The organism is Flavobacterium pokkalii, assembly GCF_014596575.1.
GTDB lineage: Bacteria > Bacteroidota > Bacteroidia > Flavobacteriales > Flavobacteriaceae > Flavobacterium > Flavobacterium pokkalii.
Genome location: NZ_NASZ01000015.1, coordinates 57,672 through 100,205, shown reverse-complemented (window position 1 = coordinate 100,205; position 42,534 = coordinate 57,672). Strand labels below are relative to the sequence as shown.

At 35.6% G+C, this 42,534-nt stretch carries 53 protein-coding genes (1 of these 53 cut by a window edge); 7 read left to right on the top strand and 46 right to left on the bottom strand.

All coding sequences use genetic code 11. The features are described from left to right. Positions 1 to 649: 649 nt before the first annotated feature. From B6A10_RS10615 to recR, 8 genes are all read right to left on the bottom strand, one after another. Positions 650 to 946 (bottom strand): GIY-YIG nuclease family protein, encoded by a 297-nt coding sequence (locus B6A10_RS10615; RefSeq protein ID WP_188220858.1) that lies wholly within the window; start codon positions 944 to 946, stop codon positions 650 to 652. Positions 947 to 1,467: 521 nt separating this feature from the next. Beyond that, the gene (locus B6A10_RS10610; protein WP_188220860.1) at positions 1,468 to 1,932 is read right to left on the bottom strand and encodes a UpxY family transcription antiterminator; all 465 of its coding nucleotides are present in this window, start codon (positions 1,930 to 1,932) and stop codon (positions 1,468 to 1,470) included. Positions 1,933 to 2,266: 334 nt separating this feature from the next. Next, positions 2,267 to 3,658, bottom strand: coding sequence for a UDP-glucose 6-dehydrogenase (locus B6A10_RS10605; protein WP_188220857.1), 1,392 nt, complete (start codon positions 3,656 to 3,658; stop codon positions 2,267 to 2,269). Between the two features lie 73 nt (positions 3,659 to 3,731). Next, the gene (locus tag B6A10_RS10600) at positions 3,732 to 4,100 is read right to left on the bottom strand and encodes a four helix bundle protein (protein ID WP_188220856.1); all 369 of its coding nucleotides are present in this window, start codon (positions 4,098 to 4,100) and stop codon (positions 3,732 to 3,734) included. Between the two features lie 70 nt (positions 4,101 to 4,170). Further along, positions 4,171 to 5,154 (bottom strand): SDR family oxidoreductase, encoded by a 984-nt coding sequence (locus B6A10_RS10595; RefSeq protein WP_188220855.1) that lies wholly within the window; start codon positions 5,152 to 5,154, stop codon positions 4,171 to 4,173. Between the two features lie 583 nt (positions 5,155 to 5,737). Then, entirely contained in the window at positions 5,738 to 8,185 is a 2,448-nt protein-coding gene (locus B6A10_RS10590) for a polysaccharide biosynthesis tyrosine autokinase (RefSeq protein ID WP_188220854.1), read from the bottom strand. 16 nt (positions 8,186 to 8,201) lie between these two features. Continuing rightward, the gene (locus B6A10_RS10585) at positions 8,202 to 8,990 is read right to left on the bottom strand and encodes a polysaccharide biosynthesis/export family protein (RefSeq protein ID WP_188220853.1); all 789 of its coding nucleotides are present in this window, start codon (positions 8,988 to 8,990) and stop codon (positions 8,202 to 8,204) included. A gap of 65 nt (positions 8,991 to 9,055) precedes the next feature. Beyond that, a complete protein-coding gene (gene recR, locus B6A10_RS10580) occupies positions 9,056 to 9,676 on the bottom strand; it encodes a recombination mediator RecR (protein ID WP_188220852.1) in 621 nt (206 codons plus the stop codon). Positions 9,677 to 9,807: 131 nt separating this feature from the next. On the opposite strand from recR, the gene B6A10_RS10575 reads away from it, so the two are divergent. Beyond that, on the top strand, positions 9,808 to 11,328 hold the full coding sequence (locus B6A10_RS10575) for a sodium:solute symporter (protein ID WP_188220851.1): 1,521 nt from the start codon (positions 9,808 to 9,810) through the stop codon (positions 11,326 to 11,328). Between the two features lie 15 nt (positions 11,329 to 11,343). On the opposite strand, the gene B6A10_RS10570 is transcribed toward B6A10_RS10575, so the two are convergent. From B6A10_RS10570 to rpsL, 37 genes are all read right to left on the bottom strand, one after another. Continuing rightward, on the bottom strand, positions 11,344 to 11,709 hold the full coding sequence (locus B6A10_RS10570) for a CoA-binding protein (RefSeq protein WP_188220850.1): 366 nt from the start codon (positions 11,707 to 11,709) through the stop codon (positions 11,344 to 11,346). A 29-nt stretch (positions 11,710 to 11,738) separates the two neighbouring features. Next, on the bottom strand, positions 11,739 to 12,671 hold the full coding sequence (gene ctlX, locus B6A10_RS10565; protein WP_188220849.1) for a citrulline utilization hydrolase CtlX: 933 nt from the start codon (positions 12,669 to 12,671) through the stop codon (positions 11,739 to 11,741). Between the two features lie 72 nt (positions 12,672 to 12,743). Beyond that, the gene (locus B6A10_RS10560) at positions 12,744 to 14,018 is read right to left on the bottom strand and encodes a citrate synthase (RefSeq protein ID WP_026714623.1); all 1,275 of its coding nucleotides are present in this window, start codon (positions 14,016 to 14,018) and stop codon (positions 12,744 to 12,746) included. Between the two features lie 157 nt (positions 14,019 to 14,175). Then, the gene (eno, locus tag B6A10_RS10555) at positions 14,176 to 15,468 is read right to left on the bottom strand and encodes a phosphopyruvate hydratase (protein WP_026714624.1); all 1,293 of its coding nucleotides are present in this window, start codon (positions 15,466 to 15,468) and stop codon (positions 14,176 to 14,178) included. 216 nt (positions 15,469 to 15,684) lie between these two features. Next, positions 15,685 to 16,785 (bottom strand): glutamine-hydrolyzing carbamoyl-phosphate synthase small subunit, encoded by a 1,101-nt coding sequence (gene carA, locus B6A10_RS10550; protein WP_055090692.1) that lies wholly within the window; start codon positions 16,783 to 16,785, stop codon positions 15,685 to 15,687. A gap of 194 nt (positions 16,786 to 16,979) precedes the next feature. After that, positions 16,980 to 17,474, bottom strand: coding sequence for a 50S ribosomal protein L17 (rplQ, locus tag B6A10_RS10545; protein ID WP_188220848.1), 495 nt, complete (start codon positions 17,472 to 17,474; stop codon positions 16,980 to 16,982). 62 nt (positions 17,475 to 17,536) lie between these two features. After that, positions 17,537 to 18,529 (bottom strand): DNA-directed RNA polymerase subunit alpha, encoded by a 993-nt coding sequence (locus tag B6A10_RS10540; protein ID WP_055090690.1) that lies wholly within the window; start codon positions 18,527 to 18,529, stop codon positions 17,537 to 17,539. 21 nt (positions 18,530 to 18,550) lie between these two features. Continuing rightward, a complete protein-coding gene (gene rpsD, locus B6A10_RS10535) occupies positions 18,551 to 19,156 on the bottom strand; it encodes a 30S ribosomal protein S4 (protein WP_055090688.1) in 606 nt (201 codons plus the stop codon). 89 nt (positions 19,157 to 19,245) lie between these two features. After that, positions 19,246 to 19,629: a 30S ribosomal protein S11 gene (rpsK, locus tag B6A10_RS10530; protein WP_026714629.1), complete on the bottom strand. Its 384-nt coding sequence runs from the start codon at positions 19,627 to 19,629 to the stop codon at positions 19,246 to 19,248. Positions 19,630 to 19,637: 8 nt separating this feature from the next. After that, positions 19,638 to 20,012: a 30S ribosomal protein S13 gene (rpsM, locus tag B6A10_RS10525; protein WP_188220847.1), complete on the bottom strand. Its 375-nt coding sequence runs from the start codon at positions 20,010 to 20,012 to the stop codon at positions 19,638 to 19,640. A 2-nt stretch (positions 20,013 to 20,014) separates the two neighbouring features. Further along, positions 20,015 to 20,131 (bottom strand): type B 50S ribosomal protein L36, encoded by a 117-nt coding sequence (gene ykgO / locus B6A10_RS10520; protein WP_002987490.1) that lies wholly within the window; start codon positions 20,129 to 20,131, stop codon positions 20,015 to 20,017. 11 nt (positions 20,132 to 20,142) lie between these two features. Further along, the gene (gene infA / locus B6A10_RS10515; protein WP_026714631.1) at positions 20,143 to 20,358 is read right to left on the bottom strand and encodes a translation initiation factor IF-1; all 216 of its coding nucleotides are present in this window, start codon (positions 20,356 to 20,358) and stop codon (positions 20,143 to 20,145) included. 4 nt (positions 20,359 to 20,362) lie between these two features. Next, positions 20,363 to 21,709 carry a preprotein translocase subunit SecY gene (gene secY, locus B6A10_RS10510; RefSeq protein WP_026714632.1) on the bottom strand — a complete coding sequence of 449 codons (1,347 nt, stop codon included), beginning with the start codon at positions 21,707 to 21,709 and terminating at the stop codon, positions 20,363 to 20,365. 13 nt (positions 21,710 to 21,722) lie between these two features. Beyond that, entirely contained in the window at positions 21,723 to 22,175 is a 453-nt protein-coding gene (gene rplO / locus B6A10_RS10505; RefSeq protein ID WP_026714633.1) for a 50S ribosomal protein L15, read from the bottom strand. 11 nt (positions 22,176 to 22,186) lie between these two features. After that, complete coding sequence (gene rpmD / locus B6A10_RS10500) at positions 22,187 to 22,369, bottom strand: 50S ribosomal protein L30 (RefSeq protein ID WP_026707002.1); 183 nt, start codon at positions 22,367 to 22,369, stop codon at positions 22,187 to 22,189. Between the two features lie 12 nt (positions 22,370 to 22,381). Beyond that, positions 22,382 to 22,906 (bottom strand): 30S ribosomal protein S5, encoded by a 525-nt coding sequence (gene rpsE, locus B6A10_RS10495; protein ID WP_085949269.1) that lies wholly within the window; start codon positions 22,904 to 22,906, stop codon positions 22,382 to 22,384. Between the two features lie 3 nt (positions 22,907 to 22,909). Next, the gene (gene rplR, locus B6A10_RS10490; protein WP_055090687.1) at positions 22,910 to 23,260 is read right to left on the bottom strand and encodes a 50S ribosomal protein L18; all 351 of its coding nucleotides are present in this window, start codon (positions 23,258 to 23,260) and stop codon (positions 22,910 to 22,912) included. An 11-nt stretch (positions 23,261 to 23,271) separates the two neighbouring features. Next, entirely contained in the window at positions 23,272 to 23,814 is a 543-nt protein-coding gene (rplF, locus tag B6A10_RS10485; RefSeq protein WP_026714635.1) for a 50S ribosomal protein L6, read from the bottom strand. Between the two features lie 19 nt (positions 23,815 to 23,833). Then, the gene (rpsH, locus tag B6A10_RS10480; RefSeq protein ID WP_026714636.1) at positions 23,834 to 24,232 is read right to left on the bottom strand and encodes a 30S ribosomal protein S8; all 399 of its coding nucleotides are present in this window, start codon (positions 24,230 to 24,232) and stop codon (positions 23,834 to 23,836) included. 73 nt (positions 24,233 to 24,305) lie between these two features. Continuing rightward, positions 24,306 to 24,575, bottom strand: coding sequence for a 30S ribosomal protein S14 (rpsN, locus tag B6A10_RS10475; protein WP_026714637.1), 270 nt, complete (start codon positions 24,573 to 24,575; stop codon positions 24,306 to 24,308). 3 nt (positions 24,576 to 24,578) lie between these two features. Beyond that, positions 24,579 to 25,130, bottom strand: a complete 552-nt coding sequence (gene rplE / locus B6A10_RS10470; protein WP_026714638.1) for a 50S ribosomal protein L5 — start codon at positions 25,128 to 25,130, stop codon at positions 24,579 to 24,581. Positions 25,131 to 25,132: 2 nt separating this feature from the next. Beyond that, positions 25,133 to 25,447 carry a 50S ribosomal protein L24 gene (gene rplX / locus B6A10_RS10465; protein WP_026714639.1) on the bottom strand — a complete coding sequence of 105 codons (315 nt, stop codon included), beginning with the start codon at positions 25,445 to 25,447 and terminating at the stop codon, positions 25,133 to 25,135. An 11-nt stretch (positions 25,448 to 25,458) separates the two neighbouring features. Beyond that, on the bottom strand, positions 25,459 to 25,827 hold the full coding sequence (gene rplN, locus B6A10_RS10460; RefSeq protein WP_026714640.1) for a 50S ribosomal protein L14: 369 nt from the start codon (positions 25,825 to 25,827) through the stop codon (positions 25,459 to 25,461). Between the two features lie 2 nt (positions 25,828 to 25,829). Further along, complete coding sequence (gene rpsQ / locus B6A10_RS10455; protein ID WP_026714641.1) at positions 25,830 to 26,087, bottom strand: 30S ribosomal protein S17; 258 nt, start codon at positions 26,085 to 26,087, stop codon at positions 25,830 to 25,832. A gap of 17 nt (positions 26,088 to 26,104) precedes the next feature. Next, positions 26,105 to 26,296: a 50S ribosomal protein L29 gene (gene rpmC / locus B6A10_RS10450; RefSeq protein ID WP_026714642.1), complete on the bottom strand. Its 192-nt coding sequence runs from the start codon at positions 26,294 to 26,296 to the stop codon at positions 26,105 to 26,107. 12 nt (positions 26,297 to 26,308) lie between these two features. Beyond that, entirely contained in the window at positions 26,309 to 26,734 is a 426-nt protein-coding gene (gene rplP, locus B6A10_RS10445; protein WP_026714643.1) for a 50S ribosomal protein L16, read from the bottom strand. Positions 26,735 to 26,752: 18 nt separating this feature from the next. Then, positions 26,753 to 27,502, bottom strand: coding sequence for a 30S ribosomal protein S3 (rpsC, locus tag B6A10_RS10440; RefSeq protein ID WP_026714644.1), 750 nt, complete (start codon positions 27,500 to 27,502; stop codon positions 26,753 to 26,755). A 7-nt stretch (positions 27,503 to 27,509) separates the two neighbouring features. Beyond that, the gene (gene rplV / locus B6A10_RS10435; protein ID WP_026714645.1) at positions 27,510 to 27,920 is read right to left on the bottom strand and encodes a 50S ribosomal protein L22; all 411 of its coding nucleotides are present in this window, start codon (positions 27,918 to 27,920) and stop codon (positions 27,510 to 27,512) included. Between the two features lie 8 nt (positions 27,921 to 27,928). Next, complete coding sequence (rpsS, locus tag B6A10_RS10430) at positions 27,929 to 28,207, bottom strand: 30S ribosomal protein S19 (protein ID WP_024981511.1); 279 nt, start codon at positions 28,205 to 28,207, stop codon at positions 27,929 to 27,931. Positions 28,208 to 28,214: 7 nt separating this feature from the next. Beyond that, positions 28,215 to 29,039, bottom strand: coding sequence for a 50S ribosomal protein L2 (gene rplB, locus B6A10_RS10425; RefSeq protein ID WP_026714646.1), 825 nt, complete (start codon positions 29,037 to 29,039; stop codon positions 28,215 to 28,217). A 9-nt stretch (positions 29,040 to 29,048) separates the two neighbouring features. Continuing rightward, positions 29,049 to 29,339 carry a 50S ribosomal protein L23 gene (gene rplW, locus B6A10_RS10420; RefSeq protein WP_026714647.1) on the bottom strand — a complete coding sequence of 97 codons (291 nt, stop codon included), beginning with the start codon at positions 29,337 to 29,339 and terminating at the stop codon, positions 29,049 to 29,051. Between the two features lie 6 nt (positions 29,340 to 29,345). Further along, on the bottom strand, positions 29,346 to 29,975 hold the full coding sequence (rplD, locus tag B6A10_RS10415) for a 50S ribosomal protein L4 (RefSeq protein ID WP_026714648.1): 630 nt from the start codon (positions 29,973 to 29,975) through the stop codon (positions 29,346 to 29,348). Then, a complete protein-coding gene (gene rplC, locus B6A10_RS10410) occupies positions 29,975 to 30,592 on the bottom strand; it encodes a 50S ribosomal protein L3 (RefSeq protein WP_026714649.1) in 618 nt (205 codons plus the stop codon). Before rplC ends, rplD begins: the two co-directional genes overlap by 1 nt. 154 nt (positions 30,593 to 30,746) lie before the next feature. Continuing rightward, positions 30,747 to 31,052 carry a 30S ribosomal protein S10 gene (gene rpsJ / locus B6A10_RS10405; RefSeq protein ID WP_007803605.1) on the bottom strand — a complete coding sequence of 102 codons (306 nt, stop codon included), beginning with the start codon at positions 31,050 to 31,052 and terminating at the stop codon, positions 30,747 to 30,749. 11 nt (positions 31,053 to 31,063) lie between these two features. Continuing rightward, on the bottom strand, positions 31,064 to 33,220 hold the full coding sequence (gene fusA / locus B6A10_RS10400; protein ID WP_026714650.1) for an elongation factor G: 2,157 nt from the start codon (positions 33,218 to 33,220) through the stop codon (positions 31,064 to 31,066). 10 nt (positions 33,221 to 33,230) lie between these two features. Next, positions 33,231 to 33,707: a 30S ribosomal protein S7 gene (gene rpsG, locus B6A10_RS10395; RefSeq protein ID WP_026714651.1), complete on the bottom strand. Its 477-nt coding sequence runs from the start codon at positions 33,705 to 33,707 to the stop codon at positions 33,231 to 33,233. Positions 33,708 to 33,822: 115 nt separating this feature from the next. Then, the gene (gene rpsL / locus B6A10_RS10390) at positions 33,823 to 34,206 is read right to left on the bottom strand and encodes a 30S ribosomal protein S12 (RefSeq protein WP_007136570.1); all 384 of its coding nucleotides are present in this window, start codon (positions 34,204 to 34,206) and stop codon (positions 33,823 to 33,825) included. Between the two features lie 257 nt (positions 34,207 to 34,463). On the opposite strand from rpsL, the gene B6A10_RS10385 reads away from it, so the two are divergent. From B6A10_RS10385 to rlmB, 5 genes are all read left to right on the top strand, one after another. Further along, positions 34,464 to 37,643, top strand: a complete 3,180-nt coding sequence (locus B6A10_RS10385) for a SusC/RagA family TonB-linked outer membrane protein (protein ID WP_188220846.1) — start codon at positions 34,464 to 34,466, stop codon at positions 37,641 to 37,643. Positions 37,644 to 37,654: 11 nt separating this feature from the next. Further along, positions 37,655 to 39,094 (top strand): SusD/RagB family nutrient-binding outer membrane lipoprotein, encoded by a 1,440-nt coding sequence (locus tag B6A10_RS10380; RefSeq protein WP_188220845.1) that lies wholly within the window; start codon positions 37,655 to 37,657, stop codon positions 39,092 to 39,094. An 8-nt stretch (positions 39,095 to 39,102) separates the two neighbouring features. Next, entirely contained in the window at positions 39,103 to 39,738 is a 636-nt protein-coding gene (locus tag B6A10_RS10375) for an immunoglobulin-like domain-containing protein (RefSeq protein ID WP_188220844.1), read from the top strand. 14 nt (positions 39,739 to 39,752) lie between these two features. Continuing rightward, positions 39,753 to 40,259 carry a lipid-binding protein gene (locus tag B6A10_RS10370; RefSeq protein ID WP_188220843.1) on the top strand — a complete coding sequence of 169 codons (507 nt, stop codon included), beginning with the start codon at positions 39,753 to 39,755 and terminating at the stop codon, positions 40,257 to 40,259. 63 nt (positions 40,260 to 40,322) lie between these two features. Continuing rightward, positions 40,323 to 41,057, top strand: a complete 735-nt coding sequence (gene rlmB / locus B6A10_RS10365) for a 23S rRNA (guanosine(2251)-2'-O)-methyltransferase RlmB (protein ID WP_188220842.1) — start codon at positions 40,323 to 40,325, stop codon at positions 41,055 to 41,057. 34 nt (positions 41,058 to 41,091) lie between these two features. Here rlmB and B6A10_RS10360 read toward each other — a convergent pair whose 3' ends face one another. Next, positions 41,092 to 41,868, bottom strand: coding sequence for a rhomboid family intramembrane serine protease (locus B6A10_RS10360; RefSeq protein WP_188220841.1), 777 nt, complete (start codon positions 41,866 to 41,868; stop codon positions 41,092 to 41,094). Between the two features lie 142 nt (positions 41,869 to 42,010). Between B6A10_RS10360 and B6A10_RS10355 the strand changes: the two genes are divergently transcribed. Then, a protein-coding gene (locus tag B6A10_RS10355; RefSeq protein ID WP_188220840.1) for a replication-associated recombination protein A crosses the window boundary here: on the top strand, positions 42,011 to 42,534 show its start. 754 nt of this gene lie beyond the right edge of the window; the window shows 524 of its 1,278 coding nt (coding positions 1-524); the start codon lies at positions 42,011 to 42,013; the stop codon falls past the right edge of the window.

Sequence of the window (42,534 nt, the reverse complement as noted above, 5' to 3'; positions counted from 1 at the left end):
TTCGAATTGAGAAACAATTTACATCAGAAAATCGCTTCGAAGTATCGAGAACTATTCTAGCACAAAAAAACTTCTCGATACGTTTTATTCCGTTTCACTCCATAAAACACTCGAAGTGACAACAAAAGAATAACACGAACACCCCATACGTCAGTTCAAGTTGAGAAACAATTTGCATCAGAAAATTGTTTCGAAGTATCGAGAACCCTTATGAGATAAAACCTTCTCGATACGCTTCGCTACTCGAAGTAACGAAGCAGACACCAGACCACAAACCGTCAGTTCGAGTTGAGAAACAATTTACATCAGAAAATTGTTTCGAAGTATCGGGAACCATTCTGGAAACAAAGCTTCTCGATACGCTTCGCTACTCGAAGTGACGAAGCAGACACCAGACTACAAACCGTCAGTTCGAGTGGATTTTCAGAAAATGCGAACAGCTTTTTCTGAAAATTTGTATCGAGAACTATTCTAAGAACAAAGCTTCTCGATATGCTTCGCTACTCGAAGTGACGAAAAAGTCAATATCAATTTATCTCCTCGTCAGTTCGAGTAAATTTTCGAAAAAGTCAAACAACTTTTTCTGAATCCCGAAATTTCGGGAGTATCGAGAACTACTTCCTAGCAAAAATGACCTACGATACAGCACTCAATATCTATCAAACTTTTTTTTAGCCAAATTTATTAAAGAATCAAAATCCCCATTAATTAACGCTTCTTTCTTGACTCTCGACCATTTTTTTATTTGTTTCTCTTTAACTATGGCTAAATTAACATCTGTAAATTCACAATAAAAAACTAATTCTAAAGGTCTTCTTTTAAAAGTGTAACATTCCGGATAAAATCCTGTATTATGCTTAAATATCCTATTCTCTAAATTAGTTGTTACTCCGGTATAATAAGTACCATCTGAACACCTTAAAATATAAACATACGAAAGCTTCATATTATCCCCTTTAAAATTCTGTTCTTCCCGTCAGTTCGGGTTGAGAAATAATTTGCATCAGAAAATTGTTCTTGAAGTATCGAGAACCATTCTGGAAACAAAACTTCTCGATACGTTTTATTCCGTTTCACTACATAAAACACTCGAAGTGACAACAAAAGAATTACACGAACACCCCATACGTCAGTTCGAGTGGATTTTCAGAAAATGCGAACAGCTTTTTCTGAAAATTTGTATCGAGAACCATTCTGAAACAAAACTTCTCGATACGCTTCGCTACTCGAAGTGACGAAGCAGACACCAGACCACAAACCGTCAGTTCGAGTGAATTTTCAGAAAATGCGAACAGCTTTTTCTGAAAATTTGTATCGAGAACTATTCTGAGAACAAAGCTTCTCGATACGCTTCGCTACTCGAAGTAACGAAACAGACACCAGACCACAAACCGTCAGTTCGGGTTGAGATACAATTTACGACAGAAAATTGTTTCGAAGAATCGAGAACCATTCTGAAAACAAAACTTACTTAAGCTTCATTTTCAACACACAGCCTAAAGACTCTAAAAAAAGAACATAACTATTTTTATTCACCTCCTTAACAACCGCTTCCTGAGATTGAAAAGGGCCGGAATCCAATACAATCTTATCGCCTACCTGAAAAGCAGCCACCGAAACTTCATAAGCATCCGGCATGGATAGCCAATTTTTAATGGTTGCAATCTCTTCCTCCCTAACTATTGCTGGTTTTCCTAACCAAAAAAGATAACGTACCACTCCCGAAGATTGAAAAACTAAATTTCTGTCCTTCTCCTCCAGTCGAACAAAAACATAGGAATTAAAAAGCGGAACTTCCACCTTTTTCTTTCGGTCTGACCATTGCCTTATTTGGGTAACCAAAGGACAATAGCATTCAATTCCTCTTTGAACAAGTTGCTCAGCTACTTTTTTCTCCCATTTAGGCTTTGTGTAAACCACATACCAATTCATTTTTTCTTTCTGCATTAAAATAGAATTATAAAAGTCCTAAATTACCTCTTGGATCTAATTGTTTTTTTTAAATAAATTTTCATTACTTCACTATACGTCAGTTCGAGTGATTTTTAAAGCCAACTAATTTTATTCCATTTTTAAGAATCACTCCGCTTTAAAAATTGTATCGAGAACCTTTGTAACTCAAAAAACTCCTCGATACATTTTATTCCGTTTCACTACATAAAACACTCGAAGTGACGAAACAACAACATCAAATCTTAATAAATACAAAAGAGCTTCGACAAACTCAGCCTGACAACTCACAACTCATAACTCATAACCAAAAACTCTAAGAACCAATCGCCTGATAAACAAATCCTATTTTCTCTAAAGCTGTTTTATCTAAAATATTTCTTCCATCAAAAACGAAGGCTGGTTTTTGCATCGCCTCATATATTTTTTGCCAGTCGTACGTCACAAATTCATCCCATTCGGTAAGCACCGCAACAGCATGAGCTCCTTCGCAGGCCTGATACGGATTCTGAAACGATTGTACCCGCTCCGCATTAACCGATGTCGCTCTTGTTTCCAAATAATCCAAATCGGCCAACACTTTTTTAGGAGACACCTTCGGATCATAAATTGCTAAGCTTGCATTTTCATTAATCAAATCATCCGCCACATAAATCGCTGCCGATTCCCGGGTATCATTAGTATCTTTTTTAAATGCCCAACCCAAAAAGGCGATTTTTTTATCAGAAACGGTATTGTAAAGCGTTTTCACAATATTCCCTGAAAAACGTCTCTTTTGGTGGTCATTCATAATAATTACCTGCTCCCAATAATCCGCTACTTCCTGCAAACCATAGGATTTAGCGATATAAACCAAATTCAAAATGTCTTTTTGGAAACAGGAACCTCCAAATCCCACCGAAGCTTTCAGGAATTTAGGCCCAATTCGGCTGTCCATACCAATGGCTCTGGCCACCTCATTAACATCGGCACCCGTTTTTTCACAAAGCTCTGACATGGCGTTTATAGAAGAAATTCTCTGGGCTAAAAAAGCGTTAGCCGTCAATTTTGACAATTCAGAAGACCAGACATTTGTCGTTAAAATTTTATCTTCAGGAACCCAATTGGCATACACTTCCACCAAAGCCTGAATGGCTTTTTGTCCTTCTTCAGTAGTATCCCCTCCAATCAAAATTCGATCCGGCTGCAACAAATCCTGAACGGCTGTTCCTTCAGCCAAAAACTCCGGATTCGAAAGAATTTGGAATTTCACTCCGTTTCCGGTATTATCCAAAATACTTTTGATAGCCTCAGCAGTTCGCACCGGCAAAGTTGATTTCTCCACTACAATTTTATTGCTCTTAGAAACCCGTGCAATTTGTCTGGCACATAATTCAATATATTTTAAATCGGCCGCCATTCCTTTTCCTTTTCCGTAGGTTTTCGTTGGCGTATTCACCGAGATAAAAATCATATCGGCTTCGTCAATAGCAGCATCTACCTCAGTTGAAAAAAACAAATTGCGCCCTCTGGCTTCTTTCACTATTTCCGAAAGTCCCGGTTCGTAAATCGGAATATTATTCACATCCACATCATTCCAGGCTGCTATTCTTTCTGCATTCAAATCCACTACCGTAACCTGTATCTGTGGACATTTTTGTGCTATAATTGCCATTGTAGGACCTCCCACATAGCCCGCTCCAATGCAACAAATTTTTGTAACTTTCATTTACTTTGTTTTCTGTTATAAGTTGTCAGTTATCGGTTGTCGGTTATCTACTAACTGACAACAGACAACATATTTATATTTTCCAATGTTCTTCTATGTACTTCAAAAAAGAAAAAATTTTCGCACCCACTAAATCATACTTTTCATAAAGTAATTTCATTTCTTCAGACAAATTTGGATACAAATTGATTATTTTTTTAATATGATTTAGTGTTTCCAGATTACTCGCATGTGAATAAACTAAAAACTTTATAAAATCATTTTTATACCTTCTACTCCCATATCCTTCTACTATATTTATCACAACAGAATCGGAAGACCTTCTAATTTGGCTTCCCAACTCATACAATTCATATTTTGGCAATTGCAGTGACAAAGTATGAGTTTTATAAAACAATTCCATTCCGATGGTATAAATATCTAAATCTTTATAACTTTTCACCTGCTTCTAAGTTTAATAATATTGCTTTTCAAACTGTCAACTCACAACTGAGAACCGACAACCCACAACACTATCTCAAATTCTCCCAATACCAATCCACCGCTATCTTCAACCCTTCCTGCAAAGAGTATTTTGGATTATAGCCTAACAATTCTTTTGCCTTATCAATACTCGCTAAAGAATGCGGAATATCTCCGGCTCGATTAGGCCCGTGAATCACTTCCACAGCAGCAATTTTTGAATCATATTTACTTAAATATTCTTTTAAATAGCCCACCAAATCATTCAGCGTATTGCGATCGCCATAAGCCGTATTGTAAACCGTATTAACCGCTTTTGGATTATCCGTGGCTATCGCCAATTCGTTCATCTGAATCACATTATCGATATAGGTAAAATCACGGGAATGATTACCGTCTCCGTTTATCGTGATCCTTTCATGCTGCATTAATTGCATGACAAATTTAGGAATTACCGCCGCATAAGCTCCTTTTGGATCCTGTTTTCTGCCAAAAACATTAAAATAACGCAACCCAATCGTTTCTATTCCGTAAGTTTTACTGAAAATCTCGGCATACAATTCGTTAACGTATTTGGTAATCGCATAAGGCGAAAGCGGTTTTCCGATAACCTCTTCCACTTTTGGCAAACCAACGGAATCCCCGTAAGTAGAAGAACTGGCTGCATACACAAAACGTTTTACCTTAACTTCGGTAGCCGCCTGAAGCATATTCAAAAAACCAGAAACATTGACATCATTCGTCGTAACAGGATCCTTAATAGAGCGCGGCACCGAACCCAAAGCCGCCTGATGCAATACAAAATCTACTCCTGCTACCGCTTTTTTACAATCCTCCAAATTTCGAATATCTCCTTCAATTAATGTAAAATCAGGATTATCTATAAAATTTTTCAAATTGTGACGGTGTCCTGTCGCAAAATTATCCAGACAAATCACTTTGTTTCCTTTGTCTAAAAAATACGCACACAAATTAGAACCGATAAAACCGGCTCCTCCTGTTATTAAAATCGTATAATTGGTTATTTCTCTCATTTTTTATTTAAAATACAACTAAAACCTTATTTAAAAGATTGTAAAACCATCCGTTCAAATCAAAAACCATCAGAACTACAAAAACTTATCCTTATTCAAAAGCCTTTTAAAATTCAACTTTTTCAAACCAAAATACTCGAAATGACGCAGCAGACACAAAACTACAAACCGTCAGTTCGAGTTGAGAAACAATTTGCAACCAAAAATTGTTTCGAAGTATCGAGAACCCTTATGCGACAAAGCCTTCTCGATACGTTTTATTCCGTTTCACTCCATAAAACACTCGAAGTGACGAAACAGACACCAGACCACAAACCGTCAGTTCGAGTAAATTTTTAGAAAATGCAAACAGCTTTTTCTGAAAATTGGGATCGAGAACTATTCTGGAAACAAAACTTCTCGATACGCTTCGCTACTCGAAGTGACGATAAAAGTCAACATCGGCTTATCTCCTCGTCAGTTCGAGTGATTTTTAAAGCCAACTAATTTCATCCCATTTTTAAGAATCACTCCGCTTTAAAAATTGTATCGAGAACCATCCGAACAACAAAAATTCCTTATCCGATTGAGATGAATAAAAAAACTATACTTTTTTAATCTTTCTAATTAGTTTTTGAATAAACCCTTTTGGTTTTTCCTCTTCATGATAACCATTAGAATAATCTCCGTAACCGTAGCCATAGCCGTAAGCCGAACCATATTTAGCTTTGTTTTCAAAACCGTTCAGAATAATACTCACATTTTTCATTTCTCCGCGTTTTACCCTGTTATTCAATAACGGAATCATGCCTTTCTTAGTGATATTTTGTCTAACAATATACAAACTAACATCAGCATATTGCCCTAATTCCAAGGAATCAGAAACCAAACCAACCGGCGGCGTATCCAAAATAATATAATCGTATTCTTTTTTCAATTCACTTATTAAATCCGCCATAACTTCCCCGATAATCAACTCCGAAGGATTTGGCGGTACAGGCCCCGAAAGAATCACATCCAAATAAGGAATCGGAGTGGAATTGGTAATTTCTTTTAGATTTTTTTGCTTTATCAAATAATTCACCACCCCAACATCATTGGACAAATTGAATTCTTCAGCCAATTTAGGTTTTCGCAAATCCAAACCGACAATTACCGTTTTCTTTTCGCTCAAGGCAAAAACAGTAGCGATATTAATCGAACAAAAGGTTTTTCCTTCCCCACTAATGGAAGAGGTAATCATCAGGGTTTTTCCGCCTTCTACATGTTGCTTTTTATACAAAAACTGTAAAGAAGAACGAATAGCCCGAAACGATTCAGACAAAGCTGATTTAGGCTTTTCAAAAACGGCCAATTCGCCTTTATCCTTATACACACCCACTACTCCAATCACAGGAATCTGCGTTTGCTTGCTCACATCTTCGGCATTCTGGATCGAATTATTGATAAAAAAGAGCATAAAAACAAACACCAAAGGAAGTGTTAACCCCAGAAAAATAGCCAACACATAATTAACCGAAGTTTTAGGCCCAATCAAGCCCCCACCCACATCTTTAGCCGGATCAATAAAATGAATATCCGACAAATTAGCCGCTTTTACAATATCGGCTTCACTCCTTTTTTGAAGAAATGTACTGTAAATATTATCGCTTAAATCGTATTTCCGCTTAATTTTAATCAACTCCTGCTGGTCATCCGGCAAGCGTTTGATATTTCCCTCAGCCTGATTGATTTTGCTGTTTACCAAATTCAAATCAAACTGTAGTGCCGCTTTGGCAGTAAAAATATTTTCCAGCAAAACACTTTTAACCGCTTCCATCTGACTGTCAAATTCCCTGAAAATCTTATCACTCTTTACCGCATAAGCCATTTCTGAACGCTGGGTTGAAAGTGCAATCAATTTAGAAATATTAGCTACAATATTCGGATCGTCAATTCCGGCTACAGATGGCGCCGGAAGTTTCGAATAATCAACACTGTTTTTTAAATATGCCTTAAGCGAATTGTAATAAGACAATTTTCTGGCAATAGCATCTTTTTCAACATCATACTGCAAAATTTTATCCGAAAATTTAGCACCGCCGTCTTCCAGATTGTAAACATCATTCGTCTTTTTAAATGATTTTAATTCATCTCCGGTCGTTTTCAATTGGGCTTCCATCGCGACCAAAGTGCTGTCAATAAAAGCAATCGTATTGGTAGCAAACTTATTCTTGTTATCCAATTGTCTTTTGATTAACATATTCACCGTCGCATTGAGGTATTCCACCATTCGGGCTTTGTTGGCGCCCTGTAATCGTAAAGTAAGAATCGAAGCGCCTTTTTCGTCCGGATTCACATCAATTCCACGATAGCGTCCCACAACACCGTCAAAATTATTAAAGCGTACAAAATATTCTTTGTCCTTATAAAAACCCGGATTCTCTTTTATAAACAATCGCCAATGCAAAAAAGGTAAATTCACAGCTTCACCTACAGTATATGTTTTTACAAAATCCCCGGCTTCTACAGCTGTATTACTATAAGAATTGTCCGCGTAACGAACCAAAGAAGCCGAATTTCCCTGAAAAGGAATTTTAATCTGATATTTAGATTCGCTTACAAAAGTAATCCCAATCAGGTTTCCGGACAGTTGCCCTTTGTTTTTATCAATTTCAACATAAAACGGAACAGCTCCGTAAGCATCGACCATATTGTATTTTTGCTGCTCCAGATAGTCAATGTAAAATTGTAATTTATCAACAACCAATTCGTTATGGGAGCGGGATCGCAAAGTCGTAGAAATTGTCTGCATCTGGTCGGAAACACCACCCCAGTTAAAAGTCAGACTGGTATTAGACGTAAACAACGGATTACTTTCTTCCTTAACAGAAATCAAAGTTTCCATTTGGTAAATTTTCTCTTTTCGAATATTTACCTGATACGCAATGATTAAAGCGATAATTAAACTCAGTAAAAACCATTTCCAATAGCTCAATATCTTTAGCAATAAGCCTTTGAAATCAAAACTAAGCTGGTTATCAAAAATGGAAAAGTCTTTTATATCTAACATTTTTTAGAAATGTATTTTATCTTTTTAACAATAACAAAACTGTTGTTCCTAAGGATATCAAAGTCAATATCGTACCCAAAGATTCTATTCCTGTTTTTCCGGTTCCCCAGGTTTTTTGTCTGAGGGGTTTTACATAAATATAATCATTAGGCTGCAGGTAAAAATAAGGCGAATTTATCACGTTGCTATCCGTCAAATCAATATCGTGTATTTCACTTCCTGTTGGTGTTTTTCTGATGATACTTACCGCCTTTCGATTCCCCAAAAGAGTGATGTCTCCCGCATTAGCAACCGCTTCCAGAATAGTTACATGTTCCTGAAACAGGGTTTTAGTACCTGTACTTCCTACTTCTCCATTAATTGTGTAACGAAAACCGGCCAGTTTTACGATGACAAAAATATTAGCTTCCTTTCTAAAATATTCCTCCAGCAATTGTTTCTCAATTCGCTGTCTCACTTCATCCAGCGTATAACCGATAACGTTTAATTCTCCCAAAATAGGCATCCGGATATTCCCGTGATCATCTACGGTAAAACCGTTAAAATACAAAGCAGCTTCCGATTTTGCAGCTTCTCCCTGATTGGTAGTATTGAAAATCTCAACCAATTTTGGGTCATTGGCTTTGATACTAATACTCAGCACATCATTCGTTTGCAAGCGATACGGTTTAGACACCACTTCCGAAATAGTTGTTTCAGCAGTAGTTTCATTTTTATTTTGCAAATACACCAAATCCCTTCTTGAAATACAGGAAGACAACAATAGACTCACAGTTAGCCAGAAACCCAACAGATATTTACCCATTTTATTCTTTTAAATAACAAATATAGCTTTTCGTTTACGATATTAAAAGCCTTGTTGAACCCAAATTAATTATTTTTAATAGCCTTTTCAAAAGGCAAACGCTGCAAAATACTTCTTCCTAAAGTTACCTCGTCAGCATATTCCAGTTCGTCACCTACCGCAATTCCTCGGGCAATGGTAGAAATCACAATGCCTGAATCGGCAATTTGTTTATAAATATAAAAATTCGTGGTATCGCCTTCCATCGTGGAACTCAAAGCAAAAATAACCTCAGAAAGTTTTCCAGACTTTACTTTGTCAACTAAAGTTGCAATCTTCAACTGACTTGGCCCCACACCATCAATCGGTGAAATTTTCCCTCCCAAAACATGATAAATACCTTTAAACTGCCCCGTGTTTTCGATAGCCATTACGTCACGAATATCTTCAACCACACAAACTATCTGATGGTTCCTATTGGTATTACTACAAATTTCACAAACAGCCGTATCCGAAATATTATGACAGCTTTCGCAAAATTTAATCTCCTCGCGCATCGCTGTCAATGCCTGCGTTAAAAAACCGGTTTGTTCTTTTGGCTGCTTAAGTAAATGCAACACTAATCGCAAAGCGGTGCGCTTACCTATTCCGGGCAATTGCGAAATTTCATTAACTGCTTTTTCTAATAATTTTGAAGAAAATTCCATAGTTGCAAATGTAATGATTTGTTAGTTGAAACAATGGATTATTCAAAAATCCGCCACTTTTTTAAATCATAAATGAAGCCCGTCCGTCCTTGTGTAAAAAACCGTATTTTAGTCAGAACAAATTCAGCCCAATGACACCAGCCAACATTCTTTTACTCATTATCATTTACTTCGGAATATTATTTGCCATCGCCCATTTCAGTAGTAAAAACAATAATAGTAATGATGCTTTTTTTAAAGCAAACAAAAATGCCAAATGGTATTTGGTGGCTTTTGGAATGATTGGCACCGCCTTATCCGGAGTGACTTTTATTTCCGTTCCTGGAGAAGTAGGCTCCCCCAACGGCGAACAGTTTAAATATTTTCAGTTTGTTTTGGGTAATGCCATCGGTTTTATTATCGTAGCCAAAGTACTTTTGCCTTTATATTACCGAATGAATCTTACTTCAATTTACGGATTCATCGAACATCGCTTAGGATCTTATTCCTACAAAACTGCCGCTTCTATTTTTCTGATTAGCCGAACCATTGGCTCCGCCTTCCGATTATATCTGGTCGTAATTGTGCTGCAACGCTTTGTGTTTGACTATTATCAAATCCCTTTTGCCGTTACCGTACTTATTGCATTGGCTTTAATTTTTACCTACACCTATCGGGGCGGCTTAAAAACCATTATCATTACCGATACTTTACAAACTTTTTTCCTAGTCAGCGCAGTTGTACTAACAATCTATTTCATTTGCCAAAAACTCAACCTGAGCATTTTTCAGGCTTTTAACGAAGTAAAAAACAGCAATTATTCTCAAATTTTCTTTCTGGATCACTTTGTTACTTCAAAATTTCATTTTGTCAAGCAAATTCTGGGCGGCATTTTTGCAACAATCGCAATGGTGGGACTCGACCAGGATTTGATGCAAAAAAACCTGAGCTGTATTAACATTCGCGAAGCACAAAAAAACATGTTTACTTTTACCGGAATCTTTGTCATCATCAACCTTTTTTTCTTGAGTGTTGGTGCGTTGCTCTATATTTTTGCTGCCAAAAACGGCATCGAAATCCCAAAAGATTTCATCACAGGAAAACCCAGAACCGATTTGCTTTTTCCCGAAATCGCCTTTCACCATTTAGATTTAATTCCTTCCATTGTTTTCTTACTGGGACTCACTGCCGCCACTTTTGCCACAACCGATTCGGCTTTAACCGCCTTAACGACTTCTTTTTGCGTAGATTTTTTAGGCATGGACAAAACCGAAAAGGCTAACAAACCCAACATCATCCGAACCAGACACCGCATCCATCTTGGTTTTTCATTCCTGATGTTTCTCGTTATTATCATTTTTAACGCGATTAACGACAGCTCTGTAGTAGGAATGATTTTCAAAGTCGCTTCTTATACTTACGGACCGCTCTTAGGTTTATATGGTTTTGGTCTTTTGTACAAATCAAAAACGATAATAGACAAATACGTTCCGATAATTTGCCTTGCCGCTCCTGCAATAACTTATTTCATTAGTGAGAATTCCGAAAAACTTTTGTTCGACTATACTTTTGACAACGAACTCATCCTTATCAACGGACTAATCACATTGATCGGTTTATTATTAATTTCCAAAAAACAAAAAAGTCATTTTCTAAACAAAAATGACTTTTAATACTTTCTTTAAAAACTAATATTGATTCGTTGCCAATAAAACCAAAGTACAGGCTTCTTCTACTTTAATTTGATGCGATTCCAAAAGTGGGTAAAACTCCGGATTTTCGCTTCCCGGATTAAAAATAACACGCTTGGGTTTTGTCTCAAGAATATAATTGTAATAATCCCGTTGATTCCTCGGATTCAAATACATCGTAACGGTATCAATTTCTTCCAAAGGATTTTTTTTATTTTGAATCTTAACGCCGGCTACATCTCCCTGATCTCTGCCAATAGCAATTACAGTATGTCCTTTTTCAACAAGCGAATGAATCGCCATAAAAGAATACCTAAAAGAGTGGATTGAAGCACCTAATACTAAAGTTTTTTTATTTCCCATTGAATTTATTTTTATTCAATAAATGACATTTAAGCTCTTGGTAAAAAAATCTCCGCCAACATACAGCGGGCACTTCCACCTCCACAGGCTTCAATCGTATCTAAATCTGAACTCAATATTTCCCCATATTGCTCCAACTGCGTTATTTGTTTCACGGTTAATACTTTGCGCGCAGCTTCACTCATTACAATATATTTTTTATCAGCCCCTAAAAGCTGCAAAACATTACCAGCGAAATTATTCACCTGAGTTTCTGTAATCAAAATAATATCTTTATTATCGGCTCTCAAACTATCCAAAACCATTTTGCGTTCTTTTTTATCGGCAATCATATCTGCACAAATTACCACAAAATCCTCTCCCACACTCATCATCACATTGGTATGATAAACCAGTTCCTTTTTTCCGTTAACCGTATGAAAGGCTTCAAAAATAACAGGCGCACAATCAAAATCTTCACAAAATTCGATAAACAATTCCTCGTCAGCTCTTGGCGACAAAGCACAATACGCTTTCGAATTAGCTCTGTCCAAAACCAAACTACCGGTTCCTTCAAGAAACATACCTTCTTCTTCTGCCGAGGAAAAATCGACTACATTTTCAATCACAAAACCTTTTTCCTCTAAAAAGTCTAAAACATCTTCTCTTCGTTCATTTCTGCGATTTTCAGCAAACATAGGATACAAAACCACATCTCCGTTTTCATGAAAAGAAATCCAATTGTTTGGAAAAATACTATCCGGCGTATCGGTATCCAAAGTATCCTCAACCACAAAAACCTGCACTCCCACTGCACGAAGTTTGGCAACAAAACCGTCAAATTCCTGCTGCGCTTTAGCATTTATCGCCGAAGGTAACATTCCCTTTAATTCTTTCTGAAAATGATTATTTTCCGTTGTTTGCTCATTCATCCGAAAAGCCACCGGACGCACCATTAAAACTGAATTACTTAGTTGTTTCATATTACTGCTTTTTCCAAAGATAAAAAAAGCTCCACTTTTCAGTGAAGCTTCTTCGATTTATTATTTTTATTATTAAGGTCTTTTAAATTCTCTTAAAGGAGCACCTGTATAAACCTGTCTTGGTCTTCCGATAGGTTCTTTATTTTCGCGCATCTCTTTCCATTGAGCAATCCATCCCGGTAATCTACCGATAGCAAACATTACAGTAAACATATCAGTAGGAATTCCTAAAGCTCTGTAAATAATTCCGGAATAGAAATCTACGTTTGGATATAAGTTTCTTGCCTTGAAGTACTCGTCTTCTAAAGCTGCTGCTTCTAATTTTTTAGCAATGTCCAAAATTGGATCATCAACACCTAAAGTTCCTAACACTTCATTAGCCGCTTTTTTGATAATTTTTGCACGAGGATCGAAATTCTTATAAACACGGTGTCCGAATCCCATTAAACGGAACGGATCGTTTTTATCTTTTGCTTTCGCCAAATATTTATCTGTATCACCTCCGTTTTTGTGAATCTCTTCTAACATTTCTAATACAGCCTGATTAGCTCCACCATGTAAAGGCCCCCACAAAGCAGAAACTCCGGCAGAAATAGAAGCAAATAAACCGGCATGTGAAGAACCTACCATTCTTACTGTAGAAGTAGAACAGTTTTGCTCGTGATCAGCATGAAGAATAAATAATTTATCTAAAGCATCAATTACTGTTTGACTTACTTTATATGGTTCTGTTGGAATTTGGAACATTAATCTCATGAAGTTTTCCACATATCCTTTTGTATTATCATAATAATTTAAAGGATACCCCATAGATTTTCTGTAAGTCCAGGTAGCGATTACTAAGAATTTCCCCATCGTTTTACAAACTGCCTGATACAATTCTTTTTCATTCTCTACATTTACCGATTTAGGATTAAAAGCAGTTAAAGCACTTGTTAAAGCTGCCAAAACTCCCATTGGGTGAGCCGTTTTAGGGAATCCATCGATAATTCCTTTCATCTCCTCATTTACTAAGCTATGCTTTCTGATATCTGTTTCAAATTGTTCTAACTGAGCAGCTGTAGGTAATTCACCAAAAATCAAAAGATAAGAGACTTCTAAAAAGTTAGCCTGGTCAGCTAAGTCTTCAATTGCGTAACCTCTGTAACGCAAAATCCCCTGTTCTCCATCTAAAAAAGTAATTCCACTAGTACAAGAACCTGAATTTTTAAATCCCGGATCAATTGTAATCGCTCCGGTTAAATCTCTTAATTTGTTAATATTGATGGCTTCTTCGTTTTCACTTCCTTTAAAAATAGGAAACTCATACTTCTGACCATCAATCTCTAATATAGCTGTTTTTGACATAATAATTTGAAATAAATCTTTACACTTAATAATTTACCAAATCTAAGGATAATAACGTGAATTAAAAAGAGAAAAAACTAGTGATATTGTTAAATTTGAAAAAAAAAGCCACTCATTTAAGATGAATGGCTTTTAAAAATTAGAAACTATATATTTCTTATTTTATTTTAAATGCTTTTTTCCCTGGGAAATAAGCTGTATTCCCTAATTCTTCTTCAATTCTTAATAATTGATTGTATTTAGCCATACGATCAGAACGAGAAGCCGAACCTGTTTTAATTTGACCACAGTTTAAAGCTACTGCTAAATCAGCAATTGTGTTATCTTCAGTTTCTCCTGAACGGTGAGACATTACTGAAGTGTAACCTGCATTTTTAGCCATGTTAACTGCTGCAATAGTTTCAGTTAAAGTACCAATTTGGTTTACTTTAATAAGGATTGAGTTAGCAATTCCTTTCTCGATTCCTGTTTCTAAACGAGTTACGTTAGTTACAAATAAATCGTCACCTACTAATTGAACTTTAGACCCAATTTTTTCAGTTAATAATTTCCAACCTTCCCAGTCATTCTCATCCATACCATCTTCGATAGAAATAATTGGATATTTAGAAACTAACTCAGCTAAATATTCCGCTTGCTCAGCAGAAGTTCTTACTTTTCCTGTTTCTCCTTCAAATTTAGAGTAATCGTATTTTCCATCGATATAAAACTCAGCAGAAGCACAGTCTAAAGCAATCATAATTTCGTCTCCAAAAGAATAACCTGCTTTTTCTACAGCTAATTTAATTGTATCTAAAGCATCTTCCGTACCACCAGCTAAGTTAGGAGCAAAACCTCCTTCGTCACCTACTGCAGTAGAAAGGCCTCTGTCATGTAATACTTTTTTAAGATTGTGAAAAATTTCAGTTCCCATTTGCATTGCATGTGTAAAAGAAGTTGCTTTTACAGGGAAAATCATGAATTCCTGGAATGCAATCGGAGCATCTGAGTGAGAACCTCCATTGATGATATTCATCATTGGCACAGGCAAAGTGTTAGCAGAAACACCACCTACATATCTATATAAAGGCATACCTAATTCATTAGCAGCAGCTTTAGCTACAGCTAAAGAAACTCCTAAAATCGCGTTAGCTCCTAATTTAGATTTATTTGGCGTACCGTCTAAATCAATCATCATTTGATCGATAAGATTTTGCTCAAATACAGAAGTACCTACAAGAGCTTCAGCAATAACAGTATTAACATTGTTCACGGCATTCAAAACTCCTTTTCCTAAATAAGCTTTCCCACCATCACGTAATTCTACAGCTTCGTGCTCTCCTGTTGAAGCACCAGACGGAACTGCTGCTCTTCCTAAAACACCGTTATCTGTAACTACATCTACCTCTACAGTAGGATTCCCTCTTGAATCAAGAATTTGTCTTGCGTGAATTTTGATAATAATACTCATATTACTTAGTTTTTAAATTTTCGACTACAAATATATTCTAAGTTTTTTAAACATTATACTTATTTTTTCAATCTTATCAACGAAAACGTTATAAATTCATTTTTTAAACATAATTTAAAATAAAATTTACAAATTCAATAAACAACAAAAATCAAACACAAAAAAAACAGGCTAAACATTTCCTGTTTAGCCTGTTAAAAAAAGTAACGTAAAATATTATTTTTTCAAATTTTCGATAAACTGATCAAATAAATAAGAAGAATCATGTGGACCAGGACTCGCTTCCGGATGGTACTGAACTGAGAAACAATTTTTAGCTTTCATTCTCATTCCTGCTACCGTTCCGTCATTTAAATGAACATGAGTAATTTCCATTTCAGGATTTGCTTCCAACTCTTCTCTATTCACCGCAAAACCATGGTTTTGAGAAGTAATCTCCCCTTTACCTGTAATCACATTTGAAACAGGATGGTTAATTCCTCGGTGACCGTTAAACATTTTGTAAGTTGAAATCCCGTTTGCTAAACCAATAACCTGATGTCCTAAACAAATTCCAAACAACGGTTTATCATTTGCCAAAATCTCTTTTGCAACATTAATAGCACTTTCTAAAGGCTCCGGATCACCAGGTCCGTTAGACAAGAAGAATCCATCTGGGTTAAATGATGCTAAATCAGCATAAGACGAATCATATGGAAAAACCTTAATATAACAATCTCTCTTAGCCAGATTACGTAAAATATTCGTTTTAATTCCTAAATCAAGAGCTGAAACTTTATAAGTAGCATTCTCATCTCCATAAAAATAAGGCTCTTTAGTAGAAACTTTAGAAGCTAATTCCAAACCTTTCATATCCGGAACACTTGCTAAAGCTGCTTTTAACTCTTCAACCGGAGTTCCATCTGTACAAATTACAGCATTCATAGCTCCGTTTTCTCTAATATAACTCACTAAAGCACGAGTATCAACATCGGAAATGCAAATTAAATTGTGTTTTGCAAAATAATCCTCCAAACTTCCTGAAGCTCCTTCACGAGAATAGTTAAAACTGAAATTTTTACAAACTAATCCGGCAATTTTAATTCCGTTTGACTCCACTTCCTCATCACTAACACCATAATTCCCAATATGTGTATTAGTTGCGACCATGATTTGTCCAAAATAGGATGGGTCAGTAAAAATTTCCTGATAACCGGTCATTCCAGTATTAAAACAAACTTCACCAAAAGTGGTTCCGCTAATTCCGATAGATTTTCCGTGGAATATAGTTCCATCGCTTAGTAATAAGATGGCGCTTTTTCTTGTTGTGTATTTCATCTGTTGTTAAATATGGTGCAAATTTAATTCATTAAAGCAGTGTAAGCAACAATTTTAAAAATTATTTTAAAACAGCTAATTAAACATCAAACCAGCTCTTACATCTGCCTGATTTATGTAACAAAAAATCAAAAAAAAAGGATAAACTAAAAAAATAGTTTATCCTTGATTTTATTGAATGATTATCTTCATAATTATTCAGCAGCTTCAGCAGTTGTATCAGTTTCAGCAGCCGGAGCTTCAGTAGCAGCAGCTTCTTCCGCTTTTTTAGCTTTACCACCACGACGGCTTTTTGCTTTTTTAACTTCTTTTTTACCTCCGTTGTAAATTTCGTTAAAATCTACTAATTCGATCATTGCCATATCAGCATTATCTCCTAAACGATTTCCAACTTTGATGATACGAGTGTATCCTCCCGGACGGTCACCAACTTTAGCAGCTACGTCTCTGAATAAATCAGTAACAGCATATTTGCTACGTAAGTTAGCAAAAACAATACGACGGTTGTGAGTCGTATCATTTTTAGATTTTGTTATAAGCGGCTCAACAAATTGTTTAAGTGCTTTTGCTTTAGCAACAGTAGTGTTAATACGTTTGTGCTCGATAAGAGAACAAGCCATATTAGCCAACATAGATTTTCTATGTGCAGTCTGTCTGCTTAAGTGATTGATTTTTTTTCCGTGTCTCATGACGTGTTTTTTTTATCCTCATCTTGCTCAATCCGCTTTGGAGAGCAAATTATGAAGCAGTTTTATTCTTTATCTAATTTGTATTTCGTTAAATCCATTCCGAAAGTCAAATTCTTCACAGCAACAAGCTCATCAAGTTCTGTTAAAGATTTTTTTCCGAAGTTACGGAACTTCATTAAGTCATTTTTATTGAACGATACTAAATCACCAAGTGTATCAACTTCAGCCGCTTTCAAACAATTTAAGGCTCTCACAGATAAATCCATATCAACAAGCTTAGTTTTAAGCAATTGTCTCATGTGTAATGATTCTTCATCATATGATTCTGTTTGTGCAATTTCATCAGCCTCAAGTGTAATTCTTTCGTCAGAGAACAACATGAAATGGTGAATAAGAACTTTAGCAGCTTCAGTAAGGGCATCTTTAGGATTAATAGAACCATCAGTTTTAATTTCGAAAACTAACTTTTCATAATCTGTTTTTTGCTCCACACGGAAGTTTTCAATAGCATATTTTACATTCTTTACCGGAGTAAAAATAGAATCTGTAAAAATGGTTCCAATTGCAGCATTTTGTTTTTTGTTCTCCTCAGCAGGAACATATCCTCTACCTTTTTCGATTGTTAAATCAAGGTTTAATTTGATTCTTGAATCTAAGTTACAGATAACCAATTCTGGATTTAAAACCTGGAAACCAGAAATAAATTTCTGAAAATCACCAGCTGTTAATTGATCTTTACCAGTTACTGAAATAGAAACTGATTCATTATCAATATCTTCAATTTGACGTTTGAAACGTACTTGTTTTAAATTAAGGATAATTTCGGTAACATCCTCGACAACTCCTGAAATAGTAGAAAACTCATGATCTACACCTTCTATGCGAACAGATGTAATTGCATAACCTTCCAATGCTGAAAGCAAAACTCTTCTAAGTGCATTACCAACAGTCAATCCATAACCAGGTTCTAAAGGTCTAAATTCGAATTTACCTTCAAAATCGGTTGAATCGATCATGATAACTTTATCGGGCTTTTGAAAATTAAATATTGCCATAAATTTCGACTAAGTCAATTATTATTTGTTGTACAACTCTACGATTAATTGTTCTTTAATGTTTTCTGGAATTTGGATTCTAGCAGGTACAGCTACGAAAGTACCTTCTTTAGTATCATTGTTCCAAGTAATCCATTCATAAACTTGACTTGAATTAGATAAAGAACGTTCGATTGCTTCTAAAGATTTAGATTTTTCACGAACAGCAACTTTATCACCAGGCTTAAGGTGGTAAGAAGGAATATTTACAACTTCTCCGTTTACAGTAATGTGTCTGTGAGAAACTAATTGTCTAGCACCTCTTCTAGATGGAGCAACACCCATTCTAAAAACAACATTATCTAATCTTGCTTCACATAATTGTAATAAAACCTCACCAGTAACTCCTTTAGTAGCTGATGCTTTTTTAAATAAACCTCTGAATTGTTTTTCTAAAATTCCGTAAGAATATTTAGCTTTTTGCTTTTCCATTAATTGGATAGCGTATTCAGATTTTTTACCTCTTTTTTTAGCCATTCCATGTTGACCAGGAGGGTAATTTCTTTTTTCGAAAGCTCTATCGTCTCCGAAAATTGCTTCGCCAAATTTACGAGCAATTCTAGTTTTAGGACCAGTATATCTTGCCATTTCTAATGAATTAATTAAGGTAGAGATTATGAATTCAGGTCTTATCCTTCGATAATCGTATTTCTACCTAGTTATACTTAAATTTAATATTAAACTCTACGTCTCTTTGGAGGACGACATCCGTTGTGTGGCATTGGAGTAACGTCGATAATTTCAGTTACTTCGATTCCACCGTTATGAATAGAACGAATAGCAGACTCACGTCCGTTACCTGGTCCTTTTACATAAACCTTAACTTTTTTCAATCCAGCCTCAAGAGCTACTTTACTACAATCTTCTGCGGCCATTTGAGCTGCATATGGAGTGTTCTTTTTAGAACCTCTAAAACCCATTTTACCAGCTGAAGACCAAGAAATAACTTCACCTTTTTTGTTAGTCAAAGAAATGATGATGTTATTGAAGGTAGCAGAAATATGAGCTTCTCCCGTTGATTCAACGATAACTTTACGTTTTTTTGTAGTTGCTTTAGCCATATTACTTATTATTTAGTTGCTTTTTTCTTGTTAGCAACAGTTTTTCTTTTACCTTTTCTAGTTCTAGAGTTGTTTTTAGTTCTTTGTCCTCTTAAAGGAAGACCAGATCTGTGACGGATTCCTCTGTAACAACCGATATCCATTAAACGTTTGATGTTTAAAGAAATCTCTGAACGCAATTCTCCTTCAATTTTGAAAGCTCCAACTGCCTCACGGATTGCTCCAATCTCGTCATCATTCCAATCTTGAACTTTTTTATCTTGGCTTACTTGAGCTCTTTCTAAAATCTCAATAGCTCTACTTTTTCCTAATCCGAAGATGTAGGTAAGTGCAATAACACCTCTCTTGTTTTTTGGGATATCTACCCCTGCTATTCTTGCCATAATTATCCTTGTCTTTGTTTAAATCTAGGATTCTTTTTGTTTATTACGTATAATCTTCCTTTTCTACGTACGATAATGCACTCGGCACTTCTCTTTTTTACTGATGCTCTTACTTTCATTGTGAATATCTTTAATATCTATAAGTAATTCTTGCTTTTGACAAATCGTAAGGACTCATTTCCAATTTCACTTTATCACCAGGTAATAATTTGATATAATGCATACGCATCTTTCCTGAAATATGAGCAATTACAACATGTCCATTCTCTAATTCTACACGGAACATAGCATTTGATAATGCTTCAATGATTGATCCGTCTTGTTCTATTGCTGATTGTTTTGCCATAAAATTAAGCTACTGCTTTTCTATTTTTTCCGCTTTTCATTAAACCATCATAATGTTTATTCAACAAGTATGAGTTGATTTGTTGAATTGTGTCAATTGCAACACCTACCATAATAATTAACGAGGTACCTCCAAAAAACATTGCCCAAGATTGTTGAACATCCATAAGACTTACAACTATGGCTGGGAACACAGCTATTAGAGCAAGAAATAAAGAACCTGGAAAAGTTATCAAAGACATCACTTTGTCAAGAAAATCAGAAGTTTCAGCACCTGGTCTTACTCCAGGAATAAAACCGCCGCTTCTCTTAAGATCATCTGACATTTTATTAGTAGGAACTGTAATCGCAGTATAAAAGTATGTAAACACAATAATTAAAAGTGCAAATACAAAATTATACCAGAAACCAAACATATTACTAAAAGCACCTACAATAGATTGTGAAGTATCAGATTTTGACAATCCTGCTAAAGCAGCAGGTATAAACATAATTGCTTGCGCAAAAATGATAGGCATAACCCCTGAAGCATTAAGTTTCAAAGGAATCCATTGTCTGTTTCCACCTAACATATCTTGTTCAAAATCTCCAGAAGCAGTACGACGAGCATACTGAACTGGAATTTTGCGAATAGCCATAGTTAACAATACACAAGCAATGATAACTAAAAGCCAAATAATAATTTCAACTACTAACAACATTGGCCCTCCGTTATTGTTAGTAACTCTAGTTGTAAATTCTTGAATAAAAGCCTGAGGAAATCTGGCAAGAATACCCACCATAATTAAAAGTGAAATACCATTTCCGATTCCTTTGTCAGTTATCTTTTCTCCCAACCACATGGCAAAAATAGTACCTGTAACTAAGATAATTACTGAAGAAAATAAGAATTCAAAAGAATTAAAACCTAATAAAAATGCACTACTTGGCAGCGTTCTGTAAAGATTATAAATATACGTAGGTCCTTGTACTAAAGTAATAACAATAGTTAACCAACGTGTAATTTGATTAATCTTTTTTCTACCACTTTCTCCATCACTTTGTAATTTTTGCAAATAAGGAATAGCAATTCCCATAAGCTGTACAACGATAGATGCAGAAATATAAGGCATAATTCCTAAAGCAAAAACTGACGCTTTAGAGAAAGCTCCTCCAGTAAACATATCTAAAATAGAACCAATACCTTTTTCAGTTTGGCCCGCTAAACTGTTTAATTGTGTAGCGTCAATTCCCGGAAGAGTAACGTGAGCTCCAAAACGATATACTAAAAGTAGTCCTAAAGTAATAAGGATTCTATTTTTTAGTTCCTCGATTTTCCAAACATTACTTAATGATTCAAAAAATTTCTTCATACTAATTGAAAAATTATAGTGTTACAGCTTCTCCACCAGCAGCCTCAATAGCAGCTTTTGCAGTAGCAGTAAATTTGTGAGCAGATACTTTTAATTTAGCTTTCAATTCTCCTCTTCCTAAAATCTTTACAATCTCATTTTTAGTAGCCAAACGGTTTTCAACATAAACTGCCATATCAACAGTATCGGTAACGATTCCGTTATCTACTAATAATTGCAGCGTATCAAGATTTACACCTTCGTATTCTTTACGATTGATGTTTTTAAAACCAAACTTAGGAACACGTCTTTGAAGTGGCATTTGACCTCCTTCAAAACCAATCTTTTTAGAATATCCAGAACGTGATTTAGCTCCTTTGTGTCCACGTGCAGCGGTACCACCTTTACCAGAACCTTCTCCTCTACCTACTCTTTTATTTTGATTGTGCGTTGACCCTTCAGCTGGTTGTAAGTTACTTAAATTCATAACAGTATTTGTTATTTAGCTTCTTCAACAGAAACTAAGTGTTTAACTTTGTTTATCATCCCAAGGATTGCAGGGTTTGAGTCATGCTCTACAACCTGACCCATTTTACGTAGACCTAAAGCCTCTAATCCTCTTTTTTGATCAAGTGGACAGTTGATTTTACTTCTAACTTGTTTTACTAATAATTTAGCCATAATTTCCTTGAATTAACCTTTAAAAACTTTCTCTAAAGAAACACCTCTTTGTTTTGCAACTGTGTGCGCACTTCTCATTTGTAATAAAGCATCAAAAGTTGCTTTTACTACGTTATGAGGATTTGATGATCCCTGAGATTTAGACAATACATCGTGAATACCTACTGACTCAAGAACTGAACGAACAGCTCCACCAGCAATAACTCCTGTACCATGAGACGCAGGAATTAAGAATACACGTGCACCACCAAATTTACCTTTTTGTTCGTGAGGAACCGATTGACCATTCAAAGGAATTCTAACTAAATTTTTCTTAGCATCTTCTACCGCTTTAGCGATTGCTTCAGAAACATCTTTAGATTTTCCTAATCCGTGTCCAACAACTCCGTTTTCATCACCTACAACTACAATAGCAGAAAAACCAAAAGCTCTACCTCCTTTTGTAACCTTAGTAACACGATTAACACTTACCAGACGATCTTTTAATTCAAGACCACTTGGTTTTACTAATTCTACATTTTTGTATTTAGACATAATATATTAGAATTTAAGTCCAGCGGCTCTTGCGCCATCTGCTAATGATTTTATACGACCGTGGTATAAGTAACCTCCTCTATCGAATTTTACTGTTTCTACCCCAGCTTTTAACGCTTTCTCTGCAACAAGCTTTCCAACTGCAGCTGCAACTTCAACGTTTGTACCTTTACCTATTTCTTTTTCTCTTGAAGAGGCAGATAATAAAGTAACTCCGTTTACATCATCAATAATTTGAGCATAAATTTCTTTGTTACTTCTAAATACAGATAATCTTGGAGCAGCAGCAGTACCGCTAACTGTTTTTCTGATTCTGTATTTAATACGCTGTCTTCTTTCCGATTTTGTTAATGACATAATCTTATTTTTTAAGCTGATTTACCTGCTTTTCTTCTTAATACTTCACCTACAAATTTAACACCTTTTCCTTTGTATGGTTCTGGTCTACGGAAACCTCTGATTTTCGCAGCAACAGCTCCTAAAAGTTGTTTGTCATAAGATGTTAATTTTACAATTGGGTTCTTACCTTTTTCAGATATAGTTTCAACAGTTACTTCCGGAGCAACCTCTAAAACAATATTGTGAGAAAATCCAAGAGCTAAATCTAATTTTTGTCCTTGGTTAGAAGCTCTGTAACCTACCCCTACCAATTCTAAAGATTTAGTGAATCCATCAGTTACACCAACAATCATATTATTGATTAAAGATCTGTACAAACCATGTTTTGCTCTTTGATCTTTGTGATCAGATGATCTTTCTACTAAAACTTGATCACCTTCAACTTTTACAGTTACATCCGAAAACTCCTGTGTTAGTTGACCATTTTTTCCTTTTACTGTAATGATACCGTCTTTAACTTCTACAGTTACTCCAGCAGGGATTACAATTGGACTTTTTCCTATTCTTGACATCTTAATAAGTCTTTTTAAATTAGTATACGTAGCAAATTACTTCACCACCTACATTTAATTGCTTAGCTTTCTTTCCAGTCATCAAACCTTTTGATGTAGAAACAATAGCAATACCTAATCCGTTAAGGATTCTAGGAATGTTTGCAGAACTTGAATATTTACGCAAACCTGGCTTACTAATTCTTTGGATATCTTTAATAACTGGCTCTTTAGTATCTTTATCGTACTTCAAAGCAATTTTGATAGAACCTTGAACAGTGTTCTCTTCAAATTTGTAACTTAAGATATAACCTTGATCAAATAAGATCTTAGTTATCTCTTTTTTTAGATTAGATGCCGGAATTTCAACAACTTTGTGGTTTGCAGCCACAGCGTTTCTAACTCGCGTTAAATAATCTGCAATAGGATCTGTATTCATATTTATTAATTTGCGGTTATGGTTTTCTCCGAGTCTCTCTCATCGAACCTTTAACCAATTAAAATTCAATTTGTTACCAGCTTGCTTTTTTAACTCCTGGTATCAATCCATTATTAGCCATTTCACGGAAAGTTACACGTGAAATACCGAATTGACGCATGTACCCTCTTGGTCTTCCTGTTAATTTACAACGATTGTGTAAACGAACTGGTGAAGCATTTTTTGGTAATTTTTGCAAACCTACGAAATCGCCAGCTTCTATCAAAGCTTTTCTTTTCTCAGCATACTTTTCTACCGTTTTTTGTCTCTTAACCTCGCGGGCTTTCATTGATTCTTTAGCCATGTCTTAATTCTTTTTAAAAGGTAAACCTAATTCAGCCAATAATGACTTTGCTTCTTTATCTGTTTGAGCAGTAGTAACAAAAGTGATATCCATTCCTGAAATCTTGTTCACTTTGTCAATATCAATTTCTGGGAAAATGATTTGCTCTAAAACTCCAAGATTGTAGTTTCCTCTTCCATCAAAACCAGTAGCTTTGATACCGTTAAAATCTCTTACACGTGGTAAAGCTGAAGTAATCAATCTATCTAAGAACTCATACATTCTTTCTCCACGCAAAGTAACTTTTGCTCCAATAGGCATTCCTTTTCTCAATTTGAAAGAAGCAACGTCTTTCTTAGAGATTGTAGAAACTGCTTTTTGTCCAGTGATCTTAGTTAATTCATCAACTGCATAGTCGATTAATTTTTTGTCAGATACAGCTGCACCAACTCCACGGCTCAAAACGATTTTTTCCAATTTAGGAACTTGCATTACGTTTTTATAACCGAATTCTTCTGTAAGAGCAGAGATTACTCTGTTCTTATACTCCTCTTTTAATCTAGGTATATACGCCATTACTATAGTACTTGATTAGATTTTTTTGAAAATCTTACTTTCTTATCTCCTTCAACTCTTACACCTACTCTTGTTGTTTCCTTAGTTTTAGGATCAATTAAAGAGATGTTAGAAATTTGGATAGGAGCTTCTTTCTTAACGATTCCTCCTTGAGGATTTTTAGCACTTGGTTTCGTGTGTTTAGAAACCAAGTTTACACCTTCTACAATCGCTTTGTTATTCTCACGGTTAACACTTAGAACTTTACCTTCAGCACCTTTATGGTCTCCAGCGATTACTCTAACGATGTCACCTGATTTTATTTTTAGCTTTATCATCTTATAACGAATTAAAGCACTTCTGGTGCTAATGATACAATTTTCATGAATTGTTTTTCACGAAGTTCTCTTGCTACCGGACCAAAAACACGAGTTCCTCTCATTTCTCCTGCTGCATTCAAAAGAACACAAGCATTATCATCGAAACGGATGTAAGAACCATCAGCTCTTCTCACTTCTTTTTTGGTACGTACAACAACTGCAGTTGAAACAGCTCCTTTTTTTACGTTTCCGTTTGGAGTTGAATCTTTAATAGATACTACAATCTTATCACCAACAGAGGCATATCTTCTTTTAGTACCTCCTAAAACACGGATAGTTAAAACTTCTTTAGCTCCAGTGTTATCTGCTACTTTTAGTCTTGATTCTTGTTGTACCATAATTATTTAGCTCTTTCTAGGATTTCAACTAATCTCCAACATTTTGATTTACTTAAAGGACGCGTTTCGCTAATTCTTACAGTATCTCCAATGTTACAGTCGTTTGTTTCGTCATGTGCAACAAATTTCTTTGTTTTCAATACGAACTTTCCGTATAATGGGTGTTTTACTCTCGTTACTTGAGAAACAACAATAGATTTATCCATTTTGTTTGAAGTAACAACCCCAATTCTTTCTTTTCTTAAATTTCTTTTTTCCATCTTTCGCAGATTACAAATTATTGCAACTCTCTTTTAGTAAGCTCTGTAGCTAATCTAGCAATTGATCTTCTCAATACTCTAATTTGTAATGGATTCTCAATTGGAGATATAGCGTGAGCTAATTTTAGGTTAGCATAAGCTTTCTTAGCTTGGCTAAGATTCTCTTGCAACTGTGCTGCAGAAAGACCTTTTATTTCTGATTGTTTCATAATAATATAAAATTATGCTTCGAAATCTCTAGCAACAACAAATTTAGTTTTAACTGGTAGTTTTTGAGCTGCAAGACGTAAAGCCTCTTTTGCTACTGATAATGGAACTCCACCAACTTCAAACATAATTCTTCCAGGTTTAACAACAGCAGCCCAGTATTCTACGGCTCCTTTTCCTTTACCCATACGTACCTCTAGAGGTTTCTTTGTGATTGGTTTATCTGGAAATATTTTAATCCATAATTGTCCCTCTCTCTTCATGTAACGAGTAGCTGCGATACGAGCCGCCTCGATTTGACGTGAAGTAAGAAACGCACCATCTTCGTGAACAGATTTAATACCAAACATTCCGTTTGAAAGTTCATGCCCTCTTTGAGCATTCCCTTTCATTCTACCTTTTTGTACCTTACGGTATTTTGTTCTTTTAGGCTGTAACATTTTTCTTTAATTTAAAAATTACTTTCTTTTACGAGCGTCTGATTTACCACCTTTTGAAAAGTTAGATTTTCCACGAGGAGCATCACCACCTTTACCACCAGATTGTTTTTTATCCATTCCAGCTAGAGGAGATAATTCTCTCTTTCCGTAAACCTCACCTTTCATGATCCACACTTTGATACCCATTCTACCATAAGTAGTATGTGCTTCAGCAAGTGCATAATCAATATCAGCTCTGAAAGTTGACAAAGGAATTCTTCCTTCTTTGAAACCTTCAGAACGTGCCATCTCAGCACCATTCAAACGACCAGAAATCAAAACTTTGATACCTTCAGCGTTCATACGCATAGAAGCAGCAATAGCCATTTTGATTGCACGTCTGTAAGAAATACGGCTTTCGATTTGACGAGCGATGCTTGTTGCAACTAAATAAGCATCTAACTCAGGTCTTTTAATTTCAAAGATGTTGATTTGAACCTCTTTGTCAGTAATTTTCTTAAGCTCCTCTTTCAACTTGTCTACCTCTTGACCTCCTTTACCAATGATGATACCTGGACGAGCCGTAGTGATAGTAACGGTTACAAGTTTTAAAGTTCTCTCGATAATTACTTTAGATACACTAGCTTTTGATAAACGAGCATGAACATACTTTCTGATTTTGTGATCTTCGGCTAATTTATCACCGTAATCATTTCCACCATACCAGTTTGAGTCCCATCCTCTGATGATACCAAGTCTATTTCCAATTGGATTTGTCTTTTGTCCCATCTTGTTATTAATTTGCTTGTGTGTTATTAATAGCTCCTAACACGATTGTTACGTGATTAGAACGTTTTCTGATTCTGTGTGCACGACCTTGTGGAGCCGGACGAAGTCTTTTCAACATCATTCCACCATCTACTCTGATCTCTTTAACAAATAATCCAGCTTCTTCTAAACTAGCTTCACTATTTTTTTGCTCCCAGTTGTTGATTGCAGATAATAATAGTTTTTCTAATTTTCTTGACGCTTCTTTAGAGCTGAATTTCAAAATGTTAAGTGCTTTTTCTACCTTCTGACCTCTTACCAAGTCCGCTACTAAGCGCATTTTTCTAGGTGAAGTAGGGCAGTTATTCAATTTTGCGAAAGCAATAGACTTATTAGCCTCTTTTCTCGCATCTGCTGTTTCTCTTTTACGAACTCCCATTGCTTCTTTTATTTTTTACCTTTATTTTTTGCTCCAGCATGACCTCTAAAAGATCTAGTTGGTGAAAATTCTCCTAATTTATGTCCTACCATGTTTTCAGTTACGTAAACAGGTACAAATTGACGACCGTTATGAACTGCGATAGTTTGCCCAACAAAGTCAGGAGTAATCATAGAAGCTCTAGACCAAGTCTTTACCACTCCTTTGTTTCCACCTGCGATGTTTTCTTCAACTTTCTTCTCTAATTTATAATGAACGAAAGGTCCTTTTTTTAATGAACGTGCCATATCTTAATTATTTCTTTCTACGTTCTACGATATACTTATTACTCGGATTTTTCGGAGAACGAGTTCTATAACCTTTAGCTGGTACTCCATTTCTTGAACGTGGATGTCCTCCAGAAGAACGACCTTCACCACCTCCCATTGGGTGATCAACAGGGTTCATCGCTACTGGTCTTGTTCTTGGTCTTCTACCTAACCATCTTGTTCTACCTGCTTTACCAGATACTACTAACTGATGATCAGAGTTAGATACTGCTCCAATTGTAGCTGAACAAGTCAACAAGATTAATCTTGTTTCTCCAGAAGGCATTTTAATTGTAGCATATTTTCCGTCTCTTGCCATTAATTGAGCAAATGTACCAGCTGAACGAGCAATAACAGCTCCCTGACCTGGACGTAACTCAATACAAGAGATTACAGTTCCTAAAGGAATTCTGCTCAATGGCAAAGTGTTGCCAATTTCAGGTTGAGCTTCAGCACCAGAAACTAATTTCTGACCTACTTTCAATCCATTTTGAGCAATTACGTATGTTTTTTCTCCATCAGCATAAGCTAATAAAGCAATAAAAGCAGTTCTGTTTGGATCGTACTCGATTGATTTCACTGTAGCTGGAATTCCATCTTTAGTTCTTTTGAAATCAATAATACGATATCTCTGCTTGTGACCACCACCCGTGTAACGCATGGTCATCTTTCCTTGACTATTTCTACCTCCAGAGTTTTTTATCGGCGCTATCAAAGAGCGTTCCGGCTTATCAGTTGTAATGGCGTCATAACCATTCACAACTCTAAATCGCTGACCTGCGGTAATAGGTTTTAATTTTCTTACTGACATTGTTATATCTTAGATATTGTTGTAAAAATCAATTGTTTCTCCTTCTTGTACTTGAACAATTGCTTTTTTATAAGCATTTGTCTTTCCACTGATTAAACCACTTTTAGTGTATTTTGTAGTTCTATCCGGTCTTACATTAATTGTGTTAACACTCACAACGTTTACTCCGTAAGCAGCCTCAACAGCTTTCTTAATTTCAACTTTGTTAGCTTTTTTGTCAACTACAAATCCAAAACGGTTTAAAACTTCACTTTCTTTGGTTATTTTTTCCGTTACTATAGGTTTAATTATGATACTCATATCCTATTATTTACTTAAATTTTCTTCAATTACTTCCAAAGAACTCTCTAAAAGCACTAAATTATTTGCATTCAAAATAGCATAAGTGCTTAATTCTGAATTATTTACAACATTAGAAGCTTTTAAATTGCGTGACGACAAATATACATTTTTATTGGTATCACCCAACACAAATAATGATTTTTTATTTTCTAACTCTAAAGCTTTCAAAACGTTAATGAAATTTTTAGTGCTTGGAGTTTCAAAATTAAAGTCTTCAAGAACAATAATGTTCGATTCTTTTGCCTTGATAGAAAACGCAGACTTTCTAGCCAAACGTTTCAAGCTCTTATTCAATTTAAACGAATAACTTCTTGGTCTAGGCCCAAAAATAGTACCTCCACCTTTAAAAACAGGTGATTTAGCAGATCCCGCACGAGCAGTACCAGTACCTTTTTGTTTTTTAATCTTACGTGTACTTCCGGCAACTTCAGCTCTTTCTTTAGCTTTATGAGTTCCTTGTCTTTGATTAGCAAGATATTGCTTTACATCAAGATATACCGCGTGATTGTTAGGCTCAATTGCGAATACTGAATCAGAAAGTTGCACTTTTCTTCCAGTATCTTTTCCGTTGATATCTAATACTTTTACTTCCATTACTTCTGAATGATTACATAAGAGTCTTTATGCCCAGGAACACATCCTTTAACAACAAGTAGGTTTTTATCAGCCACTACTTTTAAAACTCTAAGGTTTTGAACTTTTACATTTTCTCCTCCTGTTCTTCCAGCCATACGCATTCCTTTGAATACTCTAGATGGATAAGAAGAAGCCCCTACAGAACCTGGTGCTCTCAAACGGTTATGTTGACCATGTGTCGCTTGTCCAACACCACCAAATCCGTGACGTTTAACAACACCTTGAAAACCTTTACCTTTAGAGACACCTTGCACATCCACAAATTCTCCTTCTTCAAAAATAGAAACATCAATAAGATCCCCTAATTTTTGTTCAGTTGCAAATTCTTTGAATTCAACGACTTTTTTCTTAGCAACAGTTCCTGCTTTTTTAAAGTGACCTAAAGCCGCTTTAGTGGAATGTTTCTCGTTTTTGTCATCGAAACCAAGTTGCAACGCTTCATACCCGTCAACCTCGTTGGTTCTGACTTGGGTAACAACACATGGACCTGCCTCAATAACAGTACAAGGAATATTCTTCCCGTTCTCATCAAAAAGACTAGTCATGCCGATTTTTCTACCAATTAACCCAGACATAAATATTAATTATTAATTATTAAATATAAAAACAGAACACATTCGTTTAAGTGAGCTGTTTTTAAAAGTGGTGCAAAAGTATAACTTATTTACACACAATCCAAAAAAACTTTTCACTTAAACGAAGTGCTCTAATTTACTCTTGAAAAAAAACTTAAACTTTGATTTCTACTTCAACTCCACTAGGCAATTCTAATTTCATTAAAGCATCGATAGTTTTAGATGAAGATGAATAAATATCAATTAATCTCTTATATGACATTACTTCAAATTGCTCTCTGGCTTTTTTATTTACGTGCGGAGAACGCAATACTGTAAATAATTTTTTGTGAGTTGGCAAAGGAATTGGCCCTGTTACCACTGCTCCGGTAGTCTTAACCGTTTTTACAATCTTTTCAGCAGACTTATCTACCAACATATGATCGTAAGATTTTAATTTTATTCTGATTTTTTGACTCATTTTCTTAAAGATTAAGCGTTTCCTTTTGCTTTTTTGATTACTTCTTCTGAAATATTAGAAGGTGTTTCTGCATAGTGAGAGAACTCCATTGTAGAAGTTGCTCTTCCTGAAGACAATGTTCTTAATGTAGTTACATAACCAAACATTTCTGATAAAGGCACATCAGCTTTAATAGTTTTAGCACCATTTCTATCACCCATATCATTAACCTGACCTCTACGACGGTTGATATCACCTACGATATCCCCCATGTTTTCTTCAGGAGTAATAACTTCCATTTTCATGATTGGCTCAAGAATAATAGCTCCAGCAGCTTTAGCAACTTCTTTATAACCCATTCTTGCAGCTAATTCAAAAGAAAGAGCATCAGAATCCACTGGGTGATAAGAACCATCCAATAAAGTTACCTTCAAACTATCTACTTGGTATCCAGCTAATGGACCCGTTTTCATAGCTTCTCTAAATCCTTTTTCAACAGCAGGGATATATTCCTTAGGAACGTTACCACCTTTAACTTCGTTAACAAATTGTAATCCAACAAATGGTTTACCATCAACTTCATCAGCAGGCTCCACTCTAAATACGATATCACCGAATTTACCACGACCTCCAGATTGTTTCTTATAAACCTCTCTATGTTGAGCAGTTTTTGTAAACGCTTCTTTGTATTCTACCTGAGGTTCACCTTGATTTACCTCAACTTTAAATTCACGTTTCATACGATCCACCAAGATATCCAAGTGCAACTCTCCCATTCCCGAGATAATTGTTTGACCTGAAGCCTCGTCAGTTCTTACTGTAAACGTTGGATCCTCCTCAGCTAATTTAGCTAAAGCCATACCCATTTTATCCACATCCGCTTTAGTTTTTGGCTCAATAGCAATACCAATTACCGGCGCAGGGAATTTCATAGATTCAAGAATAATTGGGTGCTTTTCATCACACAATGTATCTCCAGTTTTAATATCTTTAAATCCTACAGCAGCTCCAATATCTCCAGCCTCAATATATTCGATTGGATTTTGTTTATTAGCATGCATTTGGTAGATACGAGAAATACGCTCTTTATTACCTGAACGAGTATTCAAAACATAAGAACCAGCCTCTAATCTTCCCGAATAAGCACGGAAGAAAGCCAAACGACCTACGAATGGATCAGTAGCAATCTTAAATGCTAAAGCAGCGAACGGCTCTTTTACATCAGGACGACGTAAAATTTGCGTTTGATCTTCCTCTAATAAATCAGCATCATCAGGATGAATTCCACTGATACCTTCTTTATCCATTGGAGATGGCAAATATTTACAAACTGCATCTAACATAAATTGAACCCCTTTATTTTTGAAAGAAGAACCAGCAAGCATTGGAATGATCGCCATATCAATTGTAGCAGCTCTTAAAGCATTGTTAATTTCCTCCTCCGTGATTGAGTTCTCATCTTCCATGTACTTATCCAAAAGATTTTCATCATAAGTAGCAATTTCTTCGATAAGAATAGAACGATAATGCTTCACATCATCCACCATATCAGCAGGAATATCAACGATATCAAAAGTAGCCCCTTGAGTTTCATCATGCCATACAATAGCCTGATTTTTAACTAAGTCAACAATACCTTTAAAATCAGCTTCATCACCAATAGGCAAAGTAATAGCAACCGCATTCGATTTCAACATATCTTTAACCTGTTGACAAACTCCTAAGAAGTTAGACCCCTGACGGTCCATTTTATTTACGAATCCCATACGAGGAACTCTGTACTGATCAGCAAGTCTCCAGTTAGTTTCCGATTGAGGTTCAACACCATCAACAGCAGAAAACAAGAAAACCAACCCATCCAATACACGTAAAGAACGGTTTACCTCAACAGTAAAGTCAACGTGCCCAGGAGTATCAATAATATTAAAGTGATATGGTTTTGAATCTGGCAACAATCTACCTTGCTCAGTTGGGAAATTCCACTCACAAGTTGTAGCAGCAGAAGTAATTGTAATACCTCTCTCTTGCTCTTGTGCCATCCAGTCCATTGTTGCAGCACCATCGTGCACCTCACCAATTTTATGTGATTTACCTGTATAAAAAAGAATACGCTCCGTTGTTGTTGTTTTACCAGCATCAATGTGAGCCGCAATTCCTATATTTCTTGTATATTTTAAGTCTCTAGCCATTTCCTATGAATTAAAATCTAAAATGAGAGAAAGCTTTATTAGCTTCTGCCATTTTGTGAGTATCCATTCTTTTCTTAACAGCTGCTCCTTCTTCTTTAGCTGCTGCTAAACATTCAGAAGCCAATCTTTGCGCCATAGACTTTTCATTTCTTCTTCTAGCATAAAGGATTAACCATTTCATTGCCATAGAAATTTTTCTGTCTGGTCGAATTTGCATTGGAATTTGGAACGTAGCACCACCAACACGACGACTACGCACTTCTACGTGAGGCATAACGTTAGTTAAAGCATCTTTCCAAATTTCTAATGAAGTTTTCTCGTCATTTTGCTTTTTAGTTTCAATGATATCAATAGCATCATAAAAAACTTTAAAAGCAGTAGATTTCTTACCATCCCACATTAAGTTGTTCACGAAACGCGTTACCAGTTGGTCATTAAACCTTGGATCTGGTAAAAGAGGTCTTTTTTTAGCCTGTCTTTTTCTCATGTCTTTTTTTTAATAAAAAGTTACGGGTTATCTGTTAAATGCCAGTGTTACAGATTCCGACATTCATCTTCATCTCAACACCTAACTCCTAACCTCAAACTCTTAACGTTTTAAATTACTTTTTTGCTTCTTTTGGGCGTTTAGCACCATACTTAGATCTTCTTTGCGTTCTTCCGGCAACACCTGATGTATCAAGCGCACCACGAACGATGTGGTATCTAACTCCTGGTAAATCTTTTACCCTTCCACCCCTAACTAATACTATCGAGTGCTCTTGTAGATTGTGACCTTCTCCAGGAATGTAAGCATTCACCTCATTACCATTAGTCAAACGCACACGAGCAACTTTACGCATCGCTGAGTTTGGTTTTTTTGGTGTAGTAGTGTAAACACGCGTACAAACTCCTCTTCGTTGAGGGCAAGAATCTAAAGCAACCGATTTACTCTTCTTAGTTATCTGAGTTCTTCCTGTTCTTACTAATTGTTGAATTGTTGGCATAATTAATACTAAAAATTATTATGTAAATTATAAATCCCGCTTTTTACGGGGTTGCAAATGTATAAATAATTTTCAACTCTACAAATGTTAATTCATTAATTTTCAATTTAATATTTTCTACAATTTAAGCACACAAAAAACCAAAACCACCAATAATAACATTTTTTAATTTTTTTGTGAAAAAAATACGTTTTAAGATTAGGTTATTTAACAAGAATTTAAGATTTTTGCTATAAAGAACCCAAAACCTACAATCAATGAAACCAAAACTCAATGCATTTCTATCATTGCTACTCGCTTTGATATTCCAACTTTCTTACTCTCAGGAAAGAAACGTAAGCGGAACTGTATTAGACAAGACAGGCTTTCCCTTACCCGGTGTCAGTGTTTTAGTAAAAGGCACTCAACTAGGCACCCAAACCGATTTAGACGGAAAATTCAATATCAAAGCTTCCGCATCGCAAACACTCATCTTTAGCTATATTGGCATGAAGACTCAGGAGAAACTAGCCTCCTCTACGACAATTTCAATAACACTTTTAGAAGATGCTGTAGAACTGGAAGGGGTAGTTGTTACTGCTCTTGGTATTAAAAGACAGAAAAAGGCCTTAGGTTACGCCTCCACAACAGTCAACAAAGACCAGATTACCAATGTAGTAACCAACAACCCTTTTGAAAGTTTATCAGGAAAAGTTGCCGGTGTAGACATTAGCGCACCTGTCCAACCAGGCTCATCTACTAAAGTGATTATCAGAGGGATTGGCTCAATAACCGGCACCAACCAACCTCTTTATGTAATTGACGGTACACCTATAAACAATTCAGCAAGTGGAGAAACCAGCATCAACAGATCTTATGATGCTGGATCAGGGATTAACGACATAGACCCTAATAATATAGAAACAATAACATTCTTAAAAGGAGCTGCCGCAACGGCTTTGTATGGTTCCAGAGCCGGTCGAGGTGCTATAATTATCACAACAAAAAAAGGCAAAGAGAATCAATCCAAAATCAATATTGATTTCTCTACATCTTTAGAACTTAGCGAAGTTGCAAGAATTCCGCACTTTCAAAATTCATACGGACAAGGATGGAGTGGACTTGGGTATTCTCAACTACCTACAGGACCAGGGTCAAGCAATGAAAATGGATCATGGGGCCCTGCTTTTAACGGAGAAATCAGACCATGGGGAACTATCTACAACAACTCTCAACAAATAAAACCTTATGTTGCATTGAAAGACAACATGAAAGATTTTTACAAAACAGGTATTTTAAACTCAAACAATATTAATATAAGTCAAGGCGGTGAATCATCAGATTTCTCCTTAGGGTTTACCCGGTTAAAAAGTGACGGTGTTATACCAACTTCTGCTGATGCTTACTTAAAAAACACACTAACATTTAACGGTGGAGTTAAAAATAAAAAAGGTGCTATTCGACTAAGTTTCACTTACTCTAATAAAGATCAAAAAGCAATTAATACAGGACAAAGTGATAGTGCCGGTGAAGGCGACACATTTATTCCTGAATTATTATCAGTACCTAGAGACATCAGTATAGTAGATTTAGAAGATTACAAAAACAATCCTTTTAACACTCCTAGTTATTACTACACACCTTATCAATCCAACCCTTATTGGCCATTAAAAGAAAATTCAACTAAAATATTAGGAAATAATATTTTTGGTAACACCAACTTTAGCTATAAAATTACTGAGCATCTAAATGCAGTTTATCAAATTGGTGGAAACTACAGAGTAGAAAATATAAAAAGCCATGGGGCTATAGTAAATTTTGAAGAAGGCTCCCCACAGGATTTAGCTGAAACATTAGAAATTGCTGGTGGGGTTACTGAAACTAGAATCGAAAGAAGTGAATTTGATACTTTTTTTAATTTAAATTACGACAGAGAAATCACAGATAAACTCAAATTAAACCTATTGGTAGGTTTAAACTACAACCAAAGAGAATCGAATCTTTTGGAAACCCTCATAACCGGATTAGGTGTCCCAAATTTCTACGAATTAAGCAATTCTGCTAACCGACCAGAAGTTACACAAGCTAACACCTTAAGAAGATATTTCGGTATATATTCTCAGGCAGAGTTAAACTATATCGACAAATTTTTCCTAACTTTAAGCGGTCGAAAAGACAAATCTTCCACACTCCCAATAAATAACAATTCTTATTTCTATCCTGCTGTTTCGGCAAGTGGAATCGTTATAGATACCGATAATACATTCTTAAAACTTCGTGGATCTTTTTCTAAAGTTGCAAACGATACAGACCCTTATCAAACAGAATTGTCTTTCATAAGCGGTAGTGCAGATGCGAATTTTGGAGATATATTATCCCCTATCGGAGGAGTTAGCTTTTTTGAAGCTTCTGGAATTTTAGGAAATCCAAATTTAAAACCAGAACAAACCAGCGAAATAGAATTTGGAGCAGAAGCGAATCTTTTAAATAGAAGAATAACCTTAGACGCCAGTGTTTACAAAAGAAAAACAAAAGATTTGATTGTCAAGGTTCCTTTAGATCCTTCTACAGGATATACAACAAAAGCACTTAACATAGGAGATGTAGAAAACAAAGGTATCGAAGTCGCTCTTGGAGTAAAACTTATTAAAGAAGCTGATTTCTCTTGGGATATTAACTACACTTTTACAAAAAACCTAAACAAAGTAACAAAAGTCTTAGATGACCGTAGGATAGATTTCGGTCCCTTTTCATCCGGAATAACTTTCTCAGCAGCAAAAGGACAACCCATTGGATCTTATTATGGATTAGTCCCTAAAAAGAATGAATCAGGACAATATATAGCTGATGAAAACACTGGTCTCTATATCCCTAGTGATGATGTCCAATTATTAGGTAATGGACAAAGAAAGTTCATAATGGGACTACAAAACACACTTAAATACAAAAACATCAGTTTGTCATTTGCACTTGACTGGAAACAAGGAGGTAAAATGTACTCCGAGACTAAAAACCAAACGTACTGGACAGGAAATGCAATAGAAACTACATATAACGACAGAAATACATTCATAATTCCTAACTCTGTTATACAGACTGGTGACAACACTTACGAAGAAAACACAACCCCGGTTGCATTAGAAGACTTATACACCTACTACAGTGACAATTATAATCCGGCCACACAAGGCAATTTCTTAATAGATAAAACTTTTATCAGACTTAGAGATCTCAGCTTGTATTATGACATTAAAAAAGACTTTATAAGCAAAATTGGCTTATCAAAATTCTCTATAGGAGTATATGGCAGGAATCTATTCTTATGGACTCCTAACAACAACTCATACGTAGATCCCGAAACAACAACATTCGGAAATGATTTACTAAGTGAGTTTGGTGAATTTGCAGCAACTCCATCACAAAGATCCTATGGAGGAGTAATTAAATTATCATTCTAAAAAAGCAACACATGAAAAATATATTAATTTTAACCTTAACACTATTAATTTTGTCAGGCTGTTCCGATGACAAATTTGATATAAATAGAAACCCTGATAATTTAAGTCCCGGAAGCATTACGCTCCCAGTAGAACTTCCAGCTGGAATAGCTGGAATTGTAGGGGCTCAAGGAGCCTACTACTCTCTTTTTGGTGGATTTTGGTCTCAATACTTCACTCAAAGTAACACTGCCTCTCAATACAATAAAATAGATGCTTATTCAGTTGGAACAAATGACTACAATTCCGGATGGACAGCTATGTATGATGCTTTAGGAGATATTAGGAATGTAAAAAAAATGGCCGAATCTCAGGAAAACTGGAACTATTACCTAATAGCAGTCTCATTAGAAGTACATGCTTCACAAATAATGACTGACTTTTATGGAAGCATACCTTATTCTCAAGCCAATAATTCTGAAATTTTAGAACCTGCTTTTGATACGGGGCAGGAAGTTTATAATTTAATGATTACAAGCCTAAAGGACGCTCTTTCAAAAAATCTTTCCACTTCTAAAGGAATTTTACCATCAACAGATGATTTTATCTTCAATGGTAATATGGACAGATGGAAAGAATTCGCAAACACCTTACTGCTAAAGCTATACATGAGACAAACAAAAGTCAACCCTACATTAGCAGAAACAGAAATTAAGAATCTGATTAATTCAGGTGCAACTTTCCTTTCTTCAGATGCTGCAATGACTCAATTTGAAGATGCACCAAACAGAAGTAATCCCCTTTACGAAACCGACAGACGAAAATTAAACGTTGGATCTAATTTAAGAGCAAGTACCACTACATTGTCTTTCCTAAACAAAAACAACGACACAAGACGGAGTTATTTTTATGGAGCAGGAAATGCATTATATCAAGGAGATTTTAACAATACAGACATAGCCGCTTCTTCTATTGCCATTGTAACTTTAAAACCAACCGATCCGGTTTATCTTATAAGTACCTCAGAAAGTTTATTCCTCCAAGCTGAAGCTTTAGAACGTTATTTTAATGGGGTTGGAGCAAAAGATAAATACGATGCAGGTGTATTAGCAGCCTTCCAAAAATTTTCTTTAGACGGAGCAACATTTATAGCTTCAGGAGGGAAATATGAATACCCATCAGGTACAATGGATGAAAATTTAAAGTCCATTATGACACAAAAATGGTTATCCGGTTTCCCTGCTAACGGCTTTGAAGCCTTCTTCGACCAAAACAGGACAGGTTATCCTAAAATTTCAGATGTAGAACAATCTGATCCAGAATATGTACCCGGTGAATTAGCCTATTCTATTGAAGGAACCACAGGAGGACTTTTTCCTAAAAGAATAGTATATCCAGATATAGTAAAAACTAGAAACAGAAATACTCCAACATTAGAAAAAATAACCACACCCGTATGGTGGGCAAATTAAAATATATTATGAAAAAGATAATTTTAACTATACTATTCACATTTGGATTTCTTATTTCCTGTGAATCAGACTCAACTTCAAATGTATCAAAAGTCACCAACTATGCACAAATCTCGCTTAACGGAGAAAGTCTTGTTATACTCACTCAAGGAGACACATATACCGAAGAAGGAGGAACAGCCATGGAAGGCGAAACGGAAATAGATTTAAACATTAGCGGGACAGTTAACACTGCTATCCCTAATGTCTACAAAATAACTTATTCCGCGGTAAATATTGATGGCTTTCCTGCTACTAAAACCAGAACCGTAATTGTTCTTAGCTCTGCGCCTAGCGCAATAAATCTAGAAGGAACTTTTGCTCGTAACAATACAAACATTAACATTGTAACTCGTCTTTCGGATCGTAAATACATGTGTGATAACGCAGCAGGTTACACAACGGACGATGAAAACAATTTAAAAATGATTTTTTACAACATTGACGACACTAAAGTATATGCTCCATATCAGGAAAATGCTTCTGACACAGGCATATCAGCAGAAAGCAATGTAGGAACAATTGAAGATGCAGACAACTTTAGTTGGGTAATTTATGCTTCATCATTTTATGGAACAGCCACAAGAATATTCATTAGAAAATAAAAAACACTATTATTATGAAAGTCCTAAATATAAAAACCCTTCTACTAATACTATCTATCTCCTCTTCTCTCGTTTCCTGCGATGAAGGAGGAAATCCAGATGCTGGAGGAACAAAAACAAAAAATTTTGCCGGTGATTGGCACATTATAGCACTTGAACCAGATGGAGAAACACCAGCCTATGGAGGAGATTATAACCTTTTCTCAACATACAATGCATCTTCCAATGACGAAAATTTCTGGATTGATGATCATGACAGTTGGATGGAAATTAAAACCAAAGTTCAAGCCACAGATTTCAAAAACTTAACTTTTTCAGGACAACCAGATTCTGATGAACTATATACAGGAGAAACTGTTACAGTTACAAATGGTAAAATAATGAAAGCAGCAGCACATTCTTTTGGTGGTCATGTAGTTGACAGTATTTATTTCGAAGCTGAGTTTAGTTGGGATCCTGGAATTGTATACAAATTTGCAGGTCATAAAAGAACAGGTTTCTTAGAAGACGAATTGCCTTAAAATTGATATCTAACAAAAAAACCATCCTTCACAAGAGGATGGTTTTTTTTATATATTTGCGCCATGGAAAAAGAACAGCAAATATTCGGGATTAGAGCTATAATTGAAGCAATTCAATCTGGAGCAAGTATTGACAAAGTGTACATTCAAAAAGAAGCCACTGGCGATTTAATGAAGGAACTGATGAAAGCAATGAAAAAAGCCAATATCAATTTTTCTTACGTGCCTGTTGAAAAACTAAACAAACTTACTCCAAACAACCATCAGGGGGCTGTGGCGTCCATCTCTCCTATTTCGTTTTTCGATTTAGAAACTTTGACAGAAACTATCCTTGAAAACGGCAAAAAACCATTGTTTTTGATTTTAGACCAAATTTCAGATGCACGAAATTTTGGTGCTATTATCCGTACTGCTGAATGCACGGGAGTTGACGGAATTATCATCCAAAAATCAGGTGCGGCACCTGTAAATGGAGATACCGTTAAAACATCAGCCGGGGCTGTTTTCAATATTCCAATTTGCAAAGTAGAACATATCAAAGACGCAATCTTTCTTTTACAAGCACACGGAATTAAAACCGTTGCAGCAACTGAAAAGACTGAAGACACACTTTACAATATCGATTTCAAAGAAGCTGTAGCCATCATTATGGGTTCAGAAGATAAAGGAATTAATCCGTCTGTTTTGAAAATTGTAGATGAAAGAGCCAAACTTCCTATGTTTGGAACAATTGGATCTCTAAATGTTTCTGTAGCCTGTGGAGCCTTTTTATACGAAGCAGTAAGACAAAGAAGCTAGGGGACTTTTTATTTAAGAATAAACAAAAAACGAATTAAGACTCCGGTTTTGATTCGTTTTTTTCATTAGTAACAACCTCATAATTCACCTCCTGGCTTGAAATGTAGTAGTTCGAAAAACCATTAAATTCATCTTCTTCTTCAATTTTAGAAGGATTTACAAAATTCCCGTTTTCATCAAAACGCTGCATAAATTTATCATCCGCCGGATTATAATCAGGCATTTCCCAATCGTATTTTGGCACTTTCTTAAATTCCGGAGTTTGATAATAAAGCGCCAAAAACAACCCGGTAATTAATCCGGCTAAATGCCCTTCCCAGGAAACCTTGTCATCTATTTTTGGAAAAACGTACCAAATCATACCTCCGTACATCATAATTACCGTAAGTGACAACGCTACTAAACGATAGTATTTGGTAAAAATCCCTTTGAAAAAAATAAAAGAAAACAACACATAAATCAATCCGCTGGCGCCAATATGATAACTATCTCTCCCAATTATCCACGTAATAATTCCCGAAAATAAAACGCCATAAACAATTACTTTTAAGGATAATTTAGAATAAAAAAATTGCAAGGCAGCCAATAAAACCAAAAGCGGAATAGAATTATTATACAAATGATTCAAATCGGAATGAACAAACGGACTAAAAACAACTCCTTGCAAACCTGATAACGTACGCGGAAAGATTCCATTTTCAATAAAATCAAAATCAAATCGAATTTGAATCCAATACACAAACCACAGGAACAACACAAAAAAAAGGGGAAGTCCTATAACCGCATTCGTAAATTTGAAATTTTTATCCATGTTATCTTTTAAGAAAATCAAAGCAATTATAAAACCAATTCCAATATAATGCTATTTTGTCATATTTAAAAAGAAAGAAAAACAGAAAACAGAGAATAGAAAACAGAGATGTCCCTTCAAATAAAAATAGTAATTTTACGGCATGGAAGCACCTTTAGCAGAACGCATACGCCCGCAAAAATTAGATGAATATATCAGTCAGTTGCATTTGGTTGGCCCAAATGGCTCATTGACGCAACAAATTGCCAAAGGAATTATTCCTTCTTTAATTTTTTGGGGGCCTCCCGGAACCGGAAAAACCACTTTAGCACAGATTATTGCGCAGGAATCACAACGTCCTTTTTTTGTTTTAAGCGCCATCAATTCGGGAGTTAAAGACATTCGGGAAGTTATTGATAAAGCCAAGCAAAGCGGCGGACTTTTTACTGCCAAAAATCCGATTTTATTTATCGATGAGATTCATCGCTTTAGCAAATCGCAACAGGATTCGCTATTAGCTGCCGTTGAAAAAGGTTGGATAACGTTGGTAGGCGCTACAACCGAAAATCCAAGTTTCGAAGTGATTCCGGCTTTATTATCGCGTTGTCAGGTTTACATTCTTAATGCATTTACCAAAACAGATTTAATTGCACTTTTGGAACGTGCCATGAAAACTGATGTTTACCT

Bases quoted from the DNA above. Each gene is read 5' to 3' on its own strand.
- rpsD (WP_055090688.1), bottom strand. From the start codon at position 19,156: ATGGCAAGATATACTGGTCCTAAAACTAGAATTGCTCGTAAATTTGGC.
- rpmD (WP_026707002.1), bottom strand. From the start codon at position 22,369: ATGGCTAAATTATTAGTAAAACAAGTTAGAAGTAAAATCAACTGTCCA.
- B6A10_RS10385 (WP_188220846.1), top strand. From the start codon at position 34,464: ATGAAACCAAAACTCAATGCATTTCTATCATTGCTACTCGCTTTGATA.
- B6A10_RS10375 (WP_188220844.1), top strand. From the start codon at position 39,103: ATGAAAAAGATAATTTTAACTATACTATTCACATTTGGATTTCTTATT.
- rplF (WP_026714635.1), bottom strand. From the start codon at position 23,814: ATGTCAAGAATAGGAAAAAGTCCAATTGTAATCCCTGCTGGAGTAACT.
- rpsN (WP_026714637.1), bottom strand. From the start codon at position 24,575: ATGGCTAAAGAATCAATGAAAGCCCGCGAGGTTAAGAGACAAAAAACG.
- rlmB (WP_188220842.1), top strand. From the start codon at position 40,323: ATGGAAAAAGAACAGCAAATATTCGGGATTAGAGCTATAATTGAAGCA.
- ctlX (WP_188220849.1), bottom strand. From the start codon at position 12,671: ATGAAACAACTAAGTAATTCAGTTTTAATGGTGCGTCCGGTGGCTTTT.
- rpsS (WP_024981511.1), bottom strand. From the start codon at position 28,207: ATGGCACGTTCATTAAAAAAAGGACCTTTCGTTCATTATAAATTAGAG.
- eno (WP_026714624.1), bottom strand. From the start codon at position 15,468: ATGAGTATTATTATCAAAATTCACGCAAGACAAATTCTTGATTCAAGA.
- B6A10_RS10605 (WP_188220857.1), bottom strand. From the start codon at position 3,658: ATGAAAGTTACAAAAATTTGTTGCATTGGAGCGGGCTATGTGGGAGGT.
- rplO (WP_026714633.1), bottom strand. From the start codon at position 22,175: ATGAATTTAAGTAACTTACAACCAGCTGAAGGGTCAACGCACAATCAA.
- rpsC (WP_026714644.1), bottom strand. From the start codon at position 27,502: ATGGGACAAAAGACAAATCCAATTGGAAATAGACTTGGTATCATCAGA.
- rplQ (WP_188220848.1), bottom strand. From the start codon at position 17,474: ATGAGACACGGAAAAAAAATCAATCACTTAAGCAGACAGACTGCACAT.
- ykgO (WP_002987490.1), bottom strand. From the start codon at position 20,131: ATGAAAGTAAGAGCATCAGTAAAAAAGAGAAGTGCCGAGTGCATTATC.
- rpsJ (WP_007803605.1), bottom strand. From the start codon at position 31,052: ATGAGTCAAAAAATCAGAATAAAATTAAAATCTTACGATCATATGTTG.
- rplP (WP_026714643.1), bottom strand. From the start codon at position 26,734: ATGTTACAGCCTAAAAGAACAAAATACCGTAAGGTACAAAAAGGTAGA.
- rpsM (WP_188220847.1), bottom strand. From the start codon at position 20,012: ATGGCAAGAATAGCAGGGGTAGATATCCCAAAAAACAAGAGAGGTGTT.
- rpsQ (WP_026714641.1), bottom strand. From the start codon at position 26,087: ATGGAAAAAAGAAATTTAAGAAAAGAAAGAATTGGGGTTGTTACTTCA.
- B6A10_RS10615 (WP_188220858.1), bottom strand. From the start codon at position 946: ATGAAGCTTTCGTATGTTTATATTTTAAGGTGTTCAGATGGTACTTAT.
- rpsK (WP_026714629.1), bottom strand. From the start codon at position 19,629: ATGGCTAAAGCAACTACAAAAAAACGTAAAGTTATCGTTGAATCAACG.
- rplE (WP_026714638.1), bottom strand. From the start codon at position 25,130: ATGGCGTATATACCTAGATTAAAAGAGGAGTATAAGAACAGAGTAATC.
- rpmC (WP_026714642.1), bottom strand. From the start codon at position 26,296: ATGAAACAATCAGAAATAAAAGGTCTTTCTGCAGCACAGTTGCAAGAG.
- B6A10_RS10540 (WP_055090690.1), bottom strand. From the start codon at position 18,529: ATGGCAATATTTAATTTTCAAAAGCCCGATAAAGTTATCATGATCGAT.
- fusA (WP_026714650.1), bottom strand. From the start codon at position 33,220: ATGGCTAGAGACTTAAAATATACAAGAAATATAGGAATTGCGGCTCAC.
- B6A10_RS10585 (WP_188220853.1), bottom strand. From the start codon at position 8,990: ATGGGTAAATATCTGTTGGGTTTCTGGCTAACTGTGAGTCTATTGTTG.
- carA (WP_055090692.1), bottom strand. From the start codon at position 16,785: ATGAAATACACAACAAGAAAAAGCGCCATCTTATTACTAAGCGATGGA.
- rplV (WP_026714645.1), bottom strand. From the start codon at position 27,920: ATGGGAGTTCGTAAAAGAGAAACAGCAGATGCGAGAAAAGAGGCTAAT.
- B6A10_RS10560 (WP_026714623.1), bottom strand. From the start codon at position 14,018: ATGTCAAAAACAGCTATATTAGAGATTGATGGTCAGAAGTATGAGTTT.
- B6A10_RS10360 (WP_188220841.1), bottom strand. From the start codon at position 41,868: ATGGATAAAAATTTCAAATTTACGAATGCGGTTATAGGACTTCCCCTT.
- B6A10_RS10595 (WP_188220855.1), bottom strand. From the start codon at position 5,154: ATGAGAGAAATAACCAATTATACGATTTTAATAACAGGAGGAGCCGGT.
- secY (WP_026714632.1), bottom strand. From the start codon at position 21,709: ATGAAGAAATTTTTTGAATCATTAAGTAATGTTTGGAAAATCGAGGAA.
- infA (WP_026714631.1), bottom strand. From the start codon at position 20,358: ATGGCAAAACAATCAGCAATAGAACAAGACGGATCAATCATTGAAGCA.
- rpsH (WP_026714636.1), bottom strand. From the start codon at position 24,232: ATGAATACAGATCCTATTGCAGATTATTTAACGCGAGTTAGAAACGCT.
- rplN (WP_026714640.1), bottom strand. From the start codon at position 25,827: ATGGTACAACAAGAATCAAGACTAAAAGTAGCAGATAACACTGGAGCT.
- rplW (WP_026714647.1), bottom strand. From the start codon at position 29,339: ATGAGTATCATAATTAAACCTATAGTAACGGAAAAAATAACCAAAGAA.
- rplC (WP_026714649.1), bottom strand. From the start codon at position 30,592: ATGTCTGGGTTAATTGGTAGAAAAATCGGCATGACTAGTCTTTTTGAT.
- rpsL (WP_007136570.1), bottom strand. From the start codon at position 34,206: ATGCCAACAATTCAACAATTAGTAAGAACAGGAAGAACTCAGATAACT.
- rplB (WP_026714646.1), bottom strand. From the start codon at position 29,039: ATGTCAGTAAGAAAATTAAAACCTATTACCGCAGGTCAGCGATTTAGA.
- rplR (WP_055090687.1), bottom strand. From the start codon at position 23,260: ATGTCATTAACAAAATCGGAAAGAAGACAGCGTATTAAATACAGAATC.
- B6A10_RS10575 (WP_188220851.1), top strand. From the start codon at position 9,808: ATGACACCAGCCAACATTCTTTTACTCATTATCATTTACTTCGGAATA.
- rplX (WP_026714639.1), bottom strand. From the start codon at position 25,447: ATGATAAAGCTAAAAATAAAATCAGGTGACATCGTTAGAGTAATCGCT.
- recR (WP_188220852.1), bottom strand. From the start codon at position 9,676: ATGGAATTTTCTTCAAAATTATTAGAAAAAGCAGTTAATGAAATTTCG.
- B6A10_RS10380 (WP_188220845.1), top strand. From the start codon at position 37,655: ATGAAAAATATATTAATTTTAACCTTAACACTATTAATTTTGTCAGGC.
- B6A10_RS10570 (WP_188220850.1), bottom strand. From the start codon at position 11,709: ATGGGAAATAAAAAAACTTTAGTATTAGGTGCTTCAATCCACTCTTTT.
- B6A10_RS10610 (WP_188220860.1), bottom strand. From the start codon at position 1,932: ATGAATTGGTATGTGGTTTACACAAAGCCTAAATGGGAGAAAAAAGTA.
- B6A10_RS10370 (WP_188220843.1), top strand. From the start codon at position 39,753: ATGAAAGTCCTAAATATAAAAACCCTTCTACTAATACTATCTATCTCC.
- rplD (WP_026714648.1), bottom strand. From the start codon at position 29,975: ATGGAAGTAAAAGTATTAGATATCAACGGAAAAGATACTGGAAGAAAA.
- B6A10_RS10590 (WP_188220854.1), bottom strand. From the start codon at position 8,185: ATGTTAGATATAAAAGACTTTTCCATTTTTGATAACCAGCTTAGTTTT.
- rpsG (WP_026714651.1), bottom strand. From the start codon at position 33,707: ATGAGAAAAAGACAGGCTAAAAAAAGACCTCTTTTACCAGATCCAAGG.